The sequence below is a fragment of the Rathayibacter sp. Leaf185 genome, from assembly GCF_001423885.1.
In the GTDB taxonomy this organism is placed as follows: domain Bacteria; phylum Actinomycetota; class Actinomycetes; order Actinomycetales; family Microbacteriaceae; genus Rathayibacter.
On the sequence record NZ_LMPP01000004.1, the window covers coordinates 229,196 to 284,624 of the forward strand.

Here is a 55,429-nt window from a genome sequence, read left to right on the forward strand (position 1 = left end):
CCTCCCGCGTGAAGAGTTGCGGAGGGGGCGGGTGGGCGTGAGGAGCGGCAGCGGGTCTCGGGAGAGAACGAGCGAGGTGCGACTGTGGAGGAGGCCCGAGAGGACGCGCGCGGTACGCGTGTAGACGAGGAGAAGCAGACACCGCACGGCCCGAGGGGGTGGGATCTCTATACGCCGCCGGAGGCGGCTACTCGATCAGCAGGGCAGGGATGCCCCTGCGTTCGAGCGCACAGGCGTCGCCAGTGCAGCTGACGGCCAAGCCGACAACAGAGGAACGAGCGAGCAAGTAGCCCTACTCGTCGAGCGCGAGCTCCTTGGGCAGCTCGAACTCCTTGCGGGAGAGCTCCTCGACGTTGACGTCCTTGAAGGTCAGCACGCGGACGGACTTCACGAAGCGGTCGGAGCGGTAGACGTCCCAGACCCACACGTCGCGCATGGTCAGCTCGAAGTAGAAGTCGTGCTCGGTGTCGCGGCGGACCAGCTCGACCTCGTTCGCCAGGTAGAAGCGGCGCTCGGTCTCGACGACGTACGAGAACTGCGACACGACGTCGCGGTACTCCCGGTACAGTGCCAGCTCGACCTCGCGGTCGTAGTCCTCGAATTCGTCTTCATCCATCGTCCGTCGAGTCTACGCCGGTGCGGAGGCGGCCTCGGCCTCCACGGCCGAGCGCGACTTGGACAGCCAGGTGACACGGTGCAGCGGCGACGGGCCGACGCGGTCGAGGCCGGCCCAGTGCGCGGCGCTGCCGTAGCCCTTGTTGCTGTCCCAGGCGTAGTCGGCGAAGTCGTCGTGGTGACGCACCATCTGGCCGTCGCGGCCGACCTTCGCGAGCACGGAGGCGGCCGACACCGACGCGCAGTCGCGGTCGGCCTTGATGCGGGTCACGATGGTGAGCTCCGACGCCCAGGGGCCGAGGGCGGGGCTCAGCCAGTCGTGCTTGCCGTCGAGCAGCACCACGGCGGTCGAGAGGTCGACGCCCTGGTCGACGAGGCGCTCGATGCCGCGCGAGGCGGCGCGCGCCAGGCCGGCGATGATGCCCGTCTCGTCGATCTCGTCGGCGGAGGACTCGCCGATCGCCCAGCCCGACACCCACTTCACGACGCCCGGCAGCAGGGCCTCGCGGCGGGCGGGCGCCAGGAGCTTGGAGTCGCGCAGCCCCTCGGGGAAGCGGCCGCAGCGGGAGCCGATCGAGACGACTCCGACCGACACCGGACCGGCGATCGCGCCACGGCCGACCTCGTCGCAGCCGATGACGCTCTCGTAGCCCTGGCGGAACAGCCGGCGCTCGAGGGTGAGGGTGGGGTCGGCGACGACCACCTAGCCCTCGCTGCTCTCGGTCTCGTCGGAGCTCTCCTCCGAGGCCTCGTTCTCGACGCCCTGGAACACCGAGGGGTAGTCGTCGAGCCAGGCCCACTGCTCGATCGGCCAGGTCACCAGGATCGCGCGGCCGACGACGTTGTCGATCGGCACGAAGCCGCCACCGGGCTTGTCGGTGTTGTAGCGCGAATCGGCCGAGTTGTAGCGGTTGTCGCCCATCACCCAGAGCGAGCCCTCGGGGACGACGACGTCGAACGGCGTCGCCGAGACGGCCTGCACGCCGTCGGGCAGCTTCACGTAGGGCTCGTCGATCGGGTTGCCGTTGATCTCGATCTGGCCGAGCGGGGTGCAGCACGTGACGTGGTCGCCGGGCAGGCCGATGACGCGCTTGATCAGGTGGTCGTTGCTGTCGGGCGCGGTGAGGCCGACGATCGCGAGGGCGGAGTCGACGGCGGCCTGGAACGCCGGCACCTGCGGCTCGGTGGTCGGCGACAGCCAGCCGCCCGGATCGCGGAAGACGACGACGTCTCCGCGCGAGATCGGCACGAGCGAGGGCACGAGCTCGTTGACCAGGATGCGGTCGTTCTCGATCAGCGTCTGCTCCATCGAGGAGGACGGGATGTAGAAGGACCGGATCAGGAACGTCTTCACGAGGAAGGACACCAGCACCGCGACGACGAAGATGATCAGGACATCGCGGAGGAAGAGCAGGACGCCTCGGCGGCGGCGCGGGCGGCGCGACTCCCCCGGCTCTGCCGAGTGGCGGGAGTGCTCACCTTCACCGGGAAGGCGGACCGGGGTCGTGCTGTCTGTCATCGCTGGCGTGGCCCCTACTGCGCTGGTGTGCACCGTGCTGGTGCGGCTCGTGCTGTCGTGCATCGGTCGTGCTCTCGAGCTGGGCGCACGGTGCTGATCGGCACCGTGCGTCGTCGTCACGGTGCGTCCCGGCGAGCGGCCGGTCCTCGTGCGTCGCGGGGCCGAGATCCCGGACGGGAACGGCCCCTGGAAAGCACCGAACCCCGGTCCCATTGTAGAGGGACCGGGGTTCGGGACGTTCTGTGCGAGGACCGCCTAGGAGCGCTTCTCCTTGATCTTCGCCTTCTTGCCGCGGAGGTTGCGGAGGTAGTACAGCTTCGCGCGACGCACGTCACCGCGGGTGACGACCTCGATGTGGTCGATCACCGGGGAGTGCACCGGGAAGGTGCGCTCGACGCCCACCTGGAAGCTGACCTTGCGGACCGTGAAGCTCTCGCGGACGCCCTCGTTGGAGCGTCCGATGACGACGCCCTGGAAGACCTGGATGCGCGAGCGCGAGCCCTCGACGATGTTGACGTGGACCTTGACGGTGTCGCCCGCACGGAAGTCGGGGATGTCGGTCCGGAGTGACGCCGCATCGACGGAATCGAGGATGTGCATGATGTATCGCTCTCCGTGCCCGCCACAGGTCGAACACCGTTTCGTTGAAGGAAGGTAGGTGTGCGCCTCGCGTCGTCGCGGCTCCCCTGTGGCAGAGCCTGCGCCAGGCACAAGCGCTTATTCTGTCACGCCGCGCCAGGCCGCGTCAAAGCACGACCGTCAGACGACGATGGTCTGGCCGTCTTGGGGGCGCTCCGGGTCGTAGCGGTCGCCGACGATCGGATGCTGCGCACCGGTCTGCGTCGAGGTCGCCTCCGCGAAGGCCAGCAGGGTCGCACGGGCATCGGTGACGAAGCGCCAGGTCGAGTGCCAGAAGGCGACGAGCCCGAGGAGGATCGAGAGCAGGCCGATCGCCCAGGCTCCCGGAGGGAAGAACCCGAAGGCGAAGAGGGAGGCGTGCCAGGCTCCGAGCGCCGCGACGTCGCCCCAGGCCGGGGTCCGAGTCGGCCGCACAGTCACCCGGAATGACACGATGCCGGCCACGACTGTGAGGCAGACCGCCAGAATGGGGAGGGCGATGACGAGACCGAGGACGGTCCACCCGCTCGATCCCCCGAAGAGTCCGTACCCGAGGAGGATCCACAGGGGCAGGACGATCGCGGCCGGATACTGCCAGGAACCGAAAGCCCGTCGCGTGCGCATGCACCGACCGTATACACGACCGCTGAACAACGCCTCAGCGACTCCCGAGAGGATCAGGATGATCGAGCTACGCACCCCCGCCGAGATCGAGGAGATGCGCCCCGCCGGCCGTTTCGTCGCCGAGGTCCTCCAGGCGACGGCCGCCGCCGCCGGAGTGGGTGTCAACCTCCTCGAGCTCGACCGCCTCGCGCACGACATGATCCGGAAGGCCGGAGCCGAGTCGTGCTACATCGACTACCACCCTTCGTTCGGCGCCAGCCCGTTCGGCAAGGTGCTCTGCACGTCGGTGAACGACGCCGTGCTGCACGGCCTGCCGTTCGACTACCGGCTGCGCGACGGCGACCTGCTGACCCTCGACTTCGCGGCGTCCGTGAACGGCTGGGTGGCCGACTCCGCCGTGACCGTCGCCGTCGGCACCCCGCGCGCAGAAGATCTGGCGCTCATCGACACGACGACGCGCGCGCTCGACGCGGGCATCGCCGCAGCCCGGCCCGGCGGCAAGATCGGCGACATCTCGGCCGCGATCGCCGCCGTCGCGCGGGCGGAGGGCCTCTCGATCAACACCGACTTCGGCGGTCACGGCGTCGGGCGCACCATGCACGGAGACCCGCACATCGCGAACGACGGACGCGCCGGCCGCGGGTACCCGCTCCGCCCGGGCCTCGTGGTCGCGATCGAGCCGTGGTTCCTGCAGTCGACCGACAAGATCTTCACCGACAAGGACGGCTGGACGCTGCGCAGCCGCGACGGCTCCCGCGGGGCGCACATGGAGCACACGATCGCGATCACCGAGACGGGCGTCGAGGTGCTGACGGCGCGCAGCTGACCGTTCGGCTCGCAGGGCACGGTCCGGCTCGCAGGAATCCGCGGATCCTGCGAGCCCAAGGTGTTTCTGCGAGCCGAGGGTGGCCGAAGGAGTGGACAGTGACGCTATCGGATAGCGATACTATCCGTATGCGCATCTCCGAGCTCAGCGACGCCAGCGGCATCAGCGTGGCGACGATCAAGTACTACATCCGCGAGGGGATCCTCGCCCCGGGCGTCTCCTCCGGCCCGCAGCGGGCCGACTACGGCGACGAGCACCTGGCGCGGCTGCGGCTGCTCCGGGCGCTGATCGAGAGCGGCGGAGTCGGCATCGCCGGCGCCAAGCGCATCACGACGGTGCTCGACCGCGGGGATCCGCCGTCGGTCGCGTTCGAGGTCGCGCAGGACGTCGTCTCGGCGAACGCCGACTCCGCGACCCCCGCCACGGACGCGTCGACGGAGCGCGTGCGCTCGCTCGTCGGCGACACCGTGTGCGGCCACCCGGCGGTCGTCACGGCCGCCAGGGCCCTCGACGCCCTCGAGGTGTCGGGCGGCGCGATGACCGACTCGTGGCTCGAGAGCTACGCGGAGGCGGCGCGCCTCGTCGCCCGCGCGGACCTCGACGAGCTGGAGGCGCGCACGAGCGTCAGCGAGCAGGCGTCGATAGCCGCCGTCGGGACGGCGATGGGCGACGTCGTGCTGCAGTCGCTCCGGAGGATCGCCCAGGCGCGCGAGACCCAAGCGCGCTTCGGAACGCGCAGCCCCGCGGAGGCGGCACGATGAGCGCCACGATGGCACCGGCTCGCGACTCCGCCCGCCTCGCCCCGCACCGGCCGCTCCTCGTCCTGGCCGTCGCCATGGCGATCGGCGCGGCCCTCTGCGTCATCGCCCTGATCCTCGATCCGCGCGAGCTCGGCGCTCAGCCGCTCTGGGCGAAGCCGCTCAAGTTCTGCCTCTCGATCGCCGTGTACTCGGTGACCCTCGCCTGGCTGATCGGGCTCCTCCCCCGGCGCCGGCGCTTCGCCTCCGCGCTCGGCAGCATCGCGGTGGCCGGTCTCGTCATCGAGATGGTGATCATCGCCGGCGCGGCCGCCTTCGGAGTCACCAGTCACTTCAACGTCTCGACACCCTTCCACACGGTGCTCTGGGGCGCGATGGCCGTGTCGATCGTGGTCGTCTGGCTCGTGACCCTCGGGCTCGCCGCTCTGCTCGTGCGCGTGCCGCTGCCGGATCCGGCACTCACGCTCGCCGTGCGCGCGGGGCTCGTCATCGGGCTGGTCGGCATGGCGCTCGCGTTCCTGATGACGGGGCCGACGGCGTCGCAGCTCTCGGACTACCGGGGCATCGTCGGCGCGCACGCGGTCGGCGTCGACGACGGCGGAGCCGGGCTCCCCTTCCTCGGCTGGAGCACCACCGGCGGCGATCTGCGGATCCCGCACTTCATCGGCATGCACGCGCTGCAGGGGCTGCCGCTGCTCGCGATCGCGCTCGACCGCCTGGCGCCTCGGGTGCGGGTGCTGCGGGACGCGGCCACGCGCCTCCGTCTGGTCGCGATCGCGTCCGTCGCCTGGGCGGCCGTGGTCGCGCTGACCTGCTGGCAGGCGCTGCGCGGTCAATCGATCGTGACCCCGGATGCGCTCACCCTCGCCCTCGGCGGGGTCGTCGCGGCGCTGCTCGTCGCGAGCACGGCCGGCACTCTGGTGCGGCGAGCGGGGGTGGCGCGATGAGCGCGCTGCGCCGCGGCTGGACGCCGCTCGCCCTGGTCTACCTCGTGCTCGCCGTCGCGGGCCTCGTCGGGACCTGGACGTGGAACATCCGCGCCGTGCTCGAGAGCGTCGACTTCCTCGGTGATCTCTCCGCGGGCGGCCCTGCGGTGTCGTCGATCACCACCGACCTGCTCGTCGTGGCCGTCGCGGCCGTCGCGTTCATGGTCGTCGAGGGGCGGCGCGTCGGGATGCGCCGGGTCTGGATCCTGGTGCTGCTCGCGCCGCTGGTCGCGCTGGCGTTCGCGTTCCCGCTGTTCCTCGCACTGAGGGAACGCCACCTCGCGATCAAGAAGAGCCCGGAGGGCTAGGAGAGCAGCTCGGGACGTACCCTGCGGGTGCGCTCGACGCTCTGCTCGTGGCGCCACGCGGCGATCGCTCCGTGGTTGCCGCTGAGCAGCACCGGAGGGACGTCGAGGCCGCGCCAGGAGGCGGGCTTGGTGTAGCTGGGGTACTCGAGCAGGCCGTCGGAGTGGCTCTCCTCGACGAGGCTCGCGGGGTTGCCGACGACACCGGGGACGAGGCGTCCGATGGCCTCGATCATCGCCATCACCGCGACCTCACCGCCGTTGAGCACGTAGTCGCCGAGGCTGATCAGGCGGACGCGGGCTCGGGAGGCGGTGTGGTCGACGACGCGCTGGTCGATGCCCTCGTAGCGGCCGCAGCCGAAGACGAGGGACGACTCCTCGGCGAGCTCGCGGGCGGTGGCCTGGGTGAAGAGCTCGCCGGCGGGCGACGGGAAGACGACGACCGGGTCGGCCTCGGAGTCGACGAGGGCGTCGAGCGCCTCGCCCCACGGCTCGGGCCGCATGACCATGCCGGCGCCGCCTCCGTAGGGCGTGTCGTCGACGGTGCGGTGCCGGTCGTGGGTGAACGAACGCAGATCGTGCACGCCGAGCTCGATCAGCCCGCTCTGGCGCGCACGCCCGAGCAGGCTGATGTCGAGCACTCCGAAGAACTCGGGGAAGATCGTGACGATGTCGATCTTCACGACCGGGGCTCCTCCTGGGCGGGGGCGTCGGCGGTCGGCTCGGAGTCGTCGGGTGCGTTTCCGACCGGCTCTGCAGCCTCGGCCGCAGACGCGTCCTCAGTCGGCTCCTGCGCCGTGAGCGCCGGGTCGGTGAGGTCGACGCCGGACAGGTCGACCTCGGCGGGCTCCTCCTCCGGCGCCTCCTCGAAGAGGCCGATCGGAGGGGTCACCGTGACGACACCCGCGACCGGGTCGATCGACGGGACGATCGCGTTCACGAACGGCACCATGACTTCGCCCGAGGGCGTGCCGACGATCAGCAGATCCTGCGCCGGGAAGTGGTCGACGCGGCGGACCGTGCCCACCTCGACTCCGTCGCGCACGACCTTGAGGCCGACGAGCTGGTAGTCGTACCAGCTGTCGTCGTCGCCCGGCTCGGTCTGGAGGTCCTCGTCGATCCAGAGGATCGCCTTGAGGAGCGTCTCGGCCGCGCTGCGATCCTCGATGCCCCTGAAGAAGGCGACGGCGTGGCTGTTGTACCAGCGGAGCTCGACGAGCTCGAGCTTCTTGCCGTGCCACTCCGACGTGCGGGGCACCTGCAGCGTGAAGGACGAACCGGGCGTGAAGCGCTTGTCGGGCTCATCGGTGTAGAGCTCGAGCTTGATCGCGCCCTTGAGCCCGTGGGCCTTGGTCAATCGGGCGACGCGGAGCTGCGTCGTGCCCGTCTCGGGGATCGACACCTCTACTTGTCGGTGTCGACGACGTCGACGCGCACACGGCGACCGTCGGCGAGGGCGGCGACCAGGGTGCGGACGGCCTTGGCGGTGCGGCCGGAACGTCCGATCACGCGGCCGAGGTCCTCGGGGTGCACGCGCACCTCGAGGACCTCTCCGCGTGGGGAGCTCGCAGCCACGACACGGACCTCATCGGGGTTCTCGACGATCCCCTTGACGAGGTGTTCGACAGCAGGAGCGAGCATCGACTACGCCTCGGTGGAGGTCTCGTCGGCGGTGGCCTCGGGAGCCGGGGCGGCCTTGGCGGGAGCCTCGGACTTCGGCTTGAGGACGGGCTTCTTCTTGGCGTCGACGACGTAGGGAGCCTTGGGCTCCTTCACCTTGACGGTGCTGACGGCGTCGGCGTCGCCCTGGAAGCGGCCCCAGTCGCCGGTCAGCTTGAGGATCGCGGCGACCTGCTCGGTCGGCTGCGCGCCGACTCCGAGCCAGTACTGCGCGCGCTCCGAGTCGACCTGGATGAACGAGGGCTCCTCGGTCGGGTGGTACTTGCCGATCTCCTCGATCACGCGGCCGTCGCGCTTGGTGCGCGAGTCGGCGACGACGATGCGGTAGTAGGGCGCTCGGATCTTGCCGAGGCGCTTCAGACGAATCTTGACAGCCACAATTCTCCTGTGTGGTCGTTGACCAGTGAGTGGTCGAGATGGATGAACTGAGCCGTGAGCGTGGGGGCACACCCGGCCGGAAGCTCGAGGGGGTTTCGTCGGCGGTGAGTAGAGGGTCGACCGCCTCGGACCCGACGGATCATTCTGCCAGAAAAACGCCCGGTCTGCGGGCCCGACACCCGGGCATCCGCCGCAGTATCCCTCTCCGAGCCGCTGAGCGCTGCCGGGTGCGCGTCCGAGGCCGTCATCGGGCACCGGATGCGAGGATGTGCAGGCGCGTCCCGACCCCGCGGGCGCCGGATCGACGAGGACGCCGTCATGGAGATCAGCTTCGCCACATCCGACCGCTCGACCCTCGGGATCGAGTGGGAGGTCGCCATCGTCGACCGCGAGACCGGCGACCTCGCCAATGTCGCCGACGTCGTGCTGGAGGCGCTCCGCGGCGACGACGGCGAGCCGCATCCGCAGATCACCGGCGAGCTGCTGCGCAACACCGTCGAGCTGGTCTCGGGGGTGCACCGCACGGTGCGCGACGGGGTCGCCGACCTGCAGGACCAGCTGCGGCAGGTGCGCGAGATCACGGATCCGATGGGTCTCGACCTCGTCTGCTCGGGCACGCACCCCTTCGCCCAGTGGTACGACCAGACGGTCACGGACAAGGAGCGCTACCACCGCCTCATCGACCGGACCCAGTGGTGGGGCCGCAACATGATGATCTGGGGCATCCACGTCCACGTCGGCATCGAGGACCGCGACAAGGTCCTGCCGATCCTGAACTCGCTGCTCGACTACTACCCGCACCTGCAGGCGCTCTCGGCGTCGAGCCCGTTCTGGGGTGGAGTCGACACGGGCTACGCGTCGAACCGCGCGCTGATGTTCCAGCAGCTGCCGACCGCCGGACTGCCGCCGCAGTTCGGCGCGTGGGCGAACTACGAGGAGTACGTCGACGACATGATGCGCACCGGCATCATCGACGACCACACGGAGGTGCGCTGGGACATCCGCCCCTCGCCGCAGTGGGGCACGCTCGAGATGCGCGCCTGCGACGGACTCTCCTCGGCCGAGGAGATCGGCGCTGTCGCCGCGCTCATCCAGTGCCTGGTCGAGCACCTGTCGTCGCGCCTGGACGCGGGCGAGGACCTGCCGACCATGCAGCCCTGGTACGTGCGCGAGAACAAGTGGCGGGCGGCGCGCTACGGACTCGACGCCGAGATCATCCTGAACGCGGCCGGAGACGAGCGGCTCGTGACCGACGACATCCGCGATCTGCTGCAGACCCTGGCGCCCGTCGCCGAGCGGCTCGACTGCACCGAGGAGCTCGCCGACGTCGAGCTGATCCTCGTCGCAGGAGCGAGCTACCAGCGGCAGCTGCGGACGGCCGCCGCGAACGACGGCGATCTGAAGGCCGTCGTCCGCGCCCTGGCGGGCGAGCTGCGCGACGGACTCCGGGACCCGCGGGCGTGAGGCGGCCGGTCGCGGCGGTCGCGCTGCTCGGGCTGCTCGTGCTCGCGGGGTGCTCGACGGCGCCTCCGGAGGCGACCAGCACGGCGACACCGCAGGCCGAGGCATCCGCCGGAGCCGCGCCGCAGGAGACCGCCGACTCCGCTCCTCCGGCGGGGGACGACTCCGCTCCCCTCGTCGTCGGCGCGGAGATCCCGGTCGGCGCGCGCGTGACCGTCGTCGGCGACAGCATCGTCCGCGGGTACGGACTCGAGCCCGAGGCGGCCTGGCCGATCCTCGCGGGCGACGCGTTCGGCTGGAGCGTCACGAACCTCGGCTGCGACGGCGGCGGATTCGTGCAGCCCGGTGCGTGCGAGGCGCCGATCGGCGACCGCGGCGAGGAGATCGCCGAGACGGACCCCGACGTGGTCGTCGTGATCGCGAGCAGCAACGACCTCGGGTCCCCGAGCGACGAGGTGGCCGAGGCGATCCCTCCGGCGATCGCGTCGATCACGGAGGCGGTGCCGACGGCCCGCCTGATCGCCCTCGACTCGGTCTGGGGGCCGGACCCGCGCCCGAGCGACCTCGACGAGTACGACGCCGCGCTCGTCGCGGCGGTGACCGCCGCGGGAGGCGTGGCACTCGAGTACCCGGACCCGCTGCGCACCGATGGGCTGCTCGCGGAGGACGGCGTGCACCCGACCGAGGCGGGCCAGCTCGCGCTCGCCGAGGCGTTCGCGCTGGCGGTCGAGAAGGCCGGGCTCGCCCAGACGGCGCCGACCGACCTGCGGGCGACGGACGCGCCCGACTGACCGCACGCCTTCGGCCGAGAGGAGGTCTCCTGGGCGGTCGCCCCCTCCCGGCCGGCGTCGCGTCAGGCGTTCTTGCCGTCGCGCCAGGAGAGCAGCTCGCGCACCGGCGCCAGATCGATGTCGGGCCCCGTGATCCCCAGGGTGAACAGGCGCGCGCCGAGGTCGAACTGCTGGTCGAGCACACCGAAGGAGGCGTCGCCGACTCCCCCGCGCACGCTCGCACCGGTGGAGATCTCGATCGCGGACATGTCGCGATCGACCTTCCCGCACCACTCGGCGAGGACTCCGAGCTTGCGCTCGAGCGTCGGCACGTCGGAGAAGCTGTGCCAGATGTCGGCGTGCTCCGCGACGATCCGCAGGGTCTTCTTCTCTCCGCCTCCGCCGATCATCACCGGGATGTCGCGGGTGGGAGCGGGGTTCAGCTTCTCCCAGCGGCTCCGGATGCGCGGCATCGCCTCCGACAGCTCGTCGAGACGCGAACCGACCGTGCCGAACTCGTAGCCGTACTCCTGGTAGTCGCGCTCGAACCAGCCGGAGCCGATGCCGAAGATCAGGCGACCCTCGGCACCCTTCGCGCTGATGTGGTCGACGGTGCGCGCCATGTCGGCGAGGAGATCGGGGTTGCGGTAGCTGTTGCAGGAGACGAGGGGACCGAACTCGATGCGGCTGGTCTGCTCGGCCCAGGCCGCGAGCATGCTCCAGCCCTCGAAGTGCAGGCCGTCGGGCTCGCCCGACAGCGGGAAGAAGTGATCCCAGTTGAAGGCGATGTCGACGCCCATGTCCTCGATCTCGGCGAGAGTGTCGCGGATGACCTCGTAGGGGACGTGCTGGGGGGCGATCTGGACGCCGATGCGGACGGGGCGCGCGGGTGCGGTTGTCATGCGTTCACGCTAGCCCCCGGGGGTGGCGGTGGACGCTATTCGCCGGCGGGGTCGGGGGCCGTCGTGGGAGGCGCGTCGGTGGTCGAGCGGGCGAGCTTGACGGTGGTCGCGCCCGCATCGTCGAAGAGGCGGAGGCGTCCGCCGTCGATCGAGGCCATCGCGGACTCGGTGAAGATCGTCGGGAGGGCGACTCCGTCGCAGGCGATCTGGGTGCTCATGCCCGCCTCGACGGTGAGCGCGCCCTCGCCGTCGATCGACCACTCCCCCTGGGCGCCGTTGCAGCCGTCCGATCCGGTCCACGTTCCGTCATCGGCGATCAGGAGGAACGGCACCTCCGGCGAGTCGTAGGCGACGCCCGTGACCCACCGACCGACCAGGTCCTCGGGAGCGGGAGCAGACATGGCGTCGACTCCCGAACCCTCGGCGCAGCCGGCCAGACCGAGCGCGAGCGCCAGCACAGCGGAGGCGCCGAGCGCGCGGCGGATCATCGGCCGAGGAGCTTCTGCAGCTGCTCCAGCTCCTCCGGCGACGGCTGAGTCGCGCCCTTGCCGGCTCCGAGGCCGAAGCCCGACCCTCCGCCGTCGGTCGGCCGCGGGCCCGCGGCGATCGCCGCGTTCTCGGCCGCACGCTTGGCCGGGTTGCCCGACTTCGAGCCGCTCTTCTTCTTCTGCGGCTTCGGCTTGCCGCCGTAGCCGGCGCCGGGCACCGGGCCCATGCCGGGGACGTTGGGCATGCCGCCCTTGGCGACCGTCTTCATCATCTTCGCGGCCTGCTCGAAGCGGATGACGAGCTGATTGACGTCGGTGACGGTCATGCCCGAGCCGCGCGCGATGCGCAGGCGCCGGGAGCCGTTGAGCAGCTTGGGGTTGATCCGCTCGGCCTTGGTCATCGACTGGATGATCGCCTCGGTGCGCACGATCGCGCGCTCGTCGAACTGGTCGAGCTGCTCGCGCATGCCCTTCGCACCCGGGAGCATGCCGATCATCTTCTTGATCGAGCCCATGTTGCGCAGCTGCTGCATCTGGCCGAGGAAGTCGTCGAGGGTGAACGAGTCGCCCATGATCTTCTCGGCGATCTTGCGCGCCTCGTCCTCGTCGAACGCGGACTGCGCCTGCTCGATGAGGGTGAGGACGTCGCCGAGGTCGAGGATGCGGCTCGCCATGCGGTCGGGGTGGAACTGCTCGAAGTCGTCGAGTCCCTCGCCCGTGGACGCGAAGAGGATCGGGCGGCCGGTGAGCGAGGCGACCGAGAGGGCCGCGCCTCCCCGGGCGTCGCCGTCGAGCTTCGACAGGACGACGCCGGTGAAGTCGACCCCCTCCTGGAACGCCTTCGCGGTGGCGACCGCGTCCTGGCCGATCATCGCGTCGATGACGAACAGCACCTCGTCGGGGTTCGTGACCCGGCGGATGTCGGAGGCCTGCTTCATCATGTCGGCGTCGACGCCGAGGCGGCCGGCGGTGTCGATGATGACGGTGTCGTACTGCTTGTCGGTGGCGAAGCGGATCGCCTCCTGGGCGACCTTGACCGGGTTCCCGACTCCGTTGCCGGGCTGCGGAGCGAAGACCGCGACTCCGGCCTGCTCGCCGACGACCTGCAGCTGCTGCACGGCGTTGGGGCGCTGGAGGTCGGCCGCGACGAGGAGCGGCGTGTGACCGTCCTTCCCGAGGAACTTGCCGAGCTTGCCCGCGAGGGTCGTCTTTCCCGCGCCCTGGAGGCCGGCGAGCATGATGACGGTCGGCGGGCGCTTGGCGAACTCGAGGCGGCGCGACTGGCCGCCGAGGATCGCGACGAGCTCCTCATTGACGATCTGCACGACCTGCTGGGCCGGGTTGAGCGCCTTATTGACCTCGTCGCCGAGCGCCCGCTCGCGCACCTTGCCGGTGAACTCCTTGACGACCTCGAGCGCGACGTCGGCGTCGAGCAGCGCGCGCCGGATCTCGCGGACGGTGCCGTCGACGTCGGAGGCCGAGAGCTTGCCCTTGGTGCGGAGGTTCTTGAACGTCTCGACGAGTCGATCGGAGAGGGTGCCGAAAGTAGCCATGATGCCCGGAATTCTACCGGAGGCGCGGAGGGGGTCTGTCGGCACGCCCCACCCATCGATTAACTGGACCGAGTGCAAGAACGCGAATAGTGTGGCGGCGTGATCGAGACACTCGTGGCGGGCGACTCCGCAGAACCACTGGACTACCGCGACGGCTGGGAGCTGCAGCGCCGCCTCCATGCCGAGATCGTCGCCGGATCGCGCCCGAGCACGCTGGTGCTGTGCGAGCACGCCTCCGTCTACACGGCGGGCAAGCGCGCGGAGGCGCACGAGCGGCCGGACGACGGCTCCCCCGTCGTCGACGTCGACCGCGGCGGGCGCCTCACCTGGCACGGACCGGGCCAGCTCGTCGGATATCCGCTGGTGCGGCTGCGGGAGCCGGTCGACGTGGTCGCCTACGTCCGCTCGCTCGAGGGGGTGCTGATCGCGGTGCTCGCCGACCTGGGCGTCGAGGGCGTGCGGGTCGACGGGCGCTCGGGCGTCTGGATCCGCCGCGGCCTCGGAGCCGACAAGATCGCCGCGATCGGGATCCGCGTCGCGAGCGGGGTCACCATGCACGGCTTCGCGCTGAACGTGTCGAACAGCCTCGAGCCCTACGCGCGCATCGTCGCCTGCGGCATCGCCGACGCGGGGGTGACGACGATCGAGCGCGAGCTCGGACGCGCGCCGTCGATGGCCGTGGTGCGCGCTCGAGTGATGGCCAGGCTCTCGGAGGCGGCACCCGCCTTCGCGGCGCCGTCCACCGCCTCCGCGGAGGTCGCCGCATGAGCGCCGACACCGGCGGCCGCAAGCTGCTGCGCCTCGAGGTCCGCAACGCCGAGACGCCGATCGAGCGCAAGCCGCCGTGGATCCGCACCACGGCGACCATGGGCCCGGAGTACCGGCAGCTGCAGGCGCTCGTGAAGAGCGAGGAGCTGCACACGGTCTGCCAGGAGGCGGGCTGCCCCAACATCTTCGAGTGCTGGGAGGACCGCGAGGCGACGTTCCTCATCGGCGGCGCGCAGTGCACGCGGCGCTGCGACTTCTGCCAGATCGACACCGGGAAGCCGGCCGACTACGACGCCGACGAGCCGCGGCGCGTCGGCGAGTCTGTGGCGCGGATGAACCTCCGGTACGCGACCGTCACCGGCGTGGCCCGCGACGATCTGCCGGACGAGGGCTCGTGGCTCTACGCCGAGACGATCCGGCAGATCCATGCGCAGTCGCCCGGCACGGGCGTCGAGATCCTGGTGCCCGACTTCACGGGGCATGCCGAGCACCTGCAGCGGGTGTTCGACGCGCGGCCGGAGGTGTTCGCGCACAACGTCGAGACGGTCCCGCGGATCTTCAAGCGGATCAGGCCGGCATTCCGCTATGAGCGCTCGCTCGACGTGCTGACGCAGGGGCGCGAGGCGGGGCTGATCACGAAGTCGAACCTCATCCTCGGCATGGGCGAGGAGCGCGAGGAGATCTCGCAGGCGCTGCAGGATCTGCACGACGCCGGGACCGACATCATCACGATCACGCAGTACCTGCGGCCGACGCCGCGGCACCTCCCGGTCGACCGCTGGGTGCACCCGGAGGAGTTCGTCGCGATCAAGGAGGAGGCGGAGGACATCGGGTTCCTCGGCGTGCTCTCGGGACCGCTCGTGCGCTCCTCCTACCGCGCGGGGCGGCTGTGGGCGCGCTCGATGGAGTCGAAGGGGCTGCCCGTGCCGGAGCACCTGCAGCACCTGGCCGATGCGGCGCTCGGATTCGCGCAGGCGGTCTGACGCGGCCCCGCGAGATGCCACTCCGGTACGCCTCGTCCGGCGTGTCGCGTACTGAGGTGGCATCTCGCGGCGGCGCCCACCGCCGGCAGCGCGTCAGCCGACGAGCTGCTGAGCGAAGACGTGAGGGGTGAAGCCGGTGAGGTCGCCGATCTTCTCGCCCTGGCCGACGAGCTTGATGGGGATGCCGGTCTTCTCCTGCACGGCGAGGACGAAGCCGCCCTTGGCGGAACCGTCGAGCTTGGTGATCACCAGGCCGGTGACCCCCGCGTGCTCGATGAACGCCTCCGCCTGGCTCAGGCCGTTCTGACCCGTCGTGGCGTCGAGCACGAGCAGGATCTCGGAGATCGGCGCCTGCTTCTCGATGACGCGCTTGATCTTGGTCAGCTCGTCCATCAGGCCGCCCTTGGTGTGCAGGCGGCCGGCGGTGTCGATGATGACCATCTCAATGCCGTTGTCCTTCGCGAACTGCACGGTCTGGAAGGCGACCGACGCCGGATCCTGGCGCTCCTGCTGCGGGCGGACGATCTGCGCGTCCGCGCGCTGCGCCCACGTGGCGAGCTGGTCGACGGCGGCGGCGCGGAAGGTGTCGGCCGCACCGACGACGACGCTGCGGTCGAAATTGCGCAGGAACTTGGCGAACTTGCCGATGGTCGTGGTCTTGCCGACGCCGTTGACTCCGACGACGAGGATCACGGCGGGGCGCTCGCTGAGCTTGAGGGTCGTGTCGTACTTCGACAGCCGCTCCTCGAGCGACTCGCGGAGCATGCGCTGCAGATCGCGCGGGTCGGTCGTGCTGTAGCGCTCGACCTTGGCGCGGAGGTCGGCGATCATCTCCTCGCTGATGTCCGGACCGAAGTCGGCGGTGATCAGAGCGGTCTCGAGGTCGTCCCACGTCTGGTCGTCGATCGTGCGCTTCTCGAACAGGCCGCGCAGTGCGCGACCGAGCGACCAGGAGGTGCGTTCAGCCATGGGTCAAGGGTACCGGCGCGCGAGGTGGGACTCTCTGGCGCGGGGCGGTGCGATCTGCAGGTGATGGCGGCGTCGCGGTCATGACCACGCGGACGAACGCGCTCTCCGGCTCCGAACTCCTGCTGACCGCACGAACTCCTGCTGACCGCACGAACTCCTGCGAACCGCACAGGGGCCTGCAGACCGCACCCGCGGCAGGTCAGACCGCCGGGGCCTCCACGCGCTGGCCGACGACGGCGGAGACGCCGTCCTGGCGCATCGAGACGCCGTAGAGGGCGTCCGCGATCTCCATGGTGCGCTTCTGGTGCGTGATCACGATCAACTGGCTCGAGGTCCGCAGGTCCTGGAAGATGCTCAGGAGGCGCCCCAGGTTGGCATCGTCGAGGGCCGCCTCGACCTCGTCCATGATGTAGAACGGGCTCGGTCGCGACTTGAAGATCGCGACCATGAAGGCGACGGCGGCCAGTGAGCGCTCGCCTCCCGAGAGCAGCGAGAGCCGCTCGATCTTCTTCCCGGCCGGGCGCACGGCCACCTCGATGCCGGTGGTGAGCAGGTTGTCGGGATCGGTGAGGCGGATGCTGCCGGTGCCGCCCGGGAAGAGCACCGGGAACACGTCGGCGAACGCGGCCTGGGTGTCGTCGAAGGCCGACGCGAACACCGTCTGCATGGTCTCGTCGAGCTCCTCGATGATCGTCATCAGGTCGCGACGCGTGTTCGTCAGGTCGGTCAGCTGCTCGGTGAGGAACACGTGGCGCTGCTCGAGTGCCGCGAACTCCTCGAGCGCGAGCGGGTTCACCCGGCCGAGCTGGCCGAGCTGCTTCTCGGCCTTGTCGAGGCGCCGGCGCTGCTCCTCGCGCACGAACGGGCGGTCGGGGGCGTCGGAGTCGGTCTCATCGGGCACGCCGACCTCGGGTCCGTACTCGGCCACCAGCACGTCCTCGACGAGTCCGAGCTCGGATCCCGCGCGCTCGAGCAGACCGGAGAGCTGCAGCCGCTTCTCGTAGATCTGCAGCTCGAGTCCGTGCACGCTCTCGGTCACCGACTGGAGTCGGTCGCGGAGCGCGGCCTCCTCGCGCCGGAGCAGCTGGAGCTCGGCGTTCTGCTGCGATCGCGCCGCCTCGGCCTGCACCAGCTCGGCGCGCGCCTGCTGCACCGAGCGGTCGACGGAGGCGAGGACCGCGGGGATCGCTCCGGTGACCTCGGCCGCGGCGTCGTGCTGGCGCCTCCGGATGACCGCGCGGCGGGCCGCCTCGTCGGCGGCGGCGCGGTCGGCGGCGAGCTGGCGGGCGAGCGCCTCGCCGCGGGACTGCTCGGCGCGGACCCGCTCCTTGGCGGTCTCGACTCCCAGCCGTGCCTCGATCTCGCGCTCGCGCGCCGCGTCGACCTCGCCCTGCAGACCGTCTCGCCCGCTCACGTCGAGGATCGGCCGCGGTCGCGAGCGCGCGGTGTCGAGCTCGCTCTTGGCCCTGTATGCCGCCTGCTCCGCGTCACCGACCCGCTCGGAGGCGATGCTCAGAGCCTTCTCGCCGCGCCCGTGCTCGGCGACGGCGGCCTCGAGCTGCGCACGCACGCGGCCGAGGCGCTCGGTGTGGGCGGCGCGGGCGGCGTCGTGCTCGCGGAGGGCGGCCAGGGCGAGGCGCGACTGCTCCTTCGCGGCCTTCAGGGCGCCGGTCTGCTCGGCGAGCTCGAAGCGGAGGCGGTCGATGCTCCCCTCGATCTCCTCCAGCCGGCTCGCGGCGGTGTCGCGCTCGGAGACGAGCTCGAGGCGGCTGCGCTGGCCGCCGGCGCCTCCGCTGAGCACGACGTCCGAGACAGAGGCTCCGTCGCGGGTGACCACGGTGACCGGGTGCACGCTCCCGGCGAAGGCGGGCCACAGCCTCCGCGCCGCGGCGAGATCGTCGACGACGACGATCTGCTCGAGGAGGGCGCGGACCCCCGCGGGCCCGGTGACGAGATCGCCGGCGCGAACGGCCCCCTCCGGCACGTCGAGGGTGAGAGGGGGACGCGCCGCGTCGGCGACGAGCAGCTCGACCCGGCCGAGCTCGCGGCGGACCGCCTCGTCGAGGGCCGCCTCCGCGTGCGCGACGGTATCGGTGAGGACGGCGTCGGCGGCGACGCCCAGCGCTGCGGCGATGGCGGCCTCGTAGCCGGAGCGCACCTGGATCCGCTCGGCGACGCGGCCGCGGACGCCGTCGAGGCGGGTCGCGATCAGCTCGGCCGAGCCGTCGGAGTTGTCGAGGGCGAGGGAGAGGGCGCTCGTGCGGGCGGCGAGGCCGTCGCGTTCGCGCTCGAGGGCGTGCAGGTCCTCGCGGAGGCGCTCGATCTCGCCCTCTGCCTCGAACACCGAGGACTGTGCGAGCTCGTAGCCCTCGTCGAGAGTGCCGTCGGTGCCGCCGCCCGCCTCGCCGATCTCGTCCTCGAGGGAGTCGAGCTGACGCTGGGCCGCCTCGCGTCGCTGCACTGCGGAGTCGAGCGTGTTCTGCGCGCGCAGCACCTCGCCGCGCACGGCCGCGAGGCGGGATGCCGCGGTGTCGGCCTGGCCGGTGAGCTTCGATATCTCGAGGTCGTGCCGCGAGACCAGCGCGGACTGCGCGGCGATCTCGTCGTCGACGGCGTCGAGCGTGCGACGGGCCGCGAGCGTCGCCTGCTGCGCGGCGGCCCAGGCGGCCTCGGCGTCGAGCACTCCCTGCCGGAGGCGCTCGAGCTCGTCACGCGCCTCCTCGATCAGCTGCGGCGTGACGCGCGGCTGAGCCTGCGGCTGCTCCGACTCGAGCTCGAGCAGGGCGAGGCGCTGCCCGGCCAGCGCCGACAGGTTGCGCAGCCGCTCCTGCACCGACTCGAGCTCGAAGGTCGTGCGCCGGGCGTCGTCGACCGCGTCGCCGACCATCTCGGACTCGATGCGCGCCATCCGCAGAGTCGACTGCTCGAGCTTCTCCTGCAGCACGATCCGCTCGCTGTGCCGCTCGCTCTCGGACCGGGCGAAGCCGTCGAGGGCGGTGCGGAGGGTCACCACGTCGTCGGCGAGCAGGCGCGCCCGCGCGTCGCGCACGACCGCGGCGATCGTCTGGGCCTGACGTGCGACCTCGGCCTGGCGGCCGAGCGGCTTGAGCTGGCGCCTGATCTCGCCCGCGAGGTCGGAGAGGCGGGTGAGGTTGGCCTGCATCGCGTCGAGCTTGCGGAGGGTCTTCTCCTTGCGGCGGCGGTGCTTGAGGATGCCGGCGGCCTCCTCGATGAAGCCGCGGCGCTCCTCCGGAGTAGCGTGCAGGACCGCGTCGAGCTGCCCCTGGCCGACGATCACGTGCATCTCGCGGCCGAGACCGGAGTCGCTCAGCAGCTCCTGCACATCGAGCAGCCGGCAGGAGCGGCCGTTGATCGCGTACTCGCTGCCTCCGTTGCGGAACAGCGTGCGGGTGATCGTCACCTCGGTGTACTCGATCGGCAGAGCGCCGTCTGTGTTGTCGATGGTGAGCGCGACCTCGGCACGACCGAGGGGGCCGCGGGTGGAGGTGCCCGCGAAGATGACGTCCTCCATCTTGCCGCCGCGGAGGGTCTTGGCGCCCTGCTCCCCCATTACCCAGGCGAGCGCGTCGACGACGTTGCTCTTGCCCGAGCCGTTGGGGCCGACGACGCAGGTGACGCCGGGCTCGAAGGCGAACGTGGTCGGCTGAGCGAAGGACTTGAACCCCTTGAGGGTCAGGCTCTTCAGATACACCTGCGCCCGCCTCGCTCCCGTTCGAAAACGATCCCCACGGTACTCGATGGGCCGCTCGGGCCCGGGAGGCGGGTGCTGAGCGCCGTCGCGCCGGGCAGTCGGCAGGGCCGCCGCCGCGCACGCAGCGGGGATCGGTCCTGCAGAGGAGCGCGGGTGCGACGATTGTCCTCGACGAGGCCGCGCCGCAGCTCGCGCCGGCCGACCGCCACTGGTCCGTCGCCGGTGACCGCCCGACCGCAGAGGTGACCCGATGCCCACACTGATCCGCGACGTCACCATCGTCGACGCGCACGGAACCGACGACAGCGCCTGGGTTCTGCTGGACGAGGGCACGATCCTCGAGCGCGGAGCGGGCGATCCGCCCCCGGCGGACGGCGCCACGGTGGTGGAGGGTCGTGGCCGCTACCTCGTCCCGGGGTTCATCGATCTGCACGTGCACGGCGGTGGCGGGCACAGCAACGAGGGCGGCGGCGACGCACTCCTGGCGGCCCTCGCCTCCCACCACCGGCACGGGACGACGCGGGCGGTGGCCAGCTTCGTCGCCGCCCCCGCGGCCGAGATCATCGAGCACCTGCGCGCGGCGGCGGAGGCGGCCCGCAGCACTCCGCTCCTGCTCGGGAGCCACCTGGAGGGCCCGTTCCTCGCCGAGGAGCGGACCGGCGCGCATGATCCGCGCCACCTCCGCGACCCCGACGCCGACGAGGTCCGGGCGCTCCTCGATGCGGCGGCGGGCACCCTCCGCCAGGTCACCCTCGACCCGCGGCGCGCGGGAGCGGAGGCGGCCCTCGGGTCGTTCACCGCCGCCGGAGTCGTCGTCGCCGTCGGTCACACCGAGGCCGACTACCGCGAGGCGCTCGACGCCTTCGGCGCGGGCGCGACCCTCCTGACGCACAGCTTCAACGCGATGCGCGGGATCCACCACCGCGAGCCGGGGCCGGTCCTCGCCGCGGTCGACTCCCCCGGGGCGTTCCTCGAACTGATCCTCGACGGCGACCACGTGCATCCGCGGGTCGCCCGGATGCTCTTCGACCTCGCACCGCACCGGATCGTCCTCGTGACGGACGCGATGGCGGCCGCCGGAGCGACCGACGGCGCCTACCGACTGGGAGGCTCGGACGTCGTCGTCAGAGAGGGGCGTGCGACGATCGCCGGCACGCAGACCCTGGCCGGCTCCACTCTCACGCAGGATCGCGCGCTCCGCGTCGGACTCGACGCCGGAATCGAGGTCACCGCGCTGATCGAGGCGCTGACCCTCACCCCGGCCCGCGTGCTGGGCATCGCCGACAGGTTCGGGCTCGTCGCGCCGGGGTACGCCGCCGACGTCGTTCTGCTGTCCTCCGCGTGGGAGGTGGAGGAGGTCCGCGCCGAGGGCAGGCTCCTGCACTCGACCTCCCTGTCGGACGAGGAGTGCACACTGGAGGAGTGACCCGCCCCTCCGTCCGTGCCCTCACGATCCCCGAGCGCCCCGGTGCCGAGGGGTGGGAGGACTTCGTCGCGCTCACCGCGATCGGCAACGTCATCGAGGCCGAGGGCACCGGGACCGACGACCTCGGCTACTCCCCCGAGACGAATCTCGGCGAATGGCGGCAGCAGGAGTTCTCGCCCCAGCGGGCGTTCCTCGCCGAGCTCGCCGGCCGCGTCGTCGGCAGCGGCGAACTGCACTGGAGCGCGGAGGCGGACGACGACGCGGCGTGGCTCTCGATCGCGGTGCTTCCAGGGGAACGCAGGAAAGGCGTCGGGACGGCATTGCTCGAGCGGCTCAGCGCGGACGCCGCGGGCCTCGGCCGACGCGTGCTGCAGACCTGGACGGCGCACCGCGCGGACGCCACCGGTGATCGCCTCGAGCCGCTCTCGGGCGCGGGCTCGATCCCCTCCGCCGACCCCGGGGCACGGTGGCTGACCGCGCGCGGCTGGAGTCTCGAGCAGGTCGAGCGGGTGAGCGTCGCCCGGCTGCCGATCGAATCGCTCGGCGCCCGGCGCCGCGCCGCTCTCGAGCACAGCGCCGGGTACGAGGTGCTGCACTGGCGCGGCAGGACGCCGGCGGAGTGGATCGACGACCTGCTCCTCCTCCGCACCGCGATGACCACGCAGGCGCCATCGGCGGGACTGTCGGTGCCGGAGGAGACCTGGACCCGTGAGCGCCTCGCGGCCCATGAGCACGGTGCCGCAGCAGGCGGACGCGTCGAGCTCGCCTCCGCTGTGCTGCATCGCGCGAGCGGCCGGCTCGTCGGCTACTGCACGATCGACCTGCTCCCCGACCGCCCGGCGCTGTGGGGAGACACCCTCGTGCTGCCCGAGCACCGCGGTCACCGGCTCGGGATGCTGCTGAAGCTCGACGCGCTCGAGCAGCTCACCGCGACGCGCTGCCGCGCCGTCTACACCTGGAACGCCGAGGAGAACCGCCCGATGCTCACCGTGAACGAGGCCGTCGGCTTCACCGCCGTCGCCTTCGAGGGCCAGTGGAAGACGGTGCTCGCATGAACCTGACCGCAGGCGATCGGGATCGCTACGCCCGTCAGATCCGGCTGTTCGGCGAGGAGGGTCAGCGGCGACTCCTGGACGCCCGCGTGCTGGTCCTCGGTGCCGGCGGGATCGGCTCGCCGGTGATCACGGCGCTCGCCGCGGCGGGGATCGGCCGGCTGGGGATCGTCGACTCCGACGTGGTCGAGCCGTCGAACCTGTCGCGGCAGACCGCGCACGACAGCTCGTCGGTGGGGTTCTCGAAAGCGGAGTCGGCGGCCGCCACTGCGCGGCGCCTCTCGCCGGTGATCGACGCGCAGGCCTACTCCGTCGCGTTCACCTCGGTGAACGCCGACGAGCTGGTCGAGGGCTGGGACGTGGTCGTCGACGGCTTCGACACCTTCGGCTCGCGCTACCTCGCGTCGGACGCGACCACCCGCGCCGGAATCCCGCACGTCTGGGGGTCGGCGCTCGGCTTCGACGGCCAGCTCTCGACCTTCTGGGCTGCGGCGCCGGGCGGAGGCGTCACTCTGCGCGCCCTGCACCCCGAGGCGGAGGACTCGGCCGACAGCTGCGCCACGGTCGGCGTGCTGGGAACGCTCTGCGCGACGGTCGGGTCGGCGATGGCGAGCGAGGTCGTGAAGCTGGTGACGGGGATCGGCACGCCGCTGTTCGGGCGGGTGCTGGTGCACGACGCGCTCGACGGGTCGTGGACCGAGCTGCCGCTGGCGCGCGCGGTGCCTGCGGTGCCTCCGCGGACCGTGGGGGCGGGGTCGGTGACCGCCGCGGAGCTGCGTGCACTGCTGGCCGGGGCCGTGCCGCCGACGGTGGTCGACCTGCGCGAGGACGCGGAGGACCGGTCGGTGGCGGTGCCGGGGGCGGTGCGGATGCCGATGTCGCGGTTCGATCCACGGGAGCTGCCGGCGGGCTCACTGGTGATCTACTGCGCGTCGGGCGTGCGCTCGCGGATCGCGGCGGAGCGCGCGGCGGCAGCAGGGGTCGCGGCGGACTCGCTGGTGGGCGGGGCCGCGGCCTGGAGCTGAGCTCGGGCTGGTGAGCGTGTGATCTGCAGGCGTTCGTGCGGTCTGCAGGCGTTCGTTCGGTTTGCAGGCGTTCGTTCGTGCGATCTGCAGGCGTTCGTGCGATCTGCAGGCTGCGAGCCGCGGAAACCGCATCCCGCCGCGCCGGAATCCGCTGCGAACCCGAACCGCCTGCAGATCGCACCGTCTCCTGCAGATCGCACCAGCGCCTGCAGATCGCACCAGCGCCTGCAGATCGCACCCGCAGAGGACGGGTCGTGTGTCCTCAGCCGCCGGCGAACGGCGGCAGCACGTCGACCGTCGTCTCCGCCGCGAGCGGAGTCGCGCGGTCGGTCGTCGACACCCCGCCGACCAGGTAGGTGCACCGCGCCAGCACGTCGGCCGCCGAGGGCACGGAGGCGATCAGCCGCGCCTCGAGCGCCCCGAGGTCGTGCAGGTCGTCGAAGTCGTCGCCGGCGCGCCCCAGAGCAGCCTTCGCCGCGGCGAAGTAGCGGACCCGCACGCTCATCCGCCGATCGCGCTCATGGTGCGCTCGGGCTGCACGAAGCCGACCCGGTTCATCTCGTGGCCCGCGGGCTTCGCCCACATCGCACCGCGCCACAGCTGCGCGACCTCGTGGTCGTCGGCGCCCGCGCGCATCGGCCCCAGCAGATCGGTCTCGTCGTTCGAGAACAGGCAGCTGCGCACACCGCCCTCAGCCGTGAGGCGGGTGCGCCGGCAGTCGCCGCAGAACGGCTCGGTGACGGAGGCGATGATGCCCACCTGCCCGAGGACCGGCCCTTCGAGCACGCCCGCCTCGTGCACGTCGAACAGCTCGGCGGGAGCACCGTCGCGCGGGGCGGCGTGCGGCGTGAGGGTGAATCGCTCCGAGAGGATCGCGCGGATGCCCGCAGCGGTGATCATCGTCTCGCGATCCCAGCCGTGGTCGGCGTCGAGCGCCATCTGCTCGATGAAGCGCAGCTGGTGGCCGCCGGCGAGCGCCCACGCGAGCAGCTCGGGCGCCTCCTGATCGTTGATGCCGGGCAGCAGCACGGCGTTGATCTTCGTCTGGGCCAGCCCCGCGGGCCCGAGCGCGTCGATGCCGGCGAGCACTCGGTCGAGGAAGGGGCGCCGGGTGACCTTGGCGAAGGTCTCGGGGCAGATCGAGTCGAGCGAGACGTTGACCCGGTTCAGCCCTGCTGCGGCGAGCGCCTCCGCCCGACCCGAGAGGCCGATCGCGTTGGTGGTCAGCGAGATCTCGGGCCGCGGCTCGAGTGCGGCGACGTCGCGGATGATGTCGACGAGATCCTTGCGCAGCAGCGGCTCGCCGCCCGTGAAGCGGATCTGGCGTACCCCGAACTGCTCGACGGCGATGCTCGCGAGGCGGACGATCTCGTCGCGGGTGAGCAGCGAGGCGGGAGCGAGGAACGGCAGACCCTCGGCCGGCATGCAGTAGGTGCAGCGCAGATTGCACTTGTCGGTGAGCGAGATCCGGAGGTCGTCGGCGACCCGCCCGTAGGTGTCGAGGAGCAGCGGAGTAGCGGGTCGCTCGGCGGGGAGCTCAGAGCTCTGCCGCCGGGGCCGGATGGCAGGAATCCCGAGTGCTGTGCTCATCCGGACAGACTACGCGCCGGATCTGCGCGCGACCCGGCAGGATGGACTCCGGCCCCGCACGTCGCCGGGCGAGCACCGGAGAGGACGCGATGACCTCGATCGACCTGCACGCCGCCCGGGTGCGAGCGCTGCTCGCCCCCCTGGCCGAGCGGGGCTCCCGCGAGTCGCTGACGCTGGATCCCGCCTCCATCGCCGCTGACCCCGGCGCGTACGACCGCCGGGTGCTGGCCCGCTCGGTCGCCGCGCCGCTCGACCTGCCGCGCTTCGACAACTCGCAGATGGACGGCTACGCCGTGCGCGCCGCCGATCTCGACGCGGCCACCGCCGACAGCCCGGTCGTGCTGCCGGTCGTGGCGCCCATCCCGGCCGGCGACCGCGCACCCCGGCTCGCGCCCGGCACCGCGGCCCCGATCATGACCGGCTCGCCCCTTCCCGTCGGCGCCGACGCCGTCGTGCCGATCGAGCGCGTCGACCCGCCGCGCTTCCTCGCGACCGGCTCCGATGACGCGCACGTCGCCTTCTCGGCGCCCGTCGTCGCCTCGACCTTCGTCCGCGCCCGCGGCAGCGACACCCGGAGCGGAGACCTCGCGCTGCCGGCCGGCACCACCCTCCGCGCCGCGCACTACGGCCTGCTCGCCTCCCTCGGGCTGACCGAGATCGAGGTGCTCCCCCGCCTCCGCGTCCTCGTCGTGCCGACCGGGCACGAGATCCGCCCCGCGGGCGCGGTGCTCGAGGACGCGCAGATCTACGACGCGAACGGCGCCCTGCTCGCCGAGGCCGTGCGTGAGGCGGGCGGCCTGCCGATCGTCACGCCGTGCGGCAGCGACCGCGCCGAGGATCTCCTGGCGCTCCTGCACGAGCACGCGGCGGGGGCTGATCTCGCGATCACGGTCGGCGGAGTCAGCGCCGGCGCCTACGAGGTCGTGCGCGATGCACTCGGTCCCGCCGGCTCGGAGTTCGGCCACGTCGCGATGCAGCCGGGCGGACCGCAGGGACTGGGCCTCGTGCGGATGACGGACGGCACGCACCTCCCGATCGTGTCGCTCCCCGGCAACCCGGTGAGCGCGCTGGTGTCGTTCGAGGTCTTCCTCCGCCCCGTGCTGCGCTCGCTCGCCGGGCGGCACCCCGCCGAGCGACCGCGCCTGCGGGCCCGGCTCGGCGCCCCGCTCGACTCGCCCGTGCACCTGCATCAGATCAGGCGCGGGCTCCTCGACGACGAGGGCCTCGTGCACGCGGTCGGAGGCCCGAGCTCGCACCTGCTCGCGTCCTACGCCCGCTCGAACATACTCATCCACGTCCCCGTCGGGACGGAACGCGCAGCGACCGGCGACACGGTCGAGATCTGGAGGATCGATGACTGAGGGCACCCGCCTCACCCACGTCCGCGGCGACGGCGCCGTGCACATGGTCGACGTCGGCGGAAAGGAGGTGACCGCGCGCACCGCGGTCGCCGAGGGGTTCGTCGTCACCACTGCGGAGGTCGTCCGGCTGCTCGCGCAGGGCGAGCTGCCCAAGGGCGAGGCGCTGGGAGTGGCGCGGATCGCCGGGATCATGGGCGCGAAGGCCACCTCCACACTGATCCCGCTCTGCCACCCGCTCGTGCTCGACGGGGTCGACATCGATCTCGAGCCCAGCGGTGACCGCGTGCGGATCGAGGCGCGCGTGCGCACCAGCGGCCGCACCGGCGTCGAGATGGAGGCGCTCACCGCCGTCACCGTCGCGGCACTGACCGTCTACGACATGCTCAAGGCCGTCGATCGCGGCGCGGTCATCACCGACGTCCGCGTGCTCGCCAAGGCCGGCGGCCGCAGCGGGTCGTGGAGCGTCCAGTGACGCGGCGCGCGGTCGCCGTGGTCGCCTCCACCCGCGCCGCCTCCGGGGTCTACGAGGATCGCACCGGACCGGCGCTGCTGGCCTGGTTCGAGAGCCGGGGCTGGGAGGGACGCGTGGTCGTGGTCGCCGACGGCGACGCGGTCGGCGAGGCGATCTCGGACGCGATCGGCACCGGGGTCGACATCGTGGTCACCACAGGGGGCACGGGCGTCGCTCCGAGCGACGTCACCCCCGAGCAGACGGCTCCGCTGATCGAGCGGGAGCTGCCCGGTCTCGCCGAGGCGATCCGCGCACGGGGCGCCGCGCACGTGCCCACCGCGATCCTCAGCCGCGGCACGGCTGGAGTCTCGGGCGCGAGCGTCATCGTCAACCTGCCCGGGTCGCCCGGCGGAGTCCGCGACGGGATCGGCGTGCTCGATCCGGTCATCGGCCACCTCCTCGATCAGCTCGGAGGCGGCGACCATGTCCGCTGACGCCGTCGCGCTCGCGCGGATCGCCCACGAGGCGATCACCGTCGACGAGTGCGAGCACGCCGTCGACTCCCCCGCGCACGGTGCGGTGGTGACCTTCGCCGGAGTGGTCCGCGACCACGACGAGGGACGCGGGGTGCTCCGCCTGCACTACGAGGCGCACCCGGAGGCGTCCGCCGCGCTGCTCGCCTCGGCCGAGCGCATCGCGGACCGCTTCCCGGAGGTGCGGATCGCCGCGGTGCACCGCGTCGGCGACCTGGTCGTCGGAGACCTGGCGCTGGCCTGCGCCGTCGCCTCCCCGCACCGCGCGGCAGCCTTCGAGGCGTGCGCGGCGCTGGTCGACGACATCAAGGCGACGGTGCCCATCTGGAAGGAGCAGTCGTTCGTCGACGGCAGCTCGGAGTGGGTGGCGTCGCTCGGCTGAGCGCAGTGGCGGGGTGGGAACGGGTCACCGTCGAGACGGCCGGGTGGTGCCCTCGACGAGGACCGATTCCTGACTGGCGGATCCGCCAGGGGGTGCCGCGACCGGAGCGCGGGGCGACAGACCCGGGTAACACGGGTGTCACACGTCTGGGGTTGACTGGAGGAGTCCGCACCCCGCGGGCTCCGGCGAGAGGCGCGGCATGGACCTGAACACGATCCAGCGCGTCCGCGTCGTCCGCGAGCGCGCCGATCTGGCGGCGATGGGCCCGCGCACCGCGGTCATCGGAGGCGGTTCCTGGGTCTTCTCCCTCCCGCACGACCACCTCGACGAGCTGCTCGATCTGCAGGGCTTCGGCTGGGAGCCGCTCAGCGTCACTCCCGCCGGCCTCTCGATCGCCGCGACCTGCACCCTCACCCAGCTCGCCGCTCTGCCCGACCACGGCCCGCTCTTCTTCCAGTGCTGCACGGCCCTGCTCGGCTCGTTCAAGATCTGGAACGTCGCGACGGTGGCCGGCAACATCGCCAACGCGCTGCCGGCCGGCCCGATGATCGGCCTCGCCGCCGCGCTCGACGCCGAGGCGCTGATCTGGCGCGCCGACGGCTCCGACGATCTCGTGCCCGTCGCCGAGCTCGTGACCGGCAACATGACGACGACGCTCGGCCACGGCGACGTGATCCGCTCGATCGAGGTCCCGTCGCACGCTCTCGAGGCGCGGACCGCGTTCCGCAAGATCGCCCTCTCGCCGCTCGGTCGCTCCGGCGCGGTCGTGATCGGCCGGCTCGACGTCGACGGCGGATTCGTGCTGTGCGTGACGGGTGCGACGATCCGGCCCGAGGTCCTGCGGTTCGCTGCTCTCCCCGCTGCCGACGAGCTCTCGGCGGGCGTCGACGCGATCGCGACCTGGTTCACCGATCCGCACGGTGCCGCCGACTGGCGGCATGCGGTCTCTCTGGTGCTGGCCGAGGAGATCCGCCACGAGCTCGAGGGGAGCCGCGCATGAGGTTCACCGTCAACGGCGAGGCGGTCGACGCGACTCCGCGACCCGGCCAGGTCCTGCGCACTCTGCTGCGCGACCACGATCACTTCGAGGTCAAGAAGGGCTGCGACGCGGGCGACTGCGGCGCCTGCTCGGTGCTCGTCGACGGCACCCCGTTCCACTCCTGCCTCTACCCCGCGCACCGCCTCGAGGGCCGCGAGGTGACGACGGCGGCGGGTCTCGGCACCGCAGAGGAGCCGAGCCCCGTGCAGCAGGCCTTCGTCGACTCCGGCGCGTTCCAGTGCGGCTTCTGCACGGCGGGCATGGTCGTGACGGCGACCGCGATCGAGGGCGCGCGTGCAGAGGACGTCCCGCGGCTGATGAAGGGCAATCTCTGCCGCTGCACCGGCTACCGCGCGATCGCCGAGGCGGTCAGCGGTGGGCACTCCTGCGGAGGCTCCTGCGAGCACCCGAGCGGCCTGTCCCCCGTCCGCCGCACCGGCCGCCCGACCGCCGACGAGTCGCGGGTCGGCCGCTCCCTCGGCGCCCCCGCCGGGCGCCGCATCGTGTCGGGCAGCGAGCCCTACACGCTCGACGTCGCGGTGCCCGGGCTGCTGCACCTGAAGGTCCTGCAGAGCCCGCACGCTCACGCACGCATCGTGTCGATGGACACCCGCGCGGCGGCCGCGATGCCCGGCGTCGTCGCGGTGCTGACCGCCTCCGATGTGCCCGATCTGCTCTACTCGACCGCCCGCCACGAGTCGCGGCTCGACGATCCCGACGACACGCGGATGCTCGACACCGTCGTGCGCTTCCGCGGGCAGCGCGTCGCCGTCGTGGTCGCCGAGTCGGTCGCGCAGGCCGAGATCGCCTGCCGCGCGATCGACGTCGAGTACGAGGTGCTGCCGGCCGTCTTCGATCCTGAGGAGGCGCGCTCGCCCGGCGCGCCGCTCCTGCACGGCGAGAAGGACCCGATCGCGTCCCGGATCGCCGACCCGGCCTCGAACGTCGTCGCCGAGCTGCACGGCGAGTACGGCGATGTCGCGCAGGGGCTGTCCGAGGCCGACGTCGTCGTCGAGGGCCGCTGGCAGACCTCGCGCGTCGCGCACACCGCGCTCGAGACGCACGGCACGGTCGGCTGGCTCGACGGCGATCAGCTGGTGCTGCGGACCTCGACCCAGGTGCCGTTCCTCGTGCGCGACGAGATCGCGCGGATCTTCGACCGGTCGCCCGAGAGCGTCCGCGTGTTCACCGCTCGGGTCGGCGGGGGCTTCGGCGGCAAGCAGGAGATCCTCACGGAGGACGTCGTCGCCCTGGCCGTGCTCGCGACCGGACGCCCTGTGCAGTACGAGTTCACCCGGACCGACGAGTTCACGATGGCCCCGTGCCGCCACCCGATGCGCGTCGGCGTGACGCTCGGCGCCCGCCGCGACGGGCGGCTGACGGCCATGAAGGTCGACGTCCTCTCGGACACGGGGGCCTACGGCAACCACGGGCCCGGAGTGATGTTCCACGGCACGTCGGAGTCGGTCGCGACCTACAACGCGCCCCACAAGCGCGTCGATGCGCAGGCCGTCTACACGAACAACCTGCCCTCGGGCGCGTTCCGCGGCTACGGGCTCGGGCAGGTGATCTTCGGCATCGAGTCGGCGATGGACCAGCTCGCCCGCGAGCTCGGCATCGATCCGTTCGAGCTGCGCCGGATCAACGCGGTGCGCCCCGGTGATCCCCTCGTCGTCACGCACGTCGAGGGCGAGGACATCGGCTTCGCCTCGTACGGGCTCGACCAGTGCCTCGACCTGACCGAGGCGGCGCTCGTGCGCGGCCGAGCCGACGCGGTCCCGGAGGGGCCCGACTGGCGGATCGGTGAGGGCATGGCGGTCGCGATGATCGCCACGATCCCTCCGCGCGGCCACTTCTCGGAGGCGACCGTCGAGGTCGACGCCGACGGTGTGCTCACGATCGGAGTCGGCACCTCCGAGTTCGGCAACGGCACCACGACCGTGCACACCCAGCTCGTCGCGAGCGCGTTCGGCGCCTCGGCTGACCGGGTGCGCATCCGGCAGTCCGACACCGCCGCTGCGCGGTACGACACCGGCGCGTTCGGCAGCGCGGGGACGGTCGTCGCGGGCAAGGCGGTCTACGCCGCGGCCGTGCGGCTGCTCGCCGACCTCCGCTCGCTCGCGAAGCGGCTGACCGGGATCGAGGGCGGCGAGTTCGAGCCGGACGACGAGGGACTGCTCGCGCCCGACGGCACCCGAGTGAGCTTCGGCGATCTCGCGCTCGCGGCCGGCGGGCCGGTCAGCGCGACGGGGACCGAGGACGGCGCTCAGCGCTCGCTCGCGTTCAACGTGCAGGGCTTCCGCGTCGCCGTGCGCGCATCGACCGGCGAGGTCCGCATCCTGCAGTCGGTGCAGGCCGCGGATGCGGGCTTCGTCATCAACCCGGAGCAGTGCCGCGGCCAGGTCGAGGGCGGAGTCGCCCAGGCGATCGGCTCGGCGCTCTACGAGGAGGTGATCCTCGACGGCGCGGGCACGGTCACGACGGCGATCCTCCGGAACTACCACATCCCGCAGATGGCGGACGTGCCCACGACGGAGGTGCTCTTCGCCGACACCGCCGACGACCTCGGCCCGTTCGGTGCGAAGTCGATGAGCGAGGCGCCCTACAACCCGGTCGCCCCGGCGCTGGCCAACGCCGTCCGCGACGCGATCGGGGTGCGGCCCTTCGAGCTGCCGCTCTCGCGCGACCGGGTGTGGCGCCTGCTGCACCCCGATGCCGCCCCGGTCCGCACCGTCGCGGCGGAGGCGCCCCAGGGCTGAGCGGGCTCGTCCACTGGCCGGCCCTGCGCTATCGGGCGCCCGGCCACGTCCCCTGCGAGTCGCCCGGCGCAACTGGACTCCGAACCGGCCCTGCCTGCGCTGAAGGTCCGGCAGGCGCCCACTCACGCGACGCACGCTTGCATGCTGGTCAGGAGCCGCGCGGGGGCGGAGGGAGACCCACCGCCGTCAGCGGGTCGGCAGTCCGGTTCTTCCTCACATTCATGCACATCGGTCCGCGCGCTGCTCGCTCAGCGCTCGGTCTCAGACCCGTGACGCCAGCTCCGCGCTCGCGCGGGCGACCTCGCGGGCGATCGCGTCCTCGTCCGCGTGCACGAGCCGACCCTCCGTCACCGTCGGCCGCCCGTTGACCAGCAGCAGTGTCAGCGGAGGCTGCGACCCCAGCGCCAGCGCCGCGACCGGGTCCGCGATCCCCGCGTGCTCGATCCCGTCGACCTTCCACAGCGCCAGATCCGCCAGCTTCCCGACCTCGATCGAGCCGATCTCGTCCTGCCGGCCGAGCACCCGCGCGCCCCCGATCGTCGCGACCGAGAGCGCCTGGCGAGCGCTCATCCGGTCGGCACCGGCGCGCAGCCGGTTCATCAGCACCGCCTCGCGGATCTCGATGCCGAGCTGCCCCGACTCGTTCGACGCCGCTCCGTCGACACCGAGACCGACCGGCGCCCCGGCCGCGAGCAGTTGCGGGATCGGCGCGATCCCCGCGGCGAGCCGGCCGTTCGAGGAGGGGCAGTGCGCGACTCCGGTGCCCGTGGCCGCGAACTTCGCGATGGCGTCGTCGTCGAGGTGCACGCAGTGCGCCATCCAGACGTCGTCGCCGAGCCAGCCGAGCGACTCGAGGTAGTCGGTGGGAGACATCCCGAACGCCTCGCGGGTGTAGGCGTCCTCCTCGATCGTCTCGGAGCCGTGGGTGTGCAGCCGCACGCCGAGCTGGCGGGCGAGCACCGCCGATTCGCGCAGCAGATCGGGAGTGACCGAGAACGGCGAGCACGGCGCGATCGCGACGCGCACCATCGAGTCGAAGGAGGCGTCGTGGTAGCGCTCGACGGCCGCGCCGCTCGCCTCCAGCGCCGCCGCGGTCGTCTCGACGGCGAAGTCCGGCGGCAGGCCGCCCTGCGACTCGCCGAGGTCCATCGAGCCGCGGGTCGCATGCAGGCGGAGCCCGAGGGTCGACGCCGCGTCGACGATCCCGCCGACGATGTCACCGGATCCGCGCGGGAACACGTAGTGGTGGTCGCCGACGGTCGTGCAGCCGGAGCGGGCGAGCACGCCCATGGCGCCGAGGGCGGCGGAGCGGGTGAGGTCGGCGTCGATCCGCGACCACGCGGGGTAGAGCGCGACGAGCCAGTCGAAGAGGATCGAGTCCTGCGCCCAGCCGCGGGTGAGCCACTGGTAGAGGTGGTGGTGCGTGTTGACGAGGCCCGGCGTGAGCAGGTGCCCGCGTCCGTCGACGCGCGTGATCGTCACCGGCTCCTGCGCGGGCAGCCCGGTCGGCGCACGGCCGTCGAGGGCCCAGGCCGGAGGCGCGCCCGCGCCGACCGCGGTGATGCGGCGGTCGTCGACGACCACGTGGCCGCCCGAGTGCTCGCTGCCCGCCGCATCGACGGTGGCGACGTGGGCTCCGGTGATGATGTGGCGCTGCATCCCCCGAGCATGCCACCGCCGTGTTTCCCGTCGGTTTCCGCGCGGCCCCTGATGCCCTCCCGCGAGATGCCACTTCGGTACGCGACACGCCGGGAGACGCGTACCGAAGTGGCATCTCGCGGAGCGCGCCAGGGCGTCAGCGCGCCGCGTGGATCGGCCCGGCGCGACCCGCGAGCGGCGTTCCGGAGGCGCCGGAGCGGATCGCCAGCACCTCCGCGAGGATCGACACCGCCGTCTCCTCCGGCGTGGACGCGCCGATGTCGAGACCGATCGGCGAGTGCAGCCGGGTGAGCGCGTCCTCGGCGACCCCCGCCGTCCGCAGGAGCCCCAGCCGGCGCTCGTGCGTGCGGCGCGAACCCATCGCCCCGACGTACGCGACGGGCAGCGTCAGCGCCAGCTCGAGCAGCGGGATGTCGAACTTCTCGTCGTGGGTCAGCACCGCGATCACCGTGCGGGCGTCGACCGGAGTACTCGCGAGGTAGTCGGAGGGCCACTCGACCACCACCTCGTCGGCCGCGGGGAAGCGCTCAGCCGTCGCGAAGACCGGCCGCGCGTCGCACACCGTCACGCGGTAGCCGAGCAGGGCGCCCGCGGCGCAGAGAGCGGCCGAGAAGTCGACGGCGCCGAAGACGAGCAGTCGTGGCTTCTCGGCGTGGACGATGTAGGTCACCTCGAGCTCGGAGCCCTGGCAGTCGATCTCGACGCTCGCGGAGCGGCCCGAGAGCATGCGCGCCGAACGCTCGGCGAGGATCCGGCGCACCGTGTCGTCATCGAGGTGCTGCCCGACGACGTCCTGCGCGCGCGTGGCTCCGGTCAGCACCAGCCCGACGAGTTCCTCCGGCCCCCCGACGATCATCGCGAGCCCCGCCGGACGCCCCGCCCGGGCGGCCCGCAGCTCGGCGAGCACCGCTCCCGACGACGCGTCGACGGCGTGCCCGAGCACCCGCAGCTGCCCGCCGCACGACAGGCCGGCCGCGAAGGCCGCCTCATCGTCGAAGCCGAAGTGCTCCGAGGCGCTCACTCCCGCCCCGAGCACCTCCAGTGCCAGCTCGTAGGCCTGCGCCTCGACGCAGCCGCCCGAGATCGAGCCGATCGCGGCGCCCTCCTCGTCGACCGCCATCGACGAGCCGAGGGCGCGCGGGGCGGATCCGAAGACATGGGTCACGGTGACCACGGCGACGCGCTGGCCCGCCTCGACGCGCTCGAGGATCGGCACGGCCAGTTCGAGCACGGCGACCTCCTCGGAGCGGAACGGAAGGCGTCACTGCCGGGGGCGCGAGCGAGCCGCCGAAGGGCGCTCACACGCAGGAAACATGCCGAGTATAGGGTCGATCCATGCCTTCCGACGCTCCCTCGCTCGACCTCGTGATCCGCTCCTCCGCCGTGCTGACCGAGCACGGCCGTCAGCCCGCGAGCATCGCGATCGCCGAGGGTCTGATCGTCGCCGTCGGCGCCTTCGATGCGCCGTGGCGGACCCTCGAGGAGGTCACCCTACCCGAGGGCCAGGTGCTGATCCCGGGCGCGGTCGACACCCACGTGCACGTCAACGAGCCCGGCCGCACCGAGTGGGAGGGGTTCGCCTCGGCCACCAGGGCCGCGGCGGCCGGAGGCGTCACCACGATCATCGACATGCCGCTGAACTCGATCCCGCCGACGACAACCGTCGCGGGCCTCGAGGCCAAGCGCGCGGCGGCCGGCCCGCAGGCGCTGGTCGACGTGGGCTTCTGGGGCGGAGCGATCCCGTCCAACCTGGGTACCCTCCGCGAGCTCCACGACGCCGGCGTCTTCGGCTTCAAGTGCTTCCTCTCGCCGAGCGGAGTGGACGAGTTCCCGCACCTCAGCACCGATCAGCTGTTCGAGGCGATGCACGAGATCGCCGCGTTCGACGGTCTGCTGATCGTGCACGCCGAGGACCCGGCCGAGCTCGAGTCGAGCGCGAACGACGGAGGCACCTCGTACGGCGCGTTCGTCGACTCGCGGCCACCCGCGTCCGAGAAGAGCGCGATCCTGCACGTGATCGAGGCGGTCCGCGAGACCGGTGGCCGCGCGCACATCCTGCACCTCTCCTCCGCCGATGCCCTTCCACTGCTGCGCGAGGCGAAGGCCGAGGGACTGCGGATCACTGCCGAGACCTGCCCGCACTACCTGACCTTCGACGCGGCCTCGATCCCCGACGGCGCGACCGAGTTCAAGTGCTGCCCGCCCATCCGCGACGAGCGCAACCGCGAGCTGCTCTGGAAGGGCCTGCTCGACGGCACGATCGACATCATCGCCTCCGACCACTCCCCCGCCACTGCCGAGCTGAAGTTCGCGCACGACGGCGACTTCGGCCTCGCCTGGGGCGGCATCTCGGGCCTCGAGCTGAGCTTCCGCGCGATCTGGACCGGAGCGCACGAGCGCGGGATCCCGCTCGAGCAGGTCGTCGCCTGGATGTCGACCGGCACCGCCGCCTTCGCCGGACTCGGGCACAAGGGCCTGCTGCGAGCGGGCGCCGACGCCGACCTGGTGGCTTTCGATCCCGACGCCCAGTCGCGCATCGACGTCGGCGCGCTCGCCCACAAGAACAAGGTGTCGGCCTACGACGGCCGCGTGCTCCGCGGCGCCGTCGCCGCCACCTGGGTCGGCGGAGTCGCGGTGACCGCGGCCACGCAGGCCCCGGTCGGCCGCCTCCTGACCCGCCCTCAGCTCTGACGCCGTCCGCGAGTCTCCGCTCGGGCCCACAGCACTCGCGCCGTGTCGCGCAGACGTGTTCCGGGCACGTTTCGAGCGTGTGAACGTGCGCGGTTCCCGGCGCTCGAGCGGGCGGATCGCACAAGACTGGCGGGGCGGCGGCAATGGATTCGGCGCATCGGGAGGCGCGGGCCGCGTCCCGGCCGCGGGATCCTGACAGACGGGCGCACGCCGCCCACCACTACCCGAACAGGAGCGGACATGTCGATCATCCTCGGAGACCACCAGTACGGGAAGGCCGAGAACCGCGTCGTCCGGATCTACCGCGACAGCCCGCGGCACGAGATCCACGACGTCAACGTGTCGACCGCGCTCCGCGGCGACTTCGAGGCCGCGCACCTCGAGGGCGACCAGTCGGCGGTCCTGCCCACCGACACGCAGAAGCAGACCGCCTACTCCTTCGCCAAGGAGAAGGGGCTGCGCTCGATCGAGGCCTACGGGCTCGAGCTGGCCCGGCACTTCGTCGACGGCTACGCGCCCGTGCACGGCGCCCGCATCGAGATCGAGGAGTTCGCCTGGGAGCGCGTGCTCGTCGACGGCGAGGAGCACGACCACACCTGGGTCAGGAAGGGCCAGGAGGTGCGCATCGCCTCCGTCACCGTCGAGGGCACGGGCGACGAGCAGCGCGTCTGGGTCACCGGCGGCTTCAAGGATCTGACGATCCTCAAGTCGACCGGCAGCGAGTTCCACGGCTTCCTGACCGACCCCTACACGGTGCTCCAGCCGACGAACGACCGAGTGATGGCGACCTCTCTCGTCGCCAAGTGGCGCTTCGCGCTGACCGAGGAGGAGCTCTCGACCACCGACTGGGAGGGCCTCTACGCCGGCGTCAAGGCGCTGATGATCAGCCGCTTCGCGACCGTGCACTCGCTCGCCCTGCAGCAGACGCTCTTCGAGATGGGGAAGGCCGTGCTCGAGGAGTATCCGCAGCTCGTCGAGATCCGCCTCTCGGCGCCCAACAAGCACCACTTCGTCTACGACCTCTCGCCGTTCGGAGTCTCGAACGACAACGAGGTCTTCCACGCCGACGACCGCCCCTACGGCCTCATCCAGGCGAGCGTCACCCGCGACGACGCACCCGACGCCGGGCCCGCCTGGTACGCCTACACGGGTCTGGTGTGACCGGAGCCGTCCACCGCGGTCACGTCCTGCACATCGCGGGGAGCCCCACCCTCGGCGAAGCGAGTGCCGCGCTGGTCTCGATCCCCGACGGCGCCCTCGTCGTCGACGACGCCGGCACGATCGCCTGGGTCGGCGCGCACCGTTCGCTCCCGCGCGACTTCGACGACTGGCCGGTGACGGGCGACGCCTCCGCGTTCCTCCTGCCCGGCTTCGTCGACACGCACGTGCACTTCCCGCAGACGTTCACGACCGATGCGTTCGGCGGCGGCCAGCTGCTCGAGTGGCTCGACACGGCGGTGTTCCCGGCGGAGGCGCGCCTCGCCGACGAGGCGTTCGCGGCCCGCATCGCGCGTGCCTTCACCCGCCGCCGCGTGCAGGCCGGGACGACCGCCGCGATGGTCTTCGGCTCGGCGTTCCCGCACGCGCAGGACGCGCTGTTCGAGGCGAGCCGCGACGCGGGCCTGCGGACGGTCTCGGGACGCGGCATCCAGACCGTCGGACCCGACTCCGCCGCCCCGCTGCTCACCGGCGAGGAGGAGGCGCTCGCGCTCGTCGCCGACGAGATCGAGCACTGGCATGCGGTCGACACCGGAGACGCAGCGACCGCGCTGCTCCAGGTCGCGATCGTGCCGCGCTTCTCTCTGTCGGTGACACCGACCACGCTCGCCGGGCTCGGCGAGCTCTACGACTCCGTCCGCGACCGCGGCGTCTACGTGCACAGCCACCTCAACGAGAACGACAGGCCGGGGGACGGCGAGATCGCAGCGGTCCGCGAGCTCTACGGCACCCGCAGCTACCTCGACACCTACGACGGGCTGTTCCTGCCGGGATCCGCCCGGGGCGGCTCCTCGCTCCTCGGCCGGCGGACGATCCTGGCCCACGCGGTGCACTGCCAGGACGCCGAGCTGCGCCGGATGGCTGAGACCGGCACCTCGATCGCGCACTGCCCGACCTCGCAGCAGTTCCTCGGCTCGGGGACGATGCCCTGGCGGCGGACGATCGACTCCGGAGTGACCGTGGCGCTCGGCACCGACGTCGGCGCCGGGGACGAATGGCTGCTCTCTCGGGTGGCCAACGACGCGTTCAAGGTCCACCTGTCGGAGGAGGGCGATGCGGCGGTCTCGCTGCATCCGGCCGAGCTGCTGTTCACGGCCACGCTGGCGGGAGCGCGCGCCCTCGACATGGAGGAGCGCTTCGGGAACTTCGACCTCGGGAAGGACGCGGACTTCCTCCGCATCGAGCCCGACCGCTGGGAGCCCCTCGCCGAGGTGCTCGCGCACGGGGTGCGGGCCGACGACGAGGAGCGGGCGACCGCACAGCTGCTGTTCGCGCTGCTGATGGGCCTGCGCGAGCCGGCGATCGCGGCCGTGCACGTGCGGGGGCGGCGGGTCGCGGCTCCGGAGTAGCCGGCGTGCGCCACCCGACGTCGTCACCCGCCCTGCTCCCCTCAGCCCTGGGCTCACCGCGAGTCGCGCGCTAGCGTCGGTGCATGCGCCTGCGTTCCACGTCCCTCGCTGCCGCACTGCTCGCTCTCGGGCTCTCCGGCTGCGCGAGCGCGGGCCCGACCGGAGCACCGTCCTCCTCCGTGCCGGGCTCGGACCAGTGGGTGGCCGCCGCGGTCGACGTCTGGTTCGAGAACGACTCGGCCCGGATCTGCCGGCACGACATCGATCCCGGTTTTACAATGGGCCTCCCGCGCTGCGATGAGGCGCTCGACATCACCGGCATCACCCCGGACGACCTGCGCGCTCAGCTGGCGGCCCAGGGCATGCCGGTCCGCACAGAGGACGCCGTCGACGTCGTCCCCGCGTTCGTCGTCGGCACCCTCTCGGGTCGCAGCTTCGAGCTCGAGAGCCTCGACTACGAGCTCTACGCCCCGACCAGCACGACCTCGGCGCCCGATCCGGTTCCGAGCTTCGCGACCGGGGAGGAGAAGGACGCGTACGTGAGCGCGCAGCCCTTCCCCCAGCCCGCCGGCTGCACCGCGCCCGCTGGCGGCTGGTCGTCGATGTCGACGCTGGGCACCGGCGCGGCGGCCGAGTACCAGCGAGCGCATCCCGACGTGCTCCTCGGCAACGGGCAGACCTTCGTCGACAACGACACGGCGATCGTGCTCCTCGCGGTCGCCGCCGACGCGGATCCGGAGCAGGTCGCCGCCGATCTCGCCGGCGCCTATCCCGGTGCGCTGTGCGTCCGTCAGTCTGCTCTCACCGCCACCGACCTGCGCGAGGTCGAGGAGGATCCGGTCTTCGCCCCCTCGGACACCGTCCTCTCCTCGAGCCTCTGGCAGCCGACCGACGGCTTCAGCGACGACCCGGAACCGGTCTTCACCGTCTTGACGACGGTGCTGACCGACGCGCTGGTCGAGCGGGCCGCGGAGCACCCCGACGGTCTCGTCCGGCTCGTCCCCTGGTTCGAGCCCGTCACCGCTCGCAGCTAGCGCAGCTGCAGCGCCAGGAACAGGTCGGCCCGGTCCGACGTGTCCGACAGGTCGCGCTGCGTGAGCTCCTCCACCCGCGCGATGCGGTAGCGGACCGTGTTGAGGTGCAGGTGCGTCTGCTCCGCGGTGCGCACCCACGAGCCTCCGCAGTCGAGGAACGCCGCGAGCGTTGCGACGAGCTGCGAGTTGTAGCGCGCGTCGTGCTCGACGAGCCGCCCGAGCACCAGCTCGACGAACACCGTGCGCAGATGGTCGGGTACCGCGGTCAGCAGCTGCACGGCCGAGGTGACCTCGCCCGAGTCGCTGATGCGCACCGCGGAGACGTCACCCGGCGCTCCCGGCAGCAGCATCCCGTAACGGGCCGAGCGCAGCGCTCCGCCCAGCGCCGACAGCGCCGTCGCCGCACTCGTGCCGACCCGCAGCACCGGCCCGCCCAGCCCCGCCCCCGCGCGGCGCAGGGCCGAGGTGACGACGGCGAGCGGATCCGCCCCGATCGGGATGACCGCCGAGCCCTCGATCGGCACGATCGCCACGACGCAGCCCTGCGCGTCCCGGCCGACGACCGCGCGACCGAGGTGCGAGGCGGCGTCCGTCAGCAGCCAGCGCGCGAGGTCGGAGGAGTCGCCCTCCTCGAAACCCGCGGCCACCACCGCGCAGCGCCCCGCGCCCGCGAGCCCGAGCTGGCGCAGGTACACCGCCGTCTCGGGCTGCTCGCTGTCCTCCTCGATCAGCTCGAGCAGCCGGTCGGCGAGGGCCGAGTCGGCGAGCATCGCGGAGTCGCGCTGGAGCCGGTAGAGACCGACGACTCCGGTGAGCTCCGTCACCGCGTCCAGCAGCGAGGGGTGCCACTCGTTCCAGTCCCCGGCGACCACGACGAACCACGACGTCGCGCGGTGCTCGTCCGCCCCGGCGACGACGAAAGTCGAGAGAACGCCGCCGTGGGCGTCCGGCACGGTGACCGGGTTCCGCCGCGCGGTGAGCCCCGCACGCACGACGCGCTCGATCTCGGCGAGCCCGAGCGGCTCGGCGGAGGCGGCGACGCGGCCGGTCGCGGTCAGCACGCGGACGGGGCGGCCGAGCTCGACGGACGTGCGGGTGATCAGCTCGTCGAGCAGCTGGCCCCGGTAGACCTCGGTGAGCAGCTCGCGCTGGCGGGCGAGACCGGCGGTCAGGCGCGCCACGCGGTCGCCGGCGAGCGTGTTCGAGAGGTGCGTGGTGATCGAGGCGAACGAGACGTCGGCCGGCACGGCGAACAGTGCGACTCCGTGCGCGCGGCACGCCGCGATCACGTCGTCTGGTACGAAGCCGTAGAGCCCCTCGCCGGCCAGCAGCGCGACGGCTCCGGCGGCGGCGACGGCAGCGACGAACGTCTCGCTGTCCTCGGGCGTCCGCCGCCAGACGAGGCCGGTGAGCACGAGCTGATCGCGGGCGAGGTAGCGCCGAGGGTCGAGCAGATCGGTCGTGAACGTCCAGTTGACCGGTCGCGCGAGCGCCTCCGGGGTCGTGTAGACGGCACGGATCCTGAGCTGCGGGGCGTCGAGGACGTCCTGGAGCTGCACGCTCAGCTCCCCCGGTACGTCGAGTAGGCGAACGGGCTGAGCAGCAGAGGGATGTGGAAGTGCGCGTCGACGTCGTCGAGGCGGAACGCGACCACGACTTCCGGGTAGAACGCGTCGGGTCCGAAGTACGCCCCGGTGTCGAAGACGACGCGGTAGACGCCCGCGGGGAGCGCCTCCGGACCGAACACCCCGACCCGGCCGTCGGCGTCGGTGCGCGCCGTGGCGATCGACGTCCAGCCGGAGGCGGTGCGCTCCTCGAGCGCGACCGGCACATCGCGTGCAGGACGGCCGAGCACCGCGTCGAGCACGTGCGTCGTCACGTGGCTCGCGTGCGCGCTCACGGTCGCGCCTCCGCCACGACCGCGCCGGTGTCAGGGCCGAGCGCTCGCACCCGCAGCACCGTGATCTCGCGCAGCTGATCGGCGACGATCGCGCGCTCGGTCTCGTCGTCGAGGCCGAGCCGGCGCTCGAGCTCGGCGACGATCTCGCTCCGATCTCGGCCGGCGGCGCGGATGAGGAACACGCGCTCGAATCGCTCCTCGTAGGCGCGGTTGCCCGCGAGAAGGCGCTCGGCCAGCACCTCGTCGCTCGAGAGGCTCGACGCCTGCTCGGCGGCGGAGAAATCGGAGGAGCGTCCCGCACCCGCGTGCCGCTCCCCGATCCGGGGGTGGTCGGCCAGCGCGGCCTCCACCTCCTCCGCGGTCAGCGAACGCGCGACCCGGTCGGCGGCGTCCGCCAGAGCGTCGGTGGAGGCGTAGGGTGCGCCGGCGGCGACCTCGTCGGCCCAGCGCGGCACGGCCAGGCAGGCGAGCAGGGCATCACGTGGATCGGTGGTGGCGGTCATGGAGACTCCTCGTCGGGTGGCGGGGTGGGGCACGATGAACGGATGGATGCGCGCGCGGTGACCGGGATCGTTCTCGCGGCAGGCGCGGGGCGCCGCGCGGGCGGGCCCAAGGCTCTGCGGCGAGCCGAGGACGGCACGCCCTGGGTCGAGCGGGCGGTGCGCCGCCTCGAGGCGGTCGGCTGCACACGCGTGCTGGTGGTGCTCGGAGCCGGCGCGGACGAGGCCGGGGCGCTCGTTCCGCGCAGTGCCGAGAGCGTCGTGGCGGAGGACTGGGCCGAGGGACTCTCGGCGTCGCTGCGCGCCGGTCTCGCCGCGGCCGACGGTGATGCGGCCCTGGTGACGCTGGTGGATCTGCCGGACGAACCCGCGGGAGTCGCTGCGCGCCTCCTGGACCGCTCGCCCGACGGGCCGAGCGCACTCGCCCGCGCGGTCTACGACGGCCGTCCGGGTCACCCCGTGCTGCTCGGTGCCGCGCACTGGCCCGCCGTCGTGCGGGGATCCAGTGGTGACAGCGGTGCGCGCGACGTCCTGCGCTCGGCGGGCGCCCTCGAGATCGAGTGCGGCGATCTCTCCGCGGGGCTCGACGACGACGGGCCCGCTCATCGCAGCTCTCCCGCGTCGAGTGCCTCGAGCAGCGCCCGCCAGGCGAGCGTCGCGCACACCGAGCGCACCGGGTTGCCCGAGACCGCGAGCAGCGCCGACTCCTGACCGAGCCCCTCGCCACCCTCACGGCGGCCCATCGCGCCGAGCAAGGCCTCGATGCGCGCTCGGATCTCGGACGCACTGCGACCATCGAGCTCGTCGGTCATCAGCGAGGCCGAGCCCTGCGAGAGCTCGCACCCGCGACCGCTCCAGGCGAGGTCGACGTGCGCTGCCGAGCCGCTCACGCGCACCTCGAGCCGGTCGCCGCAGGTCGGGGTGATCAGCTGCGCGCGCCCGAGCACCGCCCCGACGGCGTCGGAGCGCCCCACCGGGTGCCGCGCGTGATCGCGGATCAGCTCCGCGGCGGCGCTCACGCGCGGTCCTCGATCTCGGAGAGCTCGGAGTAGACGGTACTGATGCCCGCGATGCGCTCGCGGGAGTCGCGCGGGGCGGCGCCGAGCACTCCGGAGGCGAGCAGTGCCGCGGTGCTCATCGCCGCCGCGTAGCTGTCGAAGGCCGCGTCGCTGTCGACGGGGCACTCGAGCCAGACCGAGACGCGGTCGGCGAAGCGCCGCGCCTGCGGGTCGGCGAGCAGGACCACCGGCACGCCGTGCGCGGAGAGGACGTCGACGAGGGCCTCGAACGACGCCGGTCGCCGGCGGAACCCGACCAGCACGACGACATCCTGCGCGTCGAGTCCGGCGAGCTCCTCGCCCAGCGACTGCCCGGGCTGCGGCGCGATCCTGACCCGGGCGCGCGCCTGCGCGAGCTGCTGCCGGAGGTGCAGTGCCACGGGGTAGCTGTTGCGCATCCCGATCACGACCACCTCCCGCGCCTCGGCGAGCAGGCCCACCGCCCTCTCGAGCCGACCGCCCGAGAGGGTCGTCGCCAGCCGGAGGAGGTTCGCCCGCTCCGTGTCCAGGTGCGCCGCGAGCGCGTCGCCGGGCTCGCCCGCCGAGGCGGGGCCCACGGGGACGCCGGAGCTGCGGAGCGCACGGGCGTGCTCGCGCACCTCCTGCGAGTTCGTGAAGCCGAGGCGCCGGAAGAGCCGCGAGACCGTCGCCTTCGACACTCCGCTGTTCTGCGCGAGCTCGGTGGCGGTGTAGATCGCGAGGTCGCCGAGGTGATCGAGGATGAAGTCGGCCGCGCGCTGCTCCTGCCGCGACAGCGAGGCGTAGCTCGCGTCGATGCGGTGCCCGATCGACGGCGCCTCGGTCACGGTCACTCCCGGCTCGCCCGAGCCTCGGCGAAGGCGTGCACGGCGGCCTCGAAGGCGTCGAGCGCGGTCGCCACGTCGGCCTCGGTCACGTTCTCGTCGGGGTGGTGGCTGACTCCGCCCTCGCAGCGCACGAAGAGCATCGCGTACTCGGTGAGGTCGGCGATCGCCATCGCGTCGTGGCCGGCCTTCGAGAAGAGCACCATCGGCTCCGCATCGCCCGTCGCGCGGATGCCCTGCCGCACGACGTCCTGCAGCCAGTGGGCGGCGACCACCGCCGGGGCCGCGTGGGTCTCCTCGACGGTCAGCGCGAGGCGGCGGCGGCGCGCCGACTCCGACATCGCGTGCTGGATCTCGTCCCACACCCGATCGCGCACATCGTCGAACTCGGCGCGCAGATCGAGGCTGAACTCGACCCGGCCGGGGATGACGTTGACGGCCCCGGGGAACGCCTCGAGGCGCCCGACGGTGGCGATGCAGCCGTGCTCGCGGGCGATGCGCTCGACGGCCAGCACGGCCTCGGCGGCTCCGGTCAGCGCGTCGCGGCGGCGGTCGAACGGCACGCCTCCCGCGTGGCCGGCCTTGCCGGTGAGGGTCAGCGCGAAGCGGCGGGCTCCGGCGATCGATGAGACGACTCCGAGTGCGCGGTCGGCCTCCTCGAGGTACGGGCCCTGCTCGATGTGCGTCTCGAGGTAGGCGAGCAGGTCGTCGGCGTCGCGGGCGGCGGTCGTGATCCGCGAGGGGTCGAGGCCGAACTCGTGGAACGCCTCGACGAGGGTGGTGCCGTCGGCGTCCTCGAGCTCCCACCAGTGCTCGTCCCAGGTGCCCGCCACGGCGCGCGAGCCGAGCAGCGCCGTGCCGAAGCGGGTGCCCTCCTCATCGCCGAACGCGACGACCTCGATCGCGAAGGGCAGGCGGGTCCCGGAGGCGTTCAACCGCGAGACGACGGCGATCGCGAGCACCACTCCGAGGATCCCGTCGTAGCGGCCGGCGTCGGGGACGGTGTCGAGGTGCGAGCCCAGCAGCAGCGCGGGGAGTCCCGGCGTCGAGCCCTCGTAGCGGCCGCACTGGTTGCCCGCCGCGTCCTGCCACGAGCGCATCCCCGCCTCCTCCATCCAGCGCGCCGCCATGGCGTTCACGCGGGCGTGCTCGGGAGAGAGGTAGACGCGCTCGATCGCGCCGCGGGTGCTCGAGACCGCGGCGAGCTCGTCGCAGCGCGCCATGATCTCGGCGGCGTCGAGAGCGCTCATCGCGCGCCCCCGTAGACCTCGTAGGCACCCGCGACTCCGCCGCCCGGGGCCACGGAGGCGCCTGCGCGCCGCAGGACCGCCTCCAGAGCCGCGAGCGTGGTCAGCACCGCATCGGTGCGTGCGTTGTAGCCCATCGTGCCGATGCGCCAGACCTTGCCGTGCAGCGGGCCGAAGGAGGTGCCGATCTCGATGCCGAAATCGGTCAGCATCTCGCCGCGCACCGCGTCGCCGTTCACGCCCTCGGGGATGTGCACCGCGACGACGTTGTTCATCTTGTGCGCGACGTCGCCGAAGACCTCGAGCCCGAGGCCGCGGACGCCGGCGAGCATCGCCGCGCCGTGCAGCACGTGGCGCTCGACCGTGGCGTCGAGACCCTCCTCGACGATGATGCGCGCGCACTCGCGGGCACCGAACAGCATCGTGGTCGCCTCGGTGTGGTGGTTGAGCCGACGCGGGCCCCAGTAGTCGAAGATCATGCCGAGGTCGAAGTAGTTCGAGCGGATCGGGTGCGCGTTCACGGCGTCTCCCGCGTCGCGGATGCCCGCCTCGATGGACTTGCGCGACTCGATCACCGCGACGGCCTTCTCCGAGAAGGTCGCCGGCGCCGAGCCCGAGGGACCGCCGAGGCACTTCTGCAGACCGGCCGTGACCGCGTCGAGCCCGAGCTCGTCGGCGTGGAAGACGTTGCCCGCGAGCGAGGCGGTGACGTCGGTGTAGAAGAGCACGCCGTGCTTGTCGCACAGCGCGCCGAGCTCCTCGAGCGGCTGCGCCATCGTCGTCGAGGTGTCGCCGTGCACGACCGCGAGCACCTTCGGGCGCACGCGCTCGATCGCCTCGGCGATGACCGAGACCGGGAACACCTGTCCCCACTCGGCCTCGATCACGTGCACCTCGGCTCCGCAGCGCTCGGCGATCTCGCGGAGGAGGTGCCCGAAGCGCCCGAAGACCGGCACGAGGACGCGGTCGCCCGGCTCGAGCATCGACACGAGCGCCGCCTCGATGCCGGCGCGGCTGGTGCCGTCGACGAGCAGCGTCTTCTCGTTGGCGGTGTCGAAGACGCGGCGGTAGAGCTCCTGCGTCTCGTTCATGTAAGCGGTCATCGCCGGGTCGTACTGGCCGACGAGCTGCGCTGACATCGCGCGCAGGACGCGCGGATCCGCATTGATCGGGCCCGGGCCCATCAGCAGCCGTGGCGGCGGGTCGATCGGGAGGAACGTCGAGGGCGCGGGCACGGACGGGATGGCAACCACCTCTTCACAGACGGACGGGCAGAGAAAAACCTGTTTCAGTCGCCCATCCTACGCAACAGACGTTTCTCGGGTGTTTCGAGTTCCACCTCCTTGGCCGACACGTATCACCTCGGTCTTCGCGTGCGAGCACACCGGAAGCTGCCGCTCGTCGTGCGCATGGTTCGCCAGGCTTCCGTGCCTGACGGCGTGGCGAGCAAAATTTCGCTCACATTCCACGAGGACGCAAGTTCAATCGTCCTCGGTGCCAACCCAGCTGGGTCGGATCCAAAGTGGTCGAAGTCCTGGAACTATCTGCCTCATTACAAGATTCTGTGGGACAGTAACTGACATGGCCACCAACTGGGAACAAGAACTCGCCGCAGCCGTTGGAGCTCAGAATCCAGAGTGGCTGAGTGGCGACTCGGAAAAGTTTAAATTTGCACTAAATCGGATTCGACTGAAGAATGGTCAACATATAGACATCCACCCGTCTGGGGTAACGGCAATCGTCGGCTCAAACAACGCGGGTAAATCAACTATTCTTCGAGAGCTTGTCGAGTTACTCAGCCACCAGCCTGGGTATTCCATGCCCAAAAGATTAGTCGTCGATGGGCTCGATCTTGTGAAGGCTGGCGAGGCTCGCGACTTGGTCTCGTGGTTGGGGAAGAATGCAAGTTTCCTTCGACCGAGCACCGGCAATTCCATGGTTGGATTTCAAAGATCTACTAGCGGTCAAGCCAGCATATTCGGTCTAACCCAGGGCTGGGTGGCCTCACCTGACGAACTTGGGCAGCTTTCCAGTTTTCTTTGCTTCTACGGCAATGCTCAGGGGAGATTTGCCGTTGGAGGCGCGATCGAGATGCGAGACGCGCCGGGCGACCCACCGACGCACCCTGTGCACCACTTGCAGGACAACAAGGAGATGCTGAATGAACTAAGTCGGATCTCAGAGAAGAGCTTTCGAAGTCCTCTGACCCTTGACCCCCTCGGACGCACAGTCCGCCTTCGAACTGGTTCAATCGCTGCAGAAACTCCGCGAATTGACGAGATTTCAGAATCTTATCGCGAAGCGATGATCGCACTACGCCCGCTTGACGAGCAGGGTGACGGAATGCGCAGCATGTTTGGTCAACTTCTTCCGGTTGTGACGGCCACTTACCCTCTCATCCTGCTCGATGAGCCAGAGGCCTTCCTTCATCCTCCTCAGGCCCACGCATTAGGAGTTGAACTTGGACATCTCGCTGTCGCCCGAAAAATTCAAATCATTGTCGCAACACATGATCGGAATCTCCTCTCAGGCCTCCTCGAATCTCAAGTAGACGTCTCGGTGGTTCGCCTCAGCAGAAAGCAGGAGTCGACCTATGCCAGTCAGCTCGAGGCTTCTCAGCTCAGAAACCTTTGGGCCGACTCAGTGCTTCGTTACACGAATGTGCTCGACGGGCTGTTTCACCAACTCGTGATTCTGGCAGAAGCAGAGGGCGACTGCGCCTTCCTCGCCGCGGCTCTCGATTCTTCACCAGACAAATTACTCGGTGACTTGCCTCGCAGCGAAGTACTCTTTCTTCCCACCGGCGGAAAAGATGGTATTCCGAAGGTCGCCGAAGCCCTACAAGCAGTTCAGGTACCCATGGTTGCCGCTCCGGATCTGGACGTACTTTCCGACAAAGCAAAATGCGCAATTTTGGTTAGATCTCTTGGTTCGACCTGGACCGAGAGAATGGACCAATTATGGGATCAAGCAACAAACAATATTCGAACGAAAAAGGAACCGGCGACCATTGGCGATGTGCTCGATGCCTTAAGCTCATTACTAGGCGAGTCGCGCACAGAGCCTTTTACGTCCGACGTTGCCGAGCGAGCGCGTGCCCAGCTTCGGTCATCCGCGTCACCTTGGGCGGAAGTGAAGGACCATGGAGTATCTGCCTTTAAGGGCGAAGCCTATACGGCTGCAGTCGCTCTTCTGGAGCTTCTTGAAACAGTCGGGGTTGTGCTGGTTAGAGAGGGCGAACTCGAGCGCCTGGCACCCGAAGTTGCCGTCCGGAAAGGTGCTGGCTGGTTGCAGGCAGCACTTGATCGTGGTGCACAGTCAAATCAATTAACGCAGGGCCACCTGGCGCGGATAATAGAAGCCGGCAAACTTGCGAGAAACCGTTCGATCCCGGTCGATAACGGGTGAACTTTTGACACCTCTATCGCAGAGAGTGCTCTGCATGTCCCTAACCGGGAACGCGGACGGAGGGGGCGCCGCTCCGGTGTCTCTTCAGTTCGTGTAGCGAGCTATAAATTAGCCACAATACTGACCGCCACCTCGAGCAGCGCCAGATCCGCCCCGCGCGGCCCCACGAGGCACAGCCCCACCGGCTTCCTGTCGACCACCAACCGCGGCACCGACAGCGCCGGATACCCGCCGATCCCCGCGAGGCACGTCAGCCCGAGCGTCGCCGTCCGCGCCGCATCGATGACCTCGGCCGACGCGTCCAGCGCCGGCGCGACCGACGACGCCGACGGCAGCAGCAGCACCCGCCGCCCGAGCGCCGTGTCCAGCGCGTCCCTGAACTCCGCCAGCCTCCCCCGCGCCGCGTCCTCCGTCGCCTCGTCCACCCGCGACGCCGCGTCGAACCGCGCCTGCACGTCGTCCGCCAGCACCCCGGGATGCGCAGCGACCCACTCACCGTCCGACGCCCACGCCTCCGCCGCCTGCACCAGCCGGAACGCCTCGAACATCTCCGCCACCGGCGGCAGCTCGACACGCTCCACCTCGAGCCCGTCCAGCACCGCCGAGAACGCCGCACGCACGCCCGGATCCACCTGCTCGAGCAGCGCCTCCGCCACCACGAAGCCGCCGACACTCTCCGAAGCCGCCCCCGCCAGCCCGACCGCCGCCACCCGCCGCAGCGTCGCGAGGTCGCGGGTCAGCCAGCCGACCGTGTCGAAGCTCGGCGCCAGCGGCAGCAGCCCCGCCACCGGAACCGCCCCGTGCGTCGTCCGCAGCCCCCACAGCCCCTGGTACGACGCGGGCACCCGGATCGATCCCGCCGTGTCCGTCGCCAGCCCGACCGACGCCTGCCCGAGCGACACCGCCGTCGCCGGCCCGCTCGAGGAGCCCCCGGGGATCGCGCCGGGCACCGCCGGGTTGGGCGGCGTCCCGTAGCCGGAGTTGCGTCCCGCGATGCTGTACGCGAACTCGTCGGTCTGGGCGATCCCGCGCACCGAGGCTCCCGCGTCGAGCAGCATCGCCACGGCCGGAGCGGTCGTCGTCTCGAGCGGAGCCTCCGTCAGCCGCACCGGGATCCCCGCGCCGATCCGCTGCCCCTCGATCGCGAAGAGATCCTTGACCGCGACATCGAGGCCGTCGAGTGCTCCGGAGGCGGCAGCAGGCACGAGCGGTGCCCCGACGGCCCGCCAGACCCGCGGGTCCAGGGCCGGCGCGGGCGCCTGCACCTGAGCGGCGCGCACCCTCCAGACCCGGTCCTCGCGCACCCACAGCTGGGTGACCAGGCCCCGTCCACCCCGCGCCGGCACGTTCACCGTGACGACCAGCGCCGTGTCGGCGCCGACCGCGCGCACGTGCAGTTCGGCCAGGGCGCGCGGAGGCGTCCCGCCCCGCCTCCCGCGGAACCCGGTGATCGCCTCGTGCCCCACGAGCAGCCCGGAGGAGTCACCGCGCAGCGTCGTCGGCGCGCGGACGAACGCGTCGGCGAGGGCCGGCACGTCGTCGGCCGCCAGCGCCGCCTCGTACGCCTCGACGGCGTCGACGAGGCCGTCGGGAAGCTCGCCCTCGAGCGAGGTCACCCGCGGGTCAGTCATCGAAGTCCGCCGTCCGCACGCGGGCGTGCACGCCCTTCACCAGATCGACGACCTGGGAGATGTTGAAGTCGGTCGCAGCGCTCAGGTACGCGTAGGCGAGGCTCGCATCCATGCCGTAGCGGGCCTGGAGCAGCGCGATCGCGGCGCGCACGCAGTTCTGCACCGCCACGTCGAGGTCCTCGTCCATGCCGGTCGGCACGAGGAACTCGCTCGTCTCGCCGAGCGGTCCGACGAGCGCGCCGAACTCCGCCAGCGCCTCCGACTGCGGCACGACCTCGAAGCGCACCCGCACGCGCAGGCTCGCCTCCATCGCCGTCAGCGCGACCTCGCCGTCGCCCTGCGCGAAGTGCGGGTCGCCGACGTACGCGAGCGCACCCTCGACCTGCACCGGCAGGTAGAGGCTCGCCCCCGCGGTGAGCAGCGAGATGTCGATGTTGCCGCCGTGCGCCCCCGGAGGAACGGAGTGCGGCCGCACGTCGCCCGCCACCGCGACGCCCATGATCCCGAGGAACGGGTGCAGCTCGAACCGAGCCGAGCGCTCGCCTCCCGGTACCAGGGGCAGCACCCCACGCCGCACGCCGTCAGCCCCGTCCTCGACCCGCGCGAACGCGCTGAACGGCCCGGCCTGCAGCGGGTACTCTCCCGGCAGCGCGCCGCGCCCGTGCCGGTTCGAGATCACTCCGTAGGGCACGCGCGGCTCGGCCTCGAGCAGCGTCATCTTCAGCAGATCGCCCGGCAGCGCCCCGCGCACGGCGATCGGCCCGGTGACCACGTGCGGACCGTCGACCGCCGTGTCGCGGAACGGCCCGGAGGCGGCGAGCTCGATCGCATCGCGCAGCACGCCCTCGGGGGCCACGCCGTGCCCGCCGAAGAAGGCGATAGGGTCGCGGCCCTGATCCTCCAGGACCCCCTCGTGGCTGAGGGTGTCGATGATCACCTCGGTGCCGGAGTCGATCGACAGCACCGGTCGGTCGGCCGCGCACGGCAGCCGCCCCCAGAGCACCGACCGCGGGCCCGCCGCGAGGTACTCGACCCCATCGGGCACCGATTCACCGGGCTGGACCGCCCACTCCGCCTGCAGCATCCGCCGCCGCCTTCCCGCGCGGGTCCGCCCCGCGATCGCTTCGAGGCTAGCGGCGCCGTGTTTCGGCCCCGTGGCGCATCCATGGCAGGATCGGCGGCGCACCCCCTCCACCCCTCGCGACATGCCACTCGAGTACGCGACACGCGGGCGGAGGCGTACCGAAGTGGCATCTCGCCCCCCTCCGACGACAGGACTCCCGTGTTCCGACGCCTGCGCACGCGCCCCGACAACGTCCACCTCGGGCTCATGCTCGCCCTGACCTTCTCGACCGGCATCATCGACGCCGTCGGCTATCTCGGGCTCGACCGCGTCTTCACGGGCAACATGACCGGCAACGTCGTCATCCTCGGCATGGCCCTTGCCGGAGCGGACGACCTCCCCGTCGTCGGCCCGATCATCGCGCTCGCCGGCTTCATGCTCGGCGCCGCGATCGGCGGCCGCGTCCTGCGCCCGGTGAAGGCCGGCTGGACCACCCGCTCCACCTGGCTCTTCACCGTCGTCGGCATCGTGATGGCCGTCCTGGCGATCGTCCTCGGAGTCGTCCCCGAGCACCCGGAGCCCCTCGCCCTCACGGTGACCGGCGTCCTCGGGCTCGCCATGGGACTCCAGGCCGCGACCGCCCGCCACATCGCCGTGAAGGACGTCACCACCGTCGTCGTCACCTCGACCATCACCGGCCTCGCCGCCGACTCCCGCCTCGGCGGCGGCAAGGGCCAGCCCTGGTTCCGCCGCCTCACCGCGGTCGTGCTCATCGGAGCCGGCGCGGGCGTCGGCGCCCTCGCGCTGAACGTCGGCCTCTGGCTCGGCCTCGCGATCGCCGCCGCGATCACCCTGATCGCCTCCATCTTCGGCCACCTCGTGGCCCACGCGAAGCACGCGCCCGTCGCCGAGAAGGCCACCGCCTGACTCTCCCGCCGCAGTCCGGCCCTCCCGAGGGAACCAGTTCGTGCCGAGACACCGCGCACACGACGGCGTCTCGGTGAGAACCGGTTCCCACGCGGAAGAGGTCAGTGCATCAGCTGCTGGCAGTGCGGGCAGAGGTGCGACGACCGGTTCATGAACGGCACCCGTACGATCGTCTCTCCGCAGCGCGGGCACGGCTTCCCCGTCTGCCCGTAGGCGTTCAGCGAATGCGAGAAGTAGCCCGAAGCCCCGTTCACATTCACGTACTGCGCGTCGAAGCTCGTGCCGCCCTCGGCCAGCGCACGCTCGAGCACCGAGCGCACCTCGGCGAACAGGCGGCGGATCCGCGCCTCGCCGAGCGACGAGCTCGGTCGCTCAGGATGCAGTTCGGCGGCCCACAGCGACTCGTCGGCGTAGATGTTGCCGACGCCGCTGACGAGGGTCTGGTCGAGCAGCGCGCGCTTGATGCCGCTGTTCCGCCTCCCCAGCACCGCGACCACGGCCGCGAGGTCGAAGAACGGGTCGAGCGGATCGCGGGCGATGTGCGCGACCTGCGACGGCACCGCCCGCAGCCAGTCGCCGGCGGAGGCGTCGTCCCCCGCGAATCCACCGGGCGCACCGTCGCTCGTGGGCACGAGCGCATCGATGGCCATGGAACCGAAGATCCGCTGATCGACGAAGTGCAGGGCGAGCTCGCCGTGATCGGGGTTCTCGATCGCGATCCGGATGCGGGTCAGCCGGGCCAGCGGTGCATCGGCGGTCCGCAGCAGCACCTGGCCGCTCATCCCGAGGTGCACGAGCAGCGCCTCGTCGCGCCCCGCGGGCAGCCACAGGAACTTGCCCCGCCGCACGGCACCCTGCAGCCGACGGCCGACCAGGAGCCGCTCGAACGGGTGCGCGTGCACGTGGCGCTTCAGCGAGCGCTCGTCGACGATCTCGACCCCGGTCACGAGCGAGCCCGTGACCGCCGGGGCGAGACCCGCGCGCACCACCTCGACCTCGGGCAGCTCGGGCACGGTCAGTCCTCGACGGAGGCGCGCACGGGCTCGCCGGGCGCGGTCTCGGCCAGGCGCGTCCAGGCATCGAGAGCAGCGGCCATCTCGGCCGCCTTCTTGCTGGTGCCCTCACCGCGGGCCGTGACGAGTCCGCCGACGATGACGGTGGCGACGAACACCTTGTTGTGATCGGGCCCTGTGGCCGCGATCTCGTAGCGGGGGGCCGGCGCACCGCGCTCGGCCGCCGCCTCCTGCAGGCTCGTCTTGGGGTCCATCGAGACGCCGAAGCGCAGCGGATCGGCGCGCAGCGGCGCGATCAGGCGCAGCACGAGGTCGCGGGCGGCGTCGGGTCCGGTGCCGAGGTAGACGGCCCCGATGATCGCCTCGACGGTGTCGGCGAGGATGGACGCCTTGTCGCGCCCGCCCGTCAGCTCTTCACCGCGGCCGAGACGGAGGTGCTCGCCGAGCCCGATACCGCGGGCGATCTCGGCGAGAGCCACGGTCGAGACGAGGCTCGCGCGCCGCTTCGCCAGATCGCCCTCGGAGAGCGTCGGGTACTCGGTGTAGAGCATCACCGTGACGGCCTGCCCGAGGATCGAGTCGCCGAGGAACTCGAGGCGCTCGTTGTGCGGGAGTCCGCCGTGCTCGAATGCGAACGACCGGTGCGTCAGGGCGAGCTCGAAGAGCTCACCGTCGAGGCTCACGCCGAGCGTGGCCTCCAGACGCGACCGGTCGTCGCTGGGGAGTGTTGCGGGGGTCTGGTTCACCATGGACCGCGCGGCACGCACCGACGAGCGGTGCGAGGCCGAATCAGACGTCGGCGACCTTGCGGCCCTTGTACTCGAGGAACAGCGCGGTGCCCGCGGCGTCCTCGACGACCTTGGCGCGGTGGGGGAGGCTGTAGACGACCTTGCCGTTGGGCTCGATGGTCTTGACGAGCGCGGGGGCCGTGGCCTTCCACTGCGAGCGGCGCATGTGGGTGTTCGCGCGGGACTTCTTCCTCTTGGGAACAGCCATGATTCTCTCTTCTCTACCTCTGGTTGGATTCGGTGCGGGCACTCTCGCCCGCGCCGCTGTCTGTGGTGGACGCGCTGTCTGCGGAAGCTCCGGGCACTGCGGCCCCACCGGATCCCACGTCGCCCAGCCCGGCGAGCGCGGCCCACCGGGAGTCGCGCGGTGCCTCGGGCTCGGGCACGGAGGATTCGGCCAGCCGCTCCCCCGTGACGGGGTCGAGACCCGGACAATCCGGCCGGCAGACCGGCTGGAACGGCAGCGACAGAACCACCGCATCCCTGACCAGAGGTTCAAGATCCACGTGGTCGTCGTGAACCTCATAGTCGAAAGCTTCGTCAGAAGAGTACGCGAAAAGTTCCTGGAACTCGACATCGACAGGCAGGGAGATGTCGGTCAGGCACCGGCTGCACTCGCCGACGGCCTCGGCCGAGACCTGGACGGAGGCGAGGATGCCCTCGTGGACCGACTCCAGGCGGACGTCGAGATCGAGCGCCGCGCCCTTGCGCAGGGCGACGATCCCCTCGCCGAACTGCTCCGGCGCATCGAGGTCGAGACGGTGCTCGCGCATCTCGCCCGGGCGCCCGTGGATGTCGCGCACGTTCAGGGTGAACGGCGTCTTCTTGAAAGTAGTCACAAGGATCCAGCCTACTCCCCCGGGCCGCCCGGCGGTCGGACCACGACCGATCCGCTCGCCCGCCCGCCACGACTCACCAGAAGCTGCGGCAGTCGAACGCGACTACCGCAGCTTCTGAGGACTCAGAGGGGCCTGACCCGGGATCCGTGCCGTGGAGGCGTCAGGCGCCGCCCTCCTCCAGGGTCACCTCGATCGGCTCGTAGTCGGCGCCGCTGGTGTCGACGTCCTCCTCGGCGAGCTCCGCGAGCGCCTTCTCGACGTACTCGTTCGAGTAGGCGGTGGCCGGCGGGTCCTCGCTGATGATCGTCGCGCCGGTCTCGTTCATGGTCTCCTTGGCGATGTCGACCGTCTGCTGCCAGGCGGCCTCGTCGATCATGCCGACGCCGTTCGTCGAGGGCCAGATCAGCTTGTTGACCTCGTTGGTCATCCAGAGCTGGTGGCTGGTGCCGAGCGTCGAGCCGGCCGCGGTCACGATGTCGGCCGCCTCCTCCGGGTTGTCCTTCGCGTAGATCCAGCCCTTGATGGACGCCTTGATGAAGGCCACGGTCTGGTCGGCGTACGCCTCGTCGCTCTCGAGCTTGTCGGCATCGGCCCAGATCGCGTCCTGGAGCATCGCGGTTCCCACGTCGTTCCAGTTGATGACGTTCAGGTCGTCGGGCTGGTACAGCTCCCCCGTGTCCGGGTTCACCGTCTCGAGCACCTGCGCGTACTCGTTGTAGGTCATCGCCTGCGCCGCGTCGATGTCGCCGGCGAGGAAGCCGTTCATGT

At 71.6% G+C, this 55,429-nt stretch carries 56 protein-coding genes (1 of these 56 only partly in view); 24 read left to right on the top strand and 32 right to left on the bottom strand.

Features of this window, described 5'->3' with window-relative positions; all coding sequences use genetic code 11:
* Window positions 1–292 precede the first annotated feature (292 nt).
* The 5 genes from ASG06_RS15270 to ASG06_RS15290 all read right to left on the bottom strand — a co-directional run bounded on the left by ASG06_RS15270 (window position 293) and on the right by ASG06_RS15290 (window position 3,376).
* Window positions 293–616, bottom strand: a complete 324-nt coding sequence (locus tag ASG06_RS15270) for a DUF2469 family protein (RefSeq protein ID WP_056044100.1) — start codon at window positions 614–616, stop codon at window positions 293–295.
* A gap of 12 nt (window positions 617–628) precedes the next feature.
* Window positions 629–1,318, bottom strand: a complete 690-nt coding sequence (locus ASG06_RS15275; RefSeq protein WP_056044101.1) for a ribonuclease HII — start codon at window positions 1,316–1,318, stop codon at window positions 629–631.
* A complete protein-coding gene (gene lepB / locus ASG06_RS15280; protein ID WP_056044608.1) occupies window positions 1,319–2,134 on the bottom strand; it encodes a signal peptidase I in 816 nt (271 codons plus the stop codon).
* Window positions 2,135–2,389: 255 nt separating this feature from the next.
* Window positions 2,390–2,734, bottom strand: coding sequence for a 50S ribosomal protein L19 (gene rplS, locus ASG06_RS15285; RefSeq protein WP_056044103.1), 345 nt, complete (start codon window positions 2,732–2,734; stop codon window positions 2,390–2,392).
* A gap of 159 nt (window positions 2,735–2,893) precedes the next feature.
* A complete protein-coding gene (locus tag ASG06_RS15290) occupies window positions 2,894–3,376 on the bottom strand; it encodes a hypothetical protein (protein ID WP_056044105.1) in 483 nt (160 codons plus the stop codon).
* Window positions 3,377–3,434: 58 nt separating this feature from the next.
* Here ASG06_RS15290 and map point away from each other — a divergent pair, with 58 nt between their 5' ends.
* From map to ASG06_RS15310, 4 genes are all read left to right on the top strand, one after another.
* Complete coding sequence (gene map, locus ASG06_RS15295) at window positions 3,435–4,202, top strand: type I methionyl aminopeptidase (protein ID WP_056044106.1); 768 nt, start codon at window positions 3,435–3,437, stop codon at window positions 4,200–4,202.
* Window positions 4,203–4,330: 128 nt separating this feature from the next.
* Window positions 4,331–4,963 carry a MerR family transcriptional regulator gene (locus tag ASG06_RS15300; RefSeq protein WP_056044109.1) on the top strand — a complete coding sequence of 211 codons (633 nt, stop codon included), beginning with the start codon at window positions 4,331–4,333 and terminating at the stop codon, window positions 4,961–4,963.
* Window positions 4,960–5,907: a hypothetical protein gene (locus tag ASG06_RS15305; RefSeq protein WP_197409434.1), complete on the top strand. Its 948-nt coding sequence runs from the start codon at window positions 4,960–4,962 to the stop codon at window positions 5,905–5,907. Before ASG06_RS15300 ends, ASG06_RS15305 begins: the two co-directional genes overlap by 4 nt.
* The gene (locus tag ASG06_RS15310) at window positions 5,904–6,254 is read left to right on the top strand and encodes a DUF2834 domain-containing protein (RefSeq protein WP_056044111.1); all 351 of its coding nucleotides are present in this window, start codon (window positions 5,904–5,906) and stop codon (window positions 6,252–6,254) included. Before ASG06_RS15305 ends, ASG06_RS15310 begins: the two co-directional genes overlap by 4 nt.
* On the opposite strand, the gene trmD is transcribed toward ASG06_RS15310, so the two are convergent.
* The 4 genes from trmD to rpsP are packed head-to-tail and all read right to left on the bottom strand — an operon-like array spanning window position 6,251 to window position 8,309.
* Window positions 6,251–6,934 carry a tRNA (guanosine(37)-N1)-methyltransferase TrmD gene (gene trmD / locus ASG06_RS15315; protein WP_056044113.1) on the bottom strand — a complete coding sequence of 228 codons (684 nt, stop codon included), beginning with the start codon at window positions 6,932–6,934 and terminating at the stop codon, window positions 6,251–6,253. The two genes, ASG06_RS15310 and trmD, sit on opposite strands and share 4 nt — an antisense overlap.
* Window positions 6,931–7,653: a ribosome maturation factor RimM gene (rimM, locus tag ASG06_RS15320; protein ID WP_082499290.1), complete on the bottom strand. Its 723-nt coding sequence runs from the start codon at window positions 7,651–7,653 to the stop codon at window positions 6,931–6,933. Before rimM ends, trmD begins: the two co-directional genes overlap by 4 nt.
* A gap of 2 nt (window positions 7,654–7,655) precedes the next feature.
* Entirely contained in the window at window positions 7,656–7,892 is a 237-nt protein-coding gene (locus tag ASG06_RS15325; protein ID WP_056044115.1) for an RNA-binding protein, read from the bottom strand.
* 3 nt (window positions 7,893–7,895) lie between these two features.
* Window positions 7,896–8,309 (bottom strand): 30S ribosomal protein S16, encoded by a 414-nt coding sequence (gene rpsP, locus ASG06_RS15330; RefSeq protein ID WP_056044116.1) that lies wholly within the window; start codon window positions 8,307–8,309, stop codon window positions 7,896–7,898.
* Between the two features lie 318 nt (window positions 8,310–8,627).
* Between rpsP and ASG06_RS15335 the strand changes: the two genes are divergently transcribed.
* Both ASG06_RS15335 and ASG06_RS15340 read left to right on the top strand, forming a co-directional pair.
* Window positions 8,628–9,773, top strand: a complete 1,146-nt coding sequence (locus tag ASG06_RS15335) for a glutamate--cysteine ligase (protein ID WP_056044117.1) — start codon at window positions 8,628–8,630, stop codon at window positions 9,771–9,773.
* Window positions 9,770–10,561, top strand: a complete 792-nt coding sequence (locus ASG06_RS15340; RefSeq protein WP_056044119.1) for an SGNH/GDSL hydrolase family protein — start codon at window positions 9,770–9,772, stop codon at window positions 10,559–10,561. The genes ASG06_RS15335 and ASG06_RS15340 overlap by 4 nt, the downstream gene beginning before the upstream one ends.
* A gap of 62 nt (window positions 10,562–10,623) precedes the next feature.
* On the opposite strand, the gene ASG06_RS15345 is transcribed toward ASG06_RS15340, so the two are convergent.
* From ASG06_RS15345 to ffh, 3 genes are read right to left on the bottom strand one after another with little or no spacing between them, the layout of a single operon-like run.
* Window positions 10,624–11,442 carry an LLM class F420-dependent oxidoreductase gene (locus tag ASG06_RS15345; RefSeq protein WP_056044121.1) on the bottom strand — a complete coding sequence of 273 codons (819 nt, stop codon included), beginning with the start codon at window positions 11,440–11,442 and terminating at the stop codon, window positions 10,624–10,626.
* A gap of 35 nt (window positions 11,443–11,477) precedes the next feature.
* Window positions 11,478–11,930, bottom strand: coding sequence for an META domain-containing protein (locus ASG06_RS15350; RefSeq protein WP_056044124.1), 453 nt, complete (start codon window positions 11,928–11,930; stop codon window positions 11,478–11,480).
* Window positions 11,927–13,483 carry a signal recognition particle protein gene (gene ffh, locus ASG06_RS15355; protein WP_056044127.1) on the bottom strand — a complete coding sequence of 519 codons (1,557 nt, stop codon included), beginning with the start codon at window positions 13,481–13,483 and terminating at the stop codon, window positions 11,927–11,929. Before ffh ends, ASG06_RS15350 begins: the two co-directional genes overlap by 4 nt.
* Before the next feature lie 99 nt (window positions 13,484–13,582).
* On the opposite strand from ffh, the gene lipB reads away from it, so the two are divergent.
* Both lipB and lipA read left to right on the top strand, forming a co-directional pair.
* Entirely contained in the window at window positions 13,583–14,251 is a 669-nt protein-coding gene (gene lipB / locus ASG06_RS15360) for a lipoyl(octanoyl) transferase LipB (protein WP_056044129.1), read from the top strand.
* Entirely contained in the window at window positions 14,248–15,234 is a 987-nt protein-coding gene (gene lipA / locus ASG06_RS15365; protein ID WP_056044131.1) for a lipoyl synthase, read from the top strand. The genes lipB and lipA overlap by 4 nt, the downstream gene beginning before the upstream one ends.
* Window positions 15,235–15,327: 93 nt before the next feature.
* Here the strand turns inward: lipA and ftsY are convergent, their stop codons facing one another.
* Together ftsY and smc are read right to left on the bottom strand one after the other, a co-directional pair.
* A complete protein-coding gene (gene ftsY, locus ASG06_RS15370) occupies window positions 15,328–16,203 on the bottom strand; it encodes a signal recognition particle-docking protein FtsY (protein WP_056044133.1) in 876 nt (291 codons plus the stop codon).
* Window positions 16,204–16,402: 199 nt separating this feature from the next.
* Complete coding sequence (smc, locus tag ASG06_RS15375) at window positions 16,403–19,915, bottom strand: chromosome segregation protein SMC (RefSeq protein WP_056044135.1); 3,513 nt, start codon at window positions 19,913–19,915, stop codon at window positions 16,403–16,405.
* A gap of 250 nt (window positions 19,916–20,165) precedes the next feature.
* Between smc and nagA the strand changes: the two genes are divergently transcribed.
* The 3 genes from nagA to ASG06_RS15390 are packed head-to-tail and all read left to right on the top strand — an operon-like array spanning window position 20,166 to window position 23,418.
* Window positions 20,166–21,341, top strand: coding sequence for an N-acetylglucosamine-6-phosphate deacetylase (gene nagA / locus ASG06_RS15380; protein WP_056044136.1), 1,176 nt, complete (start codon window positions 20,166–20,168; stop codon window positions 21,339–21,341).
* Window positions 21,338–22,396, top strand: coding sequence for a GNAT family N-acetyltransferase (locus ASG06_RS15385; protein ID WP_056044138.1), 1,059 nt, complete (start codon window positions 21,338–21,340; stop codon window positions 22,394–22,396). Before nagA ends, ASG06_RS15385 begins: the two co-directional genes overlap by 4 nt.
* Window positions 22,393–23,418 carry a HesA/MoeB/ThiF family protein gene (locus ASG06_RS15390; protein ID WP_056044140.1) on the top strand — a complete coding sequence of 342 codons (1,026 nt, stop codon included), beginning with the start codon at window positions 22,393–22,395 and terminating at the stop codon, window positions 23,416–23,418. Before ASG06_RS15385 ends, ASG06_RS15390 begins: the two co-directional genes overlap by 4 nt.
* A 262-nt stretch (window positions 23,419–23,680) precedes the next feature.
* On the opposite strand, the gene ASG06_RS15395 is transcribed toward ASG06_RS15390, so the two are convergent.
* Both ASG06_RS15395 and moaA read right to left on the bottom strand, forming a co-directional pair.
* Entirely contained in the window at window positions 23,681–23,923 is a 243-nt protein-coding gene (locus tag ASG06_RS15395) for a MoaD/ThiS family protein (RefSeq protein WP_056044142.1), read from the bottom strand.
* The gene (gene moaA, locus ASG06_RS15400) at window positions 23,920–25,008 is read right to left on the bottom strand and encodes a GTP 3',8-cyclase MoaA (RefSeq protein WP_056044143.1); all 1,089 of its coding nucleotides are present in this window, start codon (window positions 25,006–25,008) and stop codon (window positions 23,920–23,922) included. Before moaA ends, ASG06_RS15395 begins: the two co-directional genes overlap by 4 nt.
* A gap of 89 nt (window positions 25,009–25,097) precedes the next feature.
* Between moaA and ASG06_RS15405 the strand changes: the two genes are divergently transcribed.
* The 6 genes from ASG06_RS15405 to ASG06_RS15430 all read left to right on the top strand — a co-directional run bounded on the left by ASG06_RS15405 (window position 25,098) and on the right by ASG06_RS15430 (window position 31,533).
* On the top strand, window positions 25,098–26,369 hold the full coding sequence (locus tag ASG06_RS15405; protein WP_056044146.1) for a molybdopterin molybdotransferase MoeA: 1,272 nt from the start codon (window positions 25,098–25,100) through the stop codon (window positions 26,367–26,369).
* The gene (gene moaC / locus ASG06_RS15410; protein ID WP_056044148.1) at window positions 26,362–26,841 is read left to right on the top strand and encodes a cyclic pyranopterin monophosphate synthase MoaC; all 480 of its coding nucleotides are present in this window, start codon (window positions 26,362–26,364) and stop codon (window positions 26,839–26,841) included. Before ASG06_RS15405 ends, moaC begins: the two co-directional genes overlap by 8 nt.
* Window positions 26,838–27,314, top strand: coding sequence for a MogA/MoaB family molybdenum cofactor biosynthesis protein (locus ASG06_RS20290; RefSeq protein WP_056044149.1), 477 nt, complete (start codon window positions 26,838–26,840; stop codon window positions 27,312–27,314). The genes moaC and ASG06_RS20290 overlap by 4 nt, the downstream gene beginning before the upstream one ends.
* Window positions 27,304–27,735 carry a molybdenum cofactor biosynthesis protein MoaE gene (locus ASG06_RS20295; protein WP_056044152.1) on the top strand — a complete coding sequence of 144 codons (432 nt, stop codon included), beginning with the start codon at window positions 27,304–27,306 and terminating at the stop codon, window positions 27,733–27,735. The genes ASG06_RS20290 and ASG06_RS20295 overlap by 11 nt, the downstream gene beginning before the upstream one ends.
* A 199-nt stretch (window positions 27,736–27,934) precedes the next feature.
* Window positions 27,935–28,735, top strand: coding sequence for an FAD binding domain-containing protein (locus ASG06_RS15425; RefSeq protein WP_056044154.1), 801 nt, complete (start codon window positions 27,935–27,937; stop codon window positions 28,733–28,735).
* Window positions 28,732–31,533 carry a molybdopterin-dependent oxidoreductase gene (locus ASG06_RS15430; RefSeq protein ID WP_056044157.1) on the top strand — a complete coding sequence of 934 codons (2,802 nt, stop codon included), beginning with the start codon at window positions 28,732–28,734 and terminating at the stop codon, window positions 31,531–31,533. Before ASG06_RS15425 ends, ASG06_RS15430 begins: the two co-directional genes overlap by 4 nt.
* Window positions 31,534–31,794: 261 nt before the next feature.
* Here ASG06_RS15430 and ASG06_RS15435 read toward each other — a convergent pair whose 3' ends face one another.
* On the bottom strand, window positions 31,795–33,192 hold the full coding sequence (locus ASG06_RS15435; protein WP_056044158.1) for an 8-oxoguanine deaminase: 1,398 nt from the start codon (window positions 33,190–33,192) through the stop codon (window positions 31,795–31,797).
* A gap of 136 nt (window positions 33,193–33,328) precedes the next feature.
* Entirely contained in the window at window positions 33,329–34,423 is a 1,095-nt protein-coding gene (locus ASG06_RS15440) for an XdhC family protein (RefSeq protein WP_056044160.1), read from the bottom strand.
* A gap of 104 nt (window positions 34,424–34,527) precedes the next feature.
* Here ASG06_RS15440 and allB point away from each other — a divergent pair, with 104 nt between their 5' ends.
* From allB to ASG06_RS15460, 4 genes are all read left to right on the top strand, one after another.
* A complete protein-coding gene (allB, locus tag ASG06_RS15445; protein ID WP_056044162.1) occupies window positions 34,528–35,883 on the top strand; it encodes an allantoinase AllB in 1,356 nt (451 codons plus the stop codon).
* Window positions 35,884–36,123: 240 nt separating this feature from the next.
* Window positions 36,124–37,044, top strand: coding sequence for a factor-independent urate hydroxylase (gene pucL, locus ASG06_RS15450; RefSeq protein ID WP_056044163.1), 921 nt, complete (start codon window positions 36,124–36,126; stop codon window positions 37,042–37,044).
* Window positions 37,041–38,450 (top strand): amidohydrolase family protein, encoded by a 1,410-nt coding sequence (locus ASG06_RS15455; RefSeq protein WP_056044165.1) that lies wholly within the window; start codon window positions 37,041–37,043, stop codon window positions 38,448–38,450. Before pucL ends, ASG06_RS15455 begins: the two co-directional genes overlap by 4 nt.
* An 83-nt stretch (window positions 38,451–38,533) precedes the next feature.
* Window positions 38,534–39,484 carry a hypothetical protein gene (locus ASG06_RS15460; protein ID WP_056044167.1) on the top strand — a complete coding sequence of 317 codons (951 nt, stop codon included), beginning with the start codon at window positions 38,534–38,536 and terminating at the stop codon, window positions 39,482–39,484.
* On the opposite strand, the gene ASG06_RS20070 is transcribed toward ASG06_RS15460, so the two are convergent.
* Genes ASG06_RS20070 through uraD form a run of 3 tightly spaced genes read right to left on the bottom strand, consistent with a single transcriptional unit; the run spans window position 39,481 to window position 41,887 of the window.
* Complete coding sequence (locus ASG06_RS20070) at window positions 39,481–41,043, bottom strand: helix-turn-helix domain-containing protein (protein WP_056044168.1); 1,563 nt, start codon at window positions 41,041–41,043, stop codon at window positions 39,481–39,483. The genes ASG06_RS15460 and ASG06_RS20070 overlap by 4 nt on opposite strands.
* A 2-nt stretch (window positions 41,044–41,045) precedes the next feature.
* Window positions 41,046–41,384, bottom strand: a complete 339-nt coding sequence (gene uraH / locus ASG06_RS20300) for a hydroxyisourate hydrolase (RefSeq protein ID WP_056044170.1) — start codon at window positions 41,382–41,384, stop codon at window positions 41,046–41,048.
* On the bottom strand, window positions 41,381–41,887 hold the full coding sequence (uraD, locus tag ASG06_RS15475; RefSeq protein ID WP_056044612.1) for a 2-oxo-4-hydroxy-4-carboxy-5-ureidoimidazoline decarboxylase: 507 nt from the start codon (window positions 41,885–41,887) through the stop codon (window positions 41,381–41,383). The genes uraH and uraD overlap by 4 nt, the downstream gene beginning before the upstream one ends.
* 42 nt (window positions 41,888–41,929) lie before the next feature.
* On the opposite strand from uraD, the gene ASG06_RS19650 reads away from it, so the two are divergent.
* Complete coding sequence (locus ASG06_RS19650) at window positions 41,930–42,595, top strand: nucleotidyltransferase family protein (protein WP_082499292.1); 666 nt, start codon at window positions 41,930–41,932, stop codon at window positions 42,593–42,595.
* On the opposite strand, the gene ASG06_RS15480 is transcribed toward ASG06_RS19650, so the two are convergent.
* From ASG06_RS15480 to ASG06_RS15495, 4 genes are read right to left on the bottom strand one after another with little or no spacing between them, the layout of a single operon-like run.
* Window positions 42,487–42,903, bottom strand: a complete 417-nt coding sequence (locus ASG06_RS15480) for an iron-sulfur cluster assembly scaffold protein (protein ID WP_056044172.1) — start codon at window positions 42,901–42,903, stop codon at window positions 42,487–42,489. The genes ASG06_RS19650 and ASG06_RS15480 overlap by 109 nt on opposite strands.
* Window positions 42,900–43,748 (bottom strand): MurR/RpiR family transcriptional regulator, encoded by an 849-nt coding sequence (locus ASG06_RS15485; RefSeq protein ID WP_056044614.1) that lies wholly within the window; start codon window positions 43,746–43,748, stop codon window positions 42,900–42,902. The genes ASG06_RS15480 and ASG06_RS15485 overlap by 4 nt, the downstream gene beginning before the upstream one ends.
* Window positions 43,749–43,750: 2 nt before the next feature.
* A complete protein-coding gene (locus ASG06_RS15490) occupies window positions 43,751–44,995 on the bottom strand; it encodes an allantoate amidohydrolase (protein ID WP_056044174.1) in 1,245 nt (414 codons plus the stop codon).
* Window positions 44,992–46,176 (bottom strand): pyridoxal-phosphate-dependent aminotransferase family protein, encoded by a 1,185-nt coding sequence (locus ASG06_RS15495; protein WP_082499320.1) that lies wholly within the window; start codon window positions 46,174–46,176, stop codon window positions 44,992–44,994. Before ASG06_RS15495 ends, ASG06_RS15490 begins: the two co-directional genes overlap by 4 nt.
* A gap of 397 nt (window positions 46,177–46,573) precedes the next feature.
* Between ASG06_RS15495 and ASG06_RS19655 the strand changes: the two genes are divergently transcribed.
* The gene (locus ASG06_RS19655; protein WP_162239031.1) at window positions 46,574–48,400 is read left to right on the top strand and encodes an ATP-dependent nuclease; all 1,827 of its coding nucleotides are present in this window, start codon (window positions 46,574–46,576) and stop codon (window positions 48,398–48,400) included.
* 101 nt (window positions 48,401–48,501) lie between these two features.
* Here the strand turns inward: ASG06_RS19655 and ASG06_RS15500 are convergent, their stop codons facing one another.
* Both ASG06_RS15500 and ASG06_RS15505 read right to left on the bottom strand, forming a co-directional pair.
* On the bottom strand, window positions 48,502–50,031 hold the full coding sequence (locus tag ASG06_RS15500) for an AtzH-like domain-containing protein (protein WP_056044177.1): 1,530 nt from the start codon (window positions 50,029–50,031) through the stop codon (window positions 48,502–48,504).
* Window positions 50,024–51,115: an acetamidase/formamidase family protein gene (locus ASG06_RS15505; RefSeq protein ID WP_056044179.1), complete on the bottom strand. Its 1,092-nt coding sequence runs from the start codon at window positions 51,113–51,115 to the stop codon at window positions 50,024–50,026. Before ASG06_RS15505 ends, ASG06_RS15500 begins: the two co-directional genes overlap by 8 nt.
* Before the next feature lie 198 nt (window positions 51,116–51,313).
* On the opposite strand from ASG06_RS15505, the gene ASG06_RS15510 reads away from it, so the two are divergent.
* Window positions 51,314–52,021, top strand: coding sequence for a YoaK family protein (locus ASG06_RS15510; protein WP_231727777.1), 708 nt, complete (start codon window positions 51,314–51,316; stop codon window positions 52,019–52,021).
* Window positions 52,022–52,122: 101 nt separating this feature from the next.
* On the opposite strand, the gene mutM is transcribed toward ASG06_RS15510, so the two are convergent.
* From mutM to ASG06_RS15535, 5 genes are all read right to left on the bottom strand, one after another.
* On the bottom strand, window positions 52,123–53,034 hold the full coding sequence (gene mutM, locus ASG06_RS15515) for a bifunctional DNA-formamidopyrimidine glycosylase/DNA-(apurinic or apyrimidinic site) lyase (protein WP_056044182.1): 912 nt from the start codon (window positions 53,032–53,034) through the stop codon (window positions 52,123–52,125).
* A gap of 2 nt (window positions 53,035–53,036) precedes the next feature.
* On the bottom strand, window positions 53,037–53,783 hold the full coding sequence (gene rnc / locus ASG06_RS15520) for a ribonuclease III (protein WP_056044184.1): 747 nt from the start codon (window positions 53,781–53,783) through the stop codon (window positions 53,037–53,039).
* Window positions 53,784–53,823: 40 nt separating this feature from the next.
* Window positions 53,824–54,030, bottom strand: coding sequence for a 50S ribosomal protein L32 (gene rpmF / locus ASG06_RS15525; protein ID WP_056044186.1), 207 nt, complete (start codon window positions 54,028–54,030; stop codon window positions 53,824–53,826).
* 13 nt (window positions 54,031–54,043) lie between these two features.
* On the bottom strand, window positions 54,044–54,661 hold the full coding sequence (locus ASG06_RS15530; RefSeq protein ID WP_056044188.1) for a YceD family protein: 618 nt from the start codon (window positions 54,659–54,661) through the stop codon (window positions 54,044–54,046).
* Between the two features lie 160 nt (window positions 54,662–54,821).
* Window positions 54,822–55,429: the 3' portion of an ABC transporter substrate-binding protein gene (locus tag ASG06_RS15535; protein ID WP_442965613.1), read on the bottom strand. The gene runs 538 nt beyond the window's last position; only the last 608 of its 1,146 coding nucleotides appear in the window; the start codon falls outside the window, past its right edge — the gene reads right to left on this strand; its stop codon occupies window positions 54,822–54,824.

Excerpts from the sequence above, each read along its gene's own strand:
- ASG06_RS15270 (WP_056044100.1), bottom strand. The coding sequence starts at position 616 with ATGGATGAAGACGAATTCGAGGACTACGACCGCGAGGTCGAGCTGGCA.
- lepB (WP_056044608.1), bottom strand. The coding sequence starts at position 2,134 with ATGACAGACAGCACGACCCCGGTCCGCCTTCCCGGTGAAGGTGAGCAC.
- rplS (WP_056044103.1), bottom strand. The coding sequence starts at position 2,734 with ATGCACATCCTCGATTCCGTCGATGCGGCGTCACTCCGGACCGACATC.
- ASG06_RS15290 (WP_056044105.1), bottom strand. The coding sequence starts at position 3,376 with ATGCGCACGCGACGGGCTTTCGGTTCCTGGCAGTATCCGGCCGCGATC.
- map (WP_056044106.1), top strand. The coding sequence starts at position 3,435 with ATGATCGAGCTACGCACCCCCGCCGAGATCGAGGAGATGCGCCCCGCC.
- ASG06_RS15300 (WP_056044109.1), top strand. The coding sequence starts at position 4,331 with ATGCGCATCTCCGAGCTCAGCGACGCCAGCGGCATCAGCGTGGCGACG.
- ASG06_RS15305 (WP_197409434.1), top strand. The coding sequence starts at position 4,960 with ATGAGCGCCACGATGGCACCGGCTCGCGACTCCGCCCGCCTCGCCCCG.
- ASG06_RS15310 (WP_056044111.1), top strand. The coding sequence starts at position 5,904 with ATGAGCGCGCTGCGCCGCGGCTGGACGCCGCTCGCCCTGGTCTACCTC.
- ASG06_RS15325 (WP_056044115.1), bottom strand. The coding sequence starts at position 7,892 with ATGCTCGCTCCTGCTGTCGAACACCTCGTCAAGGGGATCGTCGAGAAC.
- ASG06_RS15335 (WP_056044117.1), top strand. The coding sequence starts at position 8,628 with ATGGAGATCAGCTTCGCCACATCCGACCGCTCGACCCTCGGGATCGAG.
- ASG06_RS15345 (WP_056044121.1), bottom strand. The coding sequence starts at position 11,442 with ATGACAACCGCACCCGCGCGCCCCGTCCGCATCGGCGTCCAGATCGCC.
- ASG06_RS15350 (WP_056044124.1), bottom strand. The coding sequence starts at position 11,930 with ATGATCCGCCGCGCGCTCGGCGCCTCCGCTGTGCTGGCGCTCGCGCTC.
- ffh (WP_056044127.1), bottom strand. The coding sequence starts at position 13,483 with ATGGCTACTTTCGGCACCCTCTCCGATCGACTCGTCGAGACGTTCAAG.
- lipA (WP_056044131.1), top strand. The coding sequence starts at position 14,248 with ATGAGCGCCGACACCGGCGGCCGCAAGCTGCTGCGCCTCGAGGTCCGC.
- ftsY (WP_056044133.1), bottom strand. The coding sequence starts at position 16,203 with ATGGCTGAACGCACCTCCTGGTCGCTCGGTCGCGCACTGCGCGGCCTG.
- nagA (WP_056044136.1), top strand. The coding sequence starts at position 20,166 with ATGCCCACACTGATCCGCGACGTCACCATCGTCGACGCGCACGGAACC.
- ASG06_RS15390 (WP_056044140.1), top strand. The coding sequence starts at position 22,393 with ATGAACCTGACCGCAGGCGATCGGGATCGCTACGCCCGTCAGATCCGG.
- ASG06_RS15395 (WP_056044142.1), bottom strand. The coding sequence starts at position 23,923 with ATGAGCGTGCGGGTCCGCTACTTCGCCGCGGCGAAGGCTGCTCTGGGG.
- moaA (WP_056044143.1), bottom strand. The coding sequence starts at position 25,008 with ATGAGCACAGCACTCGGGATTCCTGCCATCCGGCCCCGGCGGCAGAGC.
- ASG06_RS15405 (WP_056044146.1), top strand. The coding sequence starts at position 25,098 with ATGACCTCGATCGACCTGCACGCCGCCCGGGTGCGAGCGCTGCTCGCC.
- moaC (WP_056044148.1), top strand. The coding sequence starts at position 26,362 with ATGACTGAGGGCACCCGCCTCACCCACGTCCGCGGCGACGGCGCCGTG.
- ASG06_RS20295 (WP_056044152.1), top strand. The coding sequence starts at position 27,304 with ATGTCCGCTGACGCCGTCGCGCTCGCGCGGATCGCCCACGAGGCGATC.
- ASG06_RS15425 (WP_056044154.1), top strand. The coding sequence starts at position 27,935 with ATGGACCTGAACACGATCCAGCGCGTCCGCGTCGTCCGCGAGCGCGCC.
- ASG06_RS15430 (WP_056044157.1), top strand. The coding sequence starts at position 28,732 with ATGAGGTTCACCGTCAACGGCGAGGCGGTCGACGCGACTCCGCGACCC.
- ASG06_RS15435 (WP_056044158.1), bottom strand. The coding sequence starts at position 33,192 with ATGCAGCGCCACATCATCACCGGAGCCCACGTCGCCACCGTCGATGCG.
- allB (WP_056044162.1), top strand. The coding sequence starts at position 34,528 with ATGCCTTCCGACGCTCCCTCGCTCGACCTCGTGATCCGCTCCTCCGCC.
- pucL (WP_056044163.1), top strand. The coding sequence starts at position 36,124 with ATGTCGATCATCCTCGGAGACCACCAGTACGGGAAGGCCGAGAACCGC.
- ASG06_RS15460 (WP_056044167.1), top strand. The coding sequence starts at position 38,534 with ATGCGCCTGCGTTCCACGTCCCTCGCTGCCGCACTGCTCGCTCTCGGG.
- uraD (WP_056044612.1), bottom strand. The coding sequence starts at position 41,887 with ATGACCGCCACCACCGATCCACGTGATGCCCTGCTCGCCTGCCTGGCC.
- ASG06_RS19650 (WP_082499292.1), top strand. The coding sequence starts at position 41,930 with ATGGATGCGCGCGCGGTGACCGGGATCGTTCTCGCGGCAGGCGCGGGG.
- ASG06_RS15490 (WP_056044174.1), bottom strand. The coding sequence starts at position 44,995 with ATGAGCGCTCTCGACGCCGCCGAGATCATGGCGCGCTGCGACGAGCTC.
- ASG06_RS15495 (WP_082499320.1), bottom strand. The coding sequence starts at position 46,176 with ATGGGCCCGGGCCCGATCAATGCGGATCCGCGCGTCCTGCGCGCGATG.
- ASG06_RS19655 (WP_162239031.1), top strand. The coding sequence starts at position 46,574 with ATGGCCACCAACTGGGAACAAGAACTCGCCGCAGCCGTTGGAGCTCAG.
- ASG06_RS15500 (WP_056044177.1), bottom strand. The coding sequence starts at position 50,031 with ATGACTGACCCGCGGGTGACCTCGCTCGAGGGCGAGCTTCCCGACGGC.
- ASG06_RS15505 (WP_056044179.1), bottom strand. The coding sequence starts at position 51,115 with ATGCTGCAGGCGGAGTGGGCGGTCCAGCCCGGTGAATCGGTGCCCGAT.
- rnc (WP_056044184.1), bottom strand. The coding sequence starts at position 53,783 with ATGGTGAACCAGACCCCCGCAACACTCCCCAGCGACGACCGGTCGCGT.
- rpmF (WP_056044186.1), bottom strand. The coding sequence starts at position 54,030 with ATGGCTGTTCCCAAGAGGAAGAAGTCCCGCGCGAACACCCACATGCGC.